This window comes from Gracilibacillus sp. YIM 98692, assembly GCF_010993965.1.
Taxonomy (GTDB): domain Bacteria; phylum Bacillota; class Bacilli; order Bacillales; family Amphibacillaceae; genus Gracilibacillus.
The window spans coordinates 1-57,671 of sequence record NZ_WIXM01000018.1 but is presented as its reverse complement, the minus strand read 5'-3'; the positions used below and the strand labels follow the sequence as shown (position 1 = coordinate 57,671).

The following is a 57,671-nucleotide window of genomic DNA, read 5'->3' as shown; positions in this document are numbered from 1 at the left end:
AGCCCATTTACCATTTACACATGCTATCATAGAGTTATGATAAACGTTCTGACAAAAATGGAGGTAATATATGAATCAGCATATCTTAACTCGTCATAATGTAAAAAAGAAAGGAAATGGAAAACAACTCATTATTTTTGCACCTGGTTTTGGCTGTGACCAATCGGTTTGGAATACTGTATCGAAAGCTTTTGAAAGCGATTATAAGGTGGTGCTATTTGATTACGTGGGGATGGGCAATTCTGATGCCAGCGCCTTTAATAGAGAGAAATATAGTACACTAGATGGCTATGCACAAGATGTACTAGATGTATGTACTGCATTAGATGTAAAAGGTGCTATATTTGTTGGACACTCTGTAAGCAGTATGATCGGTATGCTGGCTTCACTGCGTCAACCTACATACTTTTCCCAGCTTATTATGATCGGACCATCACCGTGTTACTTGGATGACCCGCCAGAATACTTTGGAGGCTTCCAAAAAGAAGATTTAATTGGTTTATTAGATATGATGGAAAAGAATTTTATTGGATGGGCGAACGTATTTGCCTCGACCCTTGTTAATAGTACGGCTCAGCCAGAAGTTATGCAAGAATTAGAAGATCGTTTTTGTTCAACAGACCCTGTTATTGCGCGTCAATTTGCAGAAGCTTGTTTTTTTGCTGATAACCGACAAGATTTACCACATGTGACAGTACCATCTCTTATTTTACAATGTTCTCATGATTCGATAGCACCCGCTTCTGTTGGGCGTTATATTCACCAACATATACCGCAAAGTACCTTTAAACAGATGGAGGCAACAGGACACTGTCCACATATGAGTCATCCAGACGAAACTGTCAGACTTATTCATGATTACCTAGTCAACAAGGAAACAGGAGCAATCTCAACAGATACAGGTGACATATCATAATGGAAAAATATTGGAATCATGCACCATGTGGATTTCTTACACTCTCATATGATGGTAACCTTTTATCGATTAACCAAAAACTACTAGATATTCTAGATTATAACGAAAGTGAATTAGTCAATCAACATATCGATACAGTGCTGGCTAGATCTACCCGTTTGTTTTTTCAATTTTATTTTTTACCGTTAATATTGGAAAAAAAGCAAGTAGAAGAAATGTATATCACGTTATTAACAAAGTCTGGAAAAGAGCTGCCTATTCTGATCAATGCCTCTTTACAAGAACAAACCATTTTTTGTGTGATTGTCCCTATGACAAGACGGACGGAATATGAAAATCAAGTACTTACGGCAAAAAAAGAGGCAGAAGCATCTAAAGCCAAATTAGAAGAAGCTCTTCACACCATCGAACATAAGCAAAAAGAGTTAGCCGCTGTTAATAGGCAAAATGAAGCTTTTAAAATAGAAACTCAAAAAGAACTACAACTTGCTAAAAAAATACAAGAAACGCTATTAACTAAACCTGTTCAGAATAAAAATATTCAAATTGAATCGTATTATAAAGCCTCCAAGGAACTATCTGGAGATATTTATGGATTTTATCGAATTAATCAATATCAATATGGAATCATCATTATGGATGTGATGGGACATGGGATCTCTTCCTCGATGATTACGATGTCATTACATTCTAGATTCCAAAAATTGATTACAAAAGGAAAAACTCCTCAGGAAATCATGCAAGAATTAGATGGGCATTTACATCATTTATTTCATAATCATGAGGAAGCATGGCATTATTGTACAGCCATTTACCTTCTTATCGATACCAAGCAGCAGAGAGTTGAATATGTCAATGCGGGGCACCCACCGGCTATTTATCAAAGTCCTGAAGGAAAACAACAAGAGTTAGCAACTACCATGCTTCCAATTGGATCGTTTCATAACATTAATTTTCCATCGGAGATACTAGAATATGAAAAAGGTGGGCGATTCTTTCTTTATACCGATGGTGTGTCAGAACCTTTGGAACCCACTGGTTTACTGAATTTATTACATGAAAATGTAAACACCCCACCTTTTGAATTCAAGAAAAGAATCATACATGACTTAAGTAAAGCAAGTTTACATACCGATAAACAAGATGACAAATGCTTTATTATAGTGGATTTAAAATAATCAATAACATTTTAAAACTGAAAGAATCCCTTTTCACCTGATATAAGCTTGTTTTCTGAAAGAAGTCTAGGTTCATAGAATCATAGTCATTGGATGTTATTCCAATGATTTTTTTTAATCACTTGCGGATGCTTTTCCCATTCACCCCCTTCTAAATTAGGACTTTCATATCATTACTATAGCCCTTTTCATTTTTATACAAAATTCAAACTCTATTAATACTAGCTTAATAAGTGCTTTTTATAATAGAGTTGACTAATAAAAAGGAGTGGATTTGGGATGAGGCGTATTTTTTTTATGGTTGTATTAATAGGTATGATGGTAATGGCAGCTATGCCAACTTTTGCTGCCGAACAAGTATCTAAGAAAGATCAGCAACAGATCATGAATGTGGCACACCGCGGAGCTTCAGGACATGCACCAGAAAATACAATGGCAGCTTTTCACAAAGGTGTAAAAATGAAAGCAGATTACATTGAGATCGATGTGCAAATGACAAAAGATGGAGAACTTATTGCTATTCATGATACGACAGTAGATCGAACAACAGATGGATCTGGATTAGTTTCATCCTTCACCTTAGAAGAAATAAGACAGTTAGATGCTGGAAGCTGGTTTAGTGAAGAGTTTGCAGGAGAAACGATACCTACTTTTGAAGAAATATTAGATGAGTTTCGCGGTAAAGTAGGCATATTAATAGAGTTAAAAGGACCTGCTCTCTACCCTGGAATCGAAGAAAAAGTAGCAGATGCCTTAATCGAACGTAATATGCATCATTCTCAAAATAACAAAATTATTATCCAATCTTTTAATCACGAATCTGTGCAGTTGTCTAAAGAACTCTTACCAAACATTCCTCACGGTGTATTGGCTGGAATGACTTGGGCAGGTGTGACAGATGAACAACTTGCTGAGTTCGCTACATATGCGGATCACTTTAATCCTAACCAAAACATTGTCACAACAGAACTTGTAGACCGTGTACATGTAGTAGGTATGGAGATTTCCCCTTACACTTCCAGATCACAAGAGCAAGCAAACCGCTTATTTGAACTTGGGGTGGATGGTATCATTACGGACTATCCGGAACATGTTTACTCTCATCCAGTTAAAAGTAATTAAAATAATTATTTATTAATCAAAAGAGGGCTTTTAAGCCCTCTTTTTTTATTTAAAGTTAACCCTTTATTCTTCACTTTACTTCAGTCATCTCTTATCTATCCTTGATCTACAAAAATTTGCTAAAGAAGTAGTGATTTTTTTACCTTTTAATATCAAAGTATCTTATGTTACGATCTGGGACAGTATATGTCATAGGACTACACTTACATAATTGAGTCGTTTTTTGTATAATATTTGACATTTCTGTCGAATATTATTTGCTAATTCGTTTAGTTTTAGAGATAATGTAGTAGTTTTAAAATTTTGAATTGAGGTGAAATTGTGAAAGAAAAAGGTTTAGTTTTTTGGCTTTCACTTTCTATTTGCGCAGCACTTGTCATTTGGGGAGTGATTAATCCAGAGTATTTACAAGAAATCACATCAACTATAACTACTTATATTTCCGAGGCGTTTGGGTGGTATTATTTAATCACTATTATGATATTTTTGGCCTTCTGTATCTATCTGATTTTCTCGCGCTTTGGGAAAATTAAATTGGGTAAAGACAGTGATACTCCTGATTATCGTTTATCTTCATGGTTCGCCATGTTATTTAGCGCAGGAATGGGAATAGGCTTGGTATTTTGGACTACAGCTGAACCTATTTCCCATGCGTTTAAAAGTGCTCCAAAGGCTGAAATAGGTTCTGAAGCAGCGATAAAAGATGCTCTTCAATATTCTTTTTTCCATTGGGGAATCCATGCTTGGGCAGTATACGCAGTTGTGGCACTATCTTTAGCATATTTCAAATTCCGTAAAGACCAACCAGGTTTAATTAGTGCTACACTTACACCCATTCTAGGTAAACAAAATATGCAAGGAGCAGCTGGAAAGTTCATTGATATACTAGCCATTTTTGCTACAGTGGTAGGTGTGGCTTCTACGCTTGGCTTTGGTTCTGCACAAATCAATGGCGGGTTATCTTATTTGTTTAATACGCCAAATACTTTTGGTATGCAGCTGTTAATCTTAGTGGTTTCCACTGTATTATTCATTTTGTCAGCATGGTCTGGAATTGGGAGAGGTATTAAATATTTAAGTAACATTAATATGGGACTAGGATTCGCTTTATTACTGTTATTATTTGCCGTTGGGCCAACTCTCTATATTTTAAATATGTTTACATCGACCATTGGCAGTTATATTGCAAACTTTTTTGATATGAGTTTTCGTATATCACCCTTAAATGAAGAGGGCCGTACATGGATTGACAATTGGACTATCTTTTATTGGGCATGGTGGATTTCTTGGGCTCCATTTGTCGGTATTTTTGTCGCTAGAATTTCCAAAGGTCGTACCATCAAAGAATTTATGTTAGGAGTTCTTTTTGTACCGGCATTAGTTTGCTTTCTCTTTTTCTCAGTTTTTGGTGTTTCTGCTTTGAATGTGGAGCAAAGTGGCATCGACATGATTTCTAACTATTCTCTTGAAACGACAACGTTTGGAGTTCTCCAACATTACCCATTAGGTACGATGATGTCGATGATAACTATTGTTGTTATTGCTATCTTTTTCATTACGTCTGCGGACTCAGCTACGTTTGTACTAGGAATGTTAAGTACAAACGGATCGATCAACCCTTCTAGTTCTATTAAGATCACTTGGGGACTTACTTTGTCTGCAATTGCGGCTATTATTGTTTATTTCGGTGGTACACAAGGATTGCAAAATATGCTGATAATTGCTGCACTGCCGTTCTCCATTATCATGTTTTTGATGGCAGCATCATTTTACAAAATGGCAAAACAAGAAGTGGGAAAAAGGAAAGATCGAAAAAGGAAAAATAAACAATCTCCCAATATAAAATAAATAAACTTTTCATCCCATCCTTATGCGTTTCATCAGCAAAGGATGGGATTTTTTGTTTTCCCCTTCTTTTTCTAACCATTTGCTTCCTTACCCATCTATCCTATTTATTTTAAAAAATTAAAAACGGTCACTGAGCTTTACTGAACATCACTGAGCTTCACTGAGCTAGCTAAATGCCACTCAATACCACTCAACAGGTTTGGTGCACTGACAATGCTCTGATAAAATGCAAATTATTCTAAAGTCATTGGAGGAATGAACATTGGCTAAAAATAAAATTGCTATTGTAGATACAGATATTCACGAACGTGTTCAATACAAGGATATTCTAAAGTACCTTGATGAACCTTTTAAACATTATATTACGAATTGTCATTGGATACAGGAAAAGCATATGCCTTATACGCAACCAGCTGTAGCGGGTGTAGACCGAGCGGATGCAGTCCTGCCTGACGGTCGTCCAGCTGGTTCTGATTTAACATTTATGCAAAAACAGTTACTAGATGATATCGGCCATGAGTATGGTATTTTAACAAGTGCCTTAGACCCGTCTCCTTCATCTATGCACGGGTGGTATGAAATGGCGACAGCATTAGCATCTGCCTACAATGATTGGCAAATTGAAGAATGGTTAGAAAAAGATGATCGTTTATATGGATCTGTGCATATCGCAGCCCAGGATCGTGACGCTGCAGTAAAAGAAATTGAAAGAGTTGGATCCCATCCAAAGATGGTTCAGGTTTTACTGCCAATTGATGACATCATGTGGGGCGATCCATTCTATCATCCAATTTTTGAAGCTGCCGAAAAGCACAATTTAATGATTGGGATGCACCATAATGAACCGCCTGTTTACTACGGCAAATGGCCTAGATACTTTATAGAGTGGCATACCTTAATTCCAACTGCTCATATGAAACAGATAACGAACATGATTTTTAATGGTGTATTCGATAAATTCCCTAACCTGGGATTGATGATGATTGAAGGTGGATTTACTTGGGTTCCGCATATCATGTGGAAAATGGATCAACAATATCGAGACCTTCGACATGAAGTACCATGGTTAAAGAGAAAGCCTAGTGACATTTTTAAGGAACAAATTAGAGTAACAACTCAACCGGCAGAAGAGTTGACAAAACAAGAGTTTACGTCTCTTATTGAACAAATGGGTACTGATGAAATCCTTTGTTTCTCTACGGATTACCCACACTGGGATTATGATTCACCAACACGGGCACTGCCTAATATGGACCCAGATTTAAAGAAGAAAATTTTCGCTGAGAATGCCAAAGCATTTTATCCAAAATTACCTAACTCATAGGAGGGTGAAATATGAAAGAACAAGTCGTATGCAAGACAACTGACCTAGAGCCCGGACAAATGAAGGCATCTTTATTTGGGAAACAAAATGTATTGATTTGCCGTACATTGGACGGAGAATTTTATGCTTTTCTTAACCAATGTACCCATCAAGGTGCTCCACTTGATAAAGGAATGATTTGTGGAGCAACAACTGACAAAAGTAAACCAGGAGAATACGATTACTGTCGAAAAGGCGAGATTGTTCGTTGCCCATGGCATGGCAGAGAATTTGATATTAAAGACGAAGGTAGAATGTTAGCTAATCCTAATAAAAAGCTACCTAGCTATAAAGTAAGAATTGAAAATGACGATGTGATTATCTACAAATAAGAAAAAAGAAGGTGAGATGTAATGAATCAATCTGAAGAAATAGTAGACTCCATTATTATTGGTGCAGGCCCTACCGGTTTATTTGCTGCCTTCTATGGAGGTATGCGTGAAATGTCTGTCAAAGTAATTGACAGCCTCCCACAAGTTGGAGGACAGCTTATGGCATTGTATCCTGAAAAATATATTTATGACGTAGCTGGATTCCCAAAGGTATTAGCAAAAGATCTAGTCAACCAGCTAGAAGAACAGGCAAAACAATTCGACCCAGAAATTTGCCTCGAAGAAAATGTTCAATATGTGGAAAAATTAGACGAGCAGCTATTTAAAGTAACAACGACAAAAGATATTCACTATGCCAAAACGGTTATTATTACAAGCGGTGCTGGTGCCTTCCAGCCTCGACGTCTTAAGCATGATGATGCCCATTTATACGAAGGAAATAATCTGTTGTACTCGATAACAGACTTGCAATCATTTAAAGGCAAAAAAGTCTGTGTTGCAGGTGGAGGTGACTCAGCAGTTGATTGGGCACTAATGTTGGAAGAAGTGGCAAGTGAAGTCTCACTAGTCCATCGACGAGAAGCCTTTAGAGCACATGAACACAGTGTTAATCAATTAAAAGAGTCAAGTGTGAAAATCAAAACCCCTATGCTTATTGATAACTTAATCGGACAAAACGGATGCCTTGAACAAGTCATGATAAAAGAAAATAAAGGAGACAAAACTGAAACAATAGATGTAGACGCCTTTATTGTCAATCATGGGTTTCTTTCAGATCTAGGTGCTATAAAGCAATGGGGATTAAGTCTTGAAAAGAATTCTATTATGGTAAATGAAAAAATGGAGACCAATATCTCAGGTATCTATGCAGCTGGTGATATCACAACTCACGCTGGTAAAGTAAAATTAATTGCGTCTGGGTTTGGTGAAGCTCCTACTGCTATAAGCCAAGCAAAACATTATATCGATCCTAATGTAAAAATCCAGCCTCCTCATAGTACACGGGTTTTAAGTGGTGTATAAAGAAAACTAGGCGATTGACGAGCCTGTGGCGAGGTTAGCGAAAAAAGGAGGAAAATTAGTATATGAACCAAAAGAAAATGTTTATAAATGGACAATGGGTTGACGCTGTTAGCGGCCAAACGCGTGAAATTATCAACCCTTTTAACCAAGATATTGTGGCTAATGTAGCAGAAGGTGATAACCAAGATGCTCAATTAGCTATAAAAGCAGCACGAACAGCATTTGATCAAGGAGATTGGGCCACTACATCAGCAACTGAACGTGGAGCAATTGTTCGAAAAATTGCTGAACTAATCGAAAGAGATAAAGAAGAATTAGCTGAATTAGAATCACTAGATACAGGAAAAACGGTGGAAGAAAGCCGTGAAGATATGGACGATATCGCTGGTGTTTTCCGGTACTATGCAGAGATTGCAGACAAAGACGGTGGAGAAATTATTGATTCACCAATTCCAAACTCTGTGAGTAAAGTAGTACACGAGCCTGTTGGTGTATGTGGTCAAATTACTCCATGGAACTATCCATTATTACAAGCTTCATGGAAATTAGCTCCAGCACTTGCTACAGGAAATACATTAGTGATGAAACCTAGTGAAATCACACCGCTCACTACAATTAAAGTTTTTGAATTAATGGAAGAAGCAGGTGTCCCAGCTGGTGTAGCTAACCTTGTATTGGGTGCAGGAAATACGGTTGGTGCAGAACTTTCTACTAATGTTGATGTAGATTTAATTTCTTTTACAGGTGGAATTCATACTGGCAAGAAAATTATGCAAGCAGCAAGTGTTAATGTAAAAAAACTTGCATTAGAGCTTGGTGGTAAAAACCCTAACGTTGTTTTTGCTGATGCTGACTTTGACACTGCTGTAGATCAAGCAATGAACGCTGTTTTCTTCCATGCAGGTCAAATATGTTCCGCTGGTACAAGACTTATTCTGGAGGAAAGCATTCATGATGAATTTGTCCAAGCATTAGCAGAACGTGTTAAAAACATGAAACTAGGCAGCGGCTTTGATGAATCCACACAGATGGGGCCACTTATCTCTGCAGAACACTTAGCAAAAGTAGAGAACTATGTGGAAACAGGTAAAAAAGAAGGTGCCAACCTTATTATAGGTGGTAAGCGCCCAGAAGATCCTGAACTTCAAAATGGTTTCTTCTACTTACCAACTATTTTTACAGAATGTACAACCGATATGAGCATTGTACAAGATGAAGCATTTGGTCCCATTATTACAGTAGAAAAGTTCCATACAGAAGAAGAGGCAATACAATTAGCAAATGACTCTATTTACGGTCTAGCTGGTGGTGTATGGACAAATGACACGGTGAAAGCAGAACGCTGTGCCACGAAAATGCGCATGGGAACGGTATGGATTAATGAATTTAATCTTTATTTTCCACAAGCTCCTTGGGGTGGCTTTAAACAGTCAGGTATTGGCAGAGAGCTTGGGAAACTTGGCTTAGAAGAATATACAGAAACAAAGCATGTACTACAAAACCAAAAACCAGAACCTTTAAATTGGTTCTAATTATAGCAAAAAGGGGATCTTCGGACCTCTTTTTGCTATTAGAACTACATAATAATATCTTTACCTTCAACTAGGTTACTCAAAATAAAAGCTAACCGTTCATATAATAAGTGAACGATTGACCAAAAATGAAAGTGATTATACTGTAAATCGTGCTATTTGCTCTTTCAAATTAGATAATTGATTAGTTTGCGATTGAATCGATTGTTTCATTTCGTTCATGACATGTTGCTGTTTGACAGACTGTTCAGCTACATTATTTGCATGATTAGAAGATTCACTAACAATACTCGCCATTTCTTCTGCTGATGCTGATACTTCTTCTGTACTAGCAGAGATTTCCTCTGAAGTAGCTGAAACTTCTTCAACTTGCTTTGAAACACCTTTTATGGCTTCTAAAATATCTTGGAAAGAAGATCCAGTTTGCTCAATGACATGTAACCCTTCGGACACTTCTTTCTCGATGGTATTCATTGATTGAACAGATGATTGGGAATCCTGTTGAATCGACGTGATTAATGACGTAACATTTTTTGTTGCCTCATTCGTTTGCTCTGCCAATTTTCTTACCTCATCCGCCACTACAGCAAATCCTTTTCCGTGGTCTCCAGCTCTTGCTGCCTCAATAGCTGCATTTAATGCTAATAAATTTGTTTGTTCAGCTACATCTTGAATAAGATTAATGATTTGACTAATTTCATGCGACCTCTCACCCAATGAATTGGTTACTTTAGCTGATTCTGTAACCATTTCATTAATAGTTCTCATTTGTTGATTTGCTTGAGTGATCAATTGGTTACCACTCATAGCGGCTTCCGTTGTATCATTAGATGACTCCGTCACTGACTGCATACTATTTGCTATATCTTGTACCCCGATCGACATCTCCTCTGTTACTTTCGCTGTTTGTTCTGCACTTTCTTCCTGGGTTTTAGATCCTTCAGCCACTTGTTGGATCGCTGATGAGATCTCATCGGTACTAGTCGTTACTTCTACTGTCTTATCATTTAATATGTTTGACGCATCTGTTGTCTCTTGTATCGTTCGATGAATGTTTTTTATTAGAGATTGCATATTCTCCATCATTTGATTAAAGGAACGTGAAATAGTTCCTATTTCATCTTTACTTTTCACTGGCAACCTTACCGTTAAGTCTCCTTCATTACTAGCTAAACGTTTAATGTAATGGGAGATTTCTGTTAACGGACGTATTTTTTTGAATAAAATAAAAAACGTCGCAATCACTAATAAAAACATGAGAAAAATTAAACTATATGTAACATATAAATAGATATTTAATATTTGTTCCGACTTCGCTGTTTCATTTTGCGCTCGTTGATTCATCATTTGTAGAAATTCTTCAATCGGTTCCATAATAATCGCTTTATTTTGATCATAGTTTTCATCAAACATTAATTGACGGGCTCTGTCAAAATTCCCTTCCTCCACTGCTGCCATTGCGGCTTCTTCTGTTTCGACTAAAGCATCAGAATTGTTTTTTGCTTCTTCAATGAGTGCAAGTTCTTCTTCAGGAGCATTCATTTCCTTTAACCGTTGCACTACTTGATCCCGTATTTGTGTTTCATTCACTTCTCTCCAGTAATTATCATAATACTCCTTTTCTCCAAATTGCACATAACGGCGCGCTTGATTGGTTAAGTAATCTGATGCATTCGCTAAATCAATCCCTAATTGCTTGAATTCTGTCTGTCTTTCATAGGCAAGCCTTTGTTCTTGTTGACTTTCATTCATTTTAAACAGTGTAAAGCCAATGGCCACTGCAAAAATAAGGTAGATTGCACTAATCCATTTTAAAATTGATGCTATTTTCACCTTTTACTCCCCCTCTATCTTTGTTCGATGATTACTATTACCTATTACAAAATAATCATTTTCTTTGACGAAAATAATGACAGTATATAATTCAAAAGGGAGCATTTCCACCATTGTGTAAGATAATCTATCAAAAATTTGAATTCGTATATTTCACTTTATAGCAGCAATTGTCTTAAGTGATCTAGAAACTAAACAAAGATGGACATTGGCTAACAAAAGAGTTATTAGCCAAAGGCATAAATAAAATGGAAGATGTCCTTTTTGCAGAATGGTTAGAAAACGACGGATTATTTGTTATCCCTCATAAGAAACATATGTAAATCTATATACAGGCATTTCTTTTATTTATGGTATGGTGCACTATTGGAATCATTCGGAAACCTTGGACTTTGTTGAAAGGACCAAAAATCCAAATGACCGAAGATCTATAGCATTAAGGTCACTGACAAAAGTAATAGTGTTTCGGAGTCCTTGTCGATTCGGATATTTAGAAGTAAGTGAGCAAGATTTAGACTAATTGCAAATCAAATGATGATAAAAGAAGGGTAGAATAGGCTAACCTTCTTTTTATCATGCTGATTATCTAGTCAAGAATCCGGGACATTCCGTGAATATTTTTAAATATTTTCAGCAATCTATATATCGAATCTTTAAAATGAGGGTAGCAACTATATGGATATAATACAAAAGTACAAAAACTTTTTTTCAGTTCTTGGTAAATGGGTGATTTTAGGAAGCTTAATTGGCATAGTTGTTGGTTCAACAACGACTTTCCTTTTAGAGACAAACGATTATCTAGGGGAGGTGCGAGAAAAAAATGGATGGCTTATAGGTCTTCTTCCTCTTGGAGGAATTCTCTTAGGATACATATATATGAATTACGGCAAAGTGTTTTTTAATAATACTTTAAATGACACGGCTAAACTAAATAATTTAGTGATAGACACCGTTCATGGAAAAAAGAAGGTTCCCATGAGAATGGGGCCCATTGTCTATTTTGGAACCTTTCTAACAGTCTTTTTCGGCGGTTCAACGGGCAGAGAAGGTGCAGCTGTTCAAATGGGAGGAAGTGTAGCTGAAGCAGTAAACAGGCTCTTTAAAGTCAAGATAATCGATACAAAAATTTTAACGATGAGTGGCATAAGTGCTGGGTTTGGCGCCGCCTTTGGAGCACCTATAACAGGTGCTGTTTTTGGAATGGAAATGGCTGCATTAGGGAAAATGAAGTTTGAAGCATTCGTTCCTTGTCTTGTGGCCAGCTTTGTTGGCCACTTTATGACGACAGCAGCTTTGGGACATAAACACGAAGAGTTTATTATACAAAGTATACCAGAACTATCTTTTATTACATTTACAAAAGTTATTATTGTATCTGTTATTTTCAGTCTATTAAGTATTTTATACTGTCAGTTGAGACATGGTATACAAACTTTCTCTGAGAAACTTTTTAATAAAAACCATATGAAAAGAGCGTTTTTTGGAGGAATTATCATTGTGGCATTAACTTTAATTATAGGTTCACAAGATTATAATGGCCGAGGATTACAAATGCTAGAACAATCTTTTACAGAAGACGTTCCCCCCTTTGCTTTCTTGATAAAACTAATATTTACGGCGGTCACTCTTGGAACTGGCTTTGTTGGAGGAGAGGCTATACCCTTATTTTTTATGGGAGCAACATTAGGAAATACTTTACACACATTTATAGATTTACCTATATCCTTCCTCGCTGCATTAGGATTAATTGCTGTTTTTTGTGGCGCTGCTAATACCCCTATAGCAGCTTTCCTATTGGCAATGGAGATATTTGACGGAAAAGGACTAGAATACTTTTTTATTGCTTGTCTCGTTAGTTATATCTTTTCAGGTCACCATGGACTATGGCCTTCACAACAAATATATGAACCTAAAAGCAGGTTATATGATATAGCAAACGCTGAGACCATTAAAAACGTTGAACAGAAAAAAAAATCTAAAAATCAAATATAAAAATCTGAAGTATTCTTGCCATTTTCTTTACACAGTCACTCCTTCGCTACATAATGACTATTTAAAATAATAGAGAATAGAGTGAAGGATATTACTCACAATAGATATTGAAGCATTCCATCTTTAGGGCAAAATCAATAAATAAACTGAAATTGTAAAACTTAAATATATTTTCAACATAACAACGTTATATTTTGTTTAAAAAGGGGAGAATGTTTTGGATTTAAATTTCATATGGAAAGCTATTGTCGTTGTCCTGGGAGGCGTACTTATTTTGCGGTTAGCTGGGAGAAAATCAATTTCACAGCTTACGGTTGCTCAGACTGTTATGATGATAGCCGTTGGTTCATTAATCATTCAACCTGTAGGGGACAGGAACATTTGGATTACTATGTTGATTACATTTTTAATGGTCTTTACACTTCTTTTTATTGAGTATATTGTTTTAAAATCGAATACTCTAGAAACTTTGATTTATGGCAAATCACTAATAGTAGTCGAAAATGGACAAATTAATGAAAGCAATTTAAAAAAGCTACGATTAACAGTTGATATGCTTGAGGTACGAATAAGACAACAAAACATTAGAAGTATTAGTGATTTACAATGGGCTACAATAGAATCAAACGGTCAGTTAGGGTATATGTTAAAACCTGATAAACAATACGCTACGAAAGAAGATATTAAAATGCTAAAATCGCTAATAGAATTAAATCAATCTAATTCCCCTGCTGAAACCCCAATAACTCAAGCAAGTGTATCAGATGACATATTTACTGAGGTTAAAAATAGAAAACATATAGAAAAACCTAAAGAGAATTTGGATTAGGTAAATTTCTGTATTGAGTACAAATCTACTTTTATCTAATCCTTCTTTTGGATCTTACATGATCTTATAGTACAAAATCTTAACTAACTTTTTACTGTTTATGTGTTTGTTACAATCTTTTTTAGGGAATTGTCTATGTAAGATCATATAGAAATGAAATGAATTTAACTTATCTCTAAAAAGGAGGAGATTACATGAAACAGTTGCTATTTATACAAACTGGTACTGGAACAGATATTCATGGGCAGAATATTACAAAAGCGTCTGTTCGAGCAGTAGAAGATGCTATTCATTCTAATTCGATGCCAGGAATAGAAGGAATTCCATCAGAGAATTCAACAGAAATGGATGTACATGTTAAATTAGCAGTACCACTCGATCGTCAACAAGTACAAACGAAAGAGATTGAAGAAGTTATCCCTTATGGTACTGTCAATGTAGAAGTTACAGAGGGTGGTATGGCTACTTCAAATGGAATTATTCTAGAAGAAGACCATGACAAAAATGATTTGATGTATATAGTGAATGCTGCAGTAGAAGTGAGACACTAAGAATAAGATGCAGGCCCTACGCCTGCATTATTTATTCAAATATTTTCTATCATTCCGCTAAGAATCATTAAGGTATTAAATAACATATGCCAGATTACTGCAGGAATGATGCTTTTTGAATGGACTGTAAGAGCCCCGAAAAAGAATCCTCCCATACTAAATGCAAGGCAACTAACCCAAGAGAATCCTAAGGAATAATGTTGCAGACCAAATCCAATGCTCGTTATCAATACCGCCCATCGATTACCAAAACACTCAGAAAAACGACTTAGAAGTATGCCTCTCCAAATGATTTCTTCAAGCACGGAGTTAAGGATTGAAAAAATAAGCAAGAACCACCATATCTCTAGGATGTATGCCCAAGTATTATTCACAATAAACGGCATAAAAGCAATAAAATTAATAAACATCGCCATGGCGAGAAACATGCTTACTTTCGCTTGACGGAAACCAAACCATATAAATGGGATTCGAACGAACTCACCCCATTGCGGAGTCCGCCAATAGCTCATAAAAGGAAGTTTGTAAATAAGTGATATACATATTAATGGAATGATAAGAGCGATCAATGACACCCTATTGAGAATGATCCGCATTGCTTCAGGACTCATATCCGTAAACCATTCAGAATTCACATAGCCATAAAGAAAGAATCCGATGCCAAAAGTCAGTGTTATTACAACAAAAAATCTCATTGATTTATCAATGAAGATAAGCCCTGCACCTATTCCCCAAACAGTTATTAGCAAGTAGTTATTTAATTGTACAAGGATAATAAGTGACCCAAACAAGAATAACGATGCGATATTTCGTTTAGTACTAGTAGGAAATAAAAGAGTCTCCTTCATAAATGGTGAAGCTCCTTTGTTTATGGGCTATCCATATATATCTCTATATAATTGTTTTCGGCGCTCCTTTTGCCTATTTTTATATGTTCTATTTTTCTTCCTCTTTTTCTTTTCTGCTGTCTGTTTATTTGTATTCTCATTTTTCTTCTCCATTACCTTTTCTGTTGTCTGCTTATTTGTACTCTTATTTGTATTCTTGTTCGTCTTCCTCTTTTTTATCTCCGTTCCTACTTTCTCCTTAATCAGTTTCACTGTTGAGTTGACCATATCTTCTACTGGTATTTTCTCCATTAGAGAATCAAGTAAATCCTCTTTACTATCTGACGAAGACGAGTCTTCTTTTCCTTCGTTCTTATTTTGTTTCTCTAACTCTTGTTGGATAAATTGATTCCACTCCTCATCATTCGTCTGGTTGGAATTTGTCGTAAGTCCTTCTTCTTCTTCGGTCGAGTTAGAATCTGCTTTCCCTTGTATCTCATCCATTGATTGGAAACCTCCTTTTATATGTTTGATACACTTATTTTATTTTATAACTCTCCATATATATATTTATGTTAATTAGTGATTCTTGCTTAGACTACAGTGGATTTTAAAGAATAATAGTTTATTACCTATAGAATCTAGGATATTTATTCATATACTGAACTATTACAACAAAGCAGGAGTGAAAAAGAATGAAAACAGATAACATGGATATTGGCGATAAAATCTTATTCATTCTAGGCATGAGTTTATGCGGTGTGTTGTTTTTTGTATTAGTCGTTGGCGTTATCGTTGCACTGTTTATATCTTGGGGTGAGGACGACGAAAAACATGCGGAAACGATTGATTCCGTTCCGATGCAGGATAAAGAAAAAGTGCGACGGCGATGAAAATCGATTTCTACAAGCTGAAGCTTAGACTGAAAGGAATGCAAGAAAGGCAGTTCCTAAGGAGGTGATGCAGTTGTCGAGGAAAGAAATTTTGAAACAACTTCACCGGGAATTTAGATGCTTTACCGAGAACTATATGACAGCAGTCAAAAAAGGAGCGAACGTAGCCAAGAAAGAAATCAAAGAAACTGTAGGAAATCGTGATCAACCCGTGGAAGTCATTGTATTTAAATTATTCAAAGCCATCGAGAAGGGTGTACTATATGCCGCTAAACAAATGATTGATTTCGGAGTTAATATTGTCGAACAAACGAAAGAAAAGTCGAGAAAAAAATGAGGTAGTATATCATTCATTCTCTGTATATGTAAAGTTAATGACTGACTCTAAGGGATGTAGAGCCAGCCGTTGCTCAGTCACTTGATTGTTCTTTCCTGATCTCTTGCTGTAAACGGTGTCTGATGAGGCTCGGATTGTAATATTCGAGCATCTGAATCCCCGGTTTACGTTCAAAATACATGAAGTATCTTTTATAGGGTAATTTATTGTACAGATTGGGAAAGCGGATCTTAACCGGCTGTCTAAAAAGATCAACCGCTTCCTCCTCGTTTATGAACCCAGAGTCGACCACTTCTCGGAATGACCGTACTCCCAGTGAGCTGATCGCTTTGCCAATTCCCTGCTGTCGATTTGCAATGTTCTCAAACAAAGCAGGAGGTACGTGCTTGGAATATACAAGTGCAATGTTGTGTGAGACCACAAATCCACTTTTTTCACCGATCAAAACCGATTCTCGAATATAGTACGGACCTCCTGAAAATTCGCCCATTAAGTTGTTATCTTCAGCTATTGGCTCTTGGCGGATCACTTCTACCCTCACTTTCTCATTCAATAGGATTTCCAGCAAATCCGTTGTTCGTCCATCCGTCACTAATAGTAAGTCGAGTAACAATTCTTGTAACAGATCCGACGCTTTGCGTTCATACTGTGAGTCTACCATATTCTCACCTCCATCCCCTGTTATGGCAGGCTCTATTGTGGCAGTAATGGAAAACGGCTTAATGGTACAAACCGGAATTGCAAACGCCGTCCCAAAACGTTTGAAACTCTTCCATGTTGAGTTGCTGTTTCCCGTCGGAAAGAGCATTCGCGGGATCCGGATGCATTTCCACCATAACCCCATCTGCCCCAGCAGCAAGTGCCGCTTTTGCACAAGGTAGGAGAATATCTTTCCTTCCAGTCGAATGACTGACATCCACTAGCACAGGAAGATGGGTTTCCTGTTTTAAAATAGGAACAGCAGAAATATCAAGTGTATTGCGGGTCGCTGTCTCGAAAGTACGGATTCCACGTTCGATTAACATCACCTGGTCATTACCATGATGCATAATATACTCTGCTGCGAGCATAAATTCCTCCAAAGTAGCGGAAAGGCCTCGTTTCAGTAATACAGGTTTCTTCGTTTGGCCGACAGCTTTTAGCAGGTCGAAATTCTGCATATTACGAGCACCTATTTGAAAGATATCAATATACTTGGCTGCGGTATCAATTTGATCGGAACTCATAATTTCGCTAATTGTCACCAATCCCATTTCATCTGCTACATCCTTCATCATTTTTAATCCTTCTTCACCAATTCCTTGAAAACTGTAGGGAGAGGTTCTCGGTTTGAATGCTCCACCTCGCAACACCGTTAATCCAGCTTTCTTTAATACGGAACCAACCGATAAGAGCTGTTCTCTGGATTCGATCGAGCAAGGACCGGCAATTAACGTATGAGATGAACCACCAATAACCGTTTGCTTAACTTTAACAATAGTATCCTCACTTTTATGGTCGCGGCTTACGAGAAGCTGCGATTTCTTTTGTTGCGATTTATCACTCAAGGTTAACCATCCTTTCTTTTGTTAATCAATTAAAAACATCTGACCACTGACTGTTCTATTGTTGCATGCATGAATCTATCTTGATGCGCCGTTACTTCGTTTTTTTATATATACAGGCTTTATTGATGGCGTGTTATCCATGAGATCAATACGATCGATCATCGTAGTGATTTCAACAGTGACAGGTACCTGAAGTCGAGATGATAAGAGAGAACGGACATTTTCTTCTGACCATTTTTGGGACTCATGCGAATCTAGTAAAAAGTGCAACCTATCACCCTGTTCAAGTAGCTGCCAAGCATCCGGTGTAGGAGACAACGAATATACCGCTTCCTGGATGTCCATTGCGTCCAGGACAATGTTTCCGAAATGGATTCGATCCTTGCTTCGGCCGTAATGAATCAACTTAGCTCCAGTTCGACCGCAATCGCATAAACCATGCTCTAAAGAAATAATGTCTTCATTAAAATATCGCAGCAGTGGAGAACCTTGATGAGATAGCGTGGTGATTGTTGCAAAGCCTCTTTCTCCTTCATCCACAGAGTTTGAACCGTTCTCATTTAGCACTTCTACGAAAAAATCTTGTTCTACGATATGCATATTGCCGTATTCACACATTGTAGCGATATTAGCAGTTTCCGTTGAACCATACATATTAAATACTGGCACGTTCCACAGCTTTTCTATATGCTTTCTGCGCTTGTCGCTCATTAATTCACCAGCAACACAAATGGCACGCAATTCCGGAAAGTCCTTACTTGGATCAGAACCTCCTAGACGAGCCACTTCAGCCAGCAGTTCCATCTCACGCGGAAGACCGGCCATTACTGTGACAGAAAGATCCTTCAATAGGCTTAATACTCTTGGATAAGGAGTAACGACCGTACGTCCGCTGGCGGGAACGACTCCTGCCCCTGTTTGCCAAGCTGCATGCTGCATTAAGAATGCTGGCAGCGCCATTGCATAGGGAAAACGGATCAGGACAAGGTCTTCAGATGTCAAACGTACTCCGCATTCCTTCAGTTGTCTTCCGCCAATCTGCAAATCTTCTTGCGTAAACCATGAGGCAGAAGGCTCGCCAGTTGTACCAGTTGATTCGTGATATTGAGCTATTTCCTTCTTGTCGACGGCTAGGTGACCGAAAATGCCAGCTTCCCGTAAATCATTTTTTGTCGTTAATGGAAGTGATTGGATTTGATTCAAGTCAATTCCGTTTGCAGCATGATCCGATAGTTTCCGCTTATATAGGGGAGATTTTTGAATTCGCTTATACATCTCCTGAAACTTTCTTGACCTCTCTGTATAGATGTCACTCATTATGCCACCTCCTCTCTCACTTTTCGTTTTATTTATATAAATACTCTGGTCGCTTTTCCAAACGTACGAGGGATATCATCCCTGATTACAACTTTACAATCTACCCCAATTCGATCTTTCATGTGCTTTTGAATCTTTTCCGCCAATTGCTCGTCATTTAGATTCGTGCGGAATTTTTCGGCTTCAATTGTTAACACCCCTTGATTTAGCTTAAGGTGATACCATAAACCTACATCCGGAATCTCCATAAGAAAGTGCTCGATCATAAATGGAGAATAATCTACATTGTCTATACGCAGCATGTGCTCCATTCTTCCTCTTAGCTGCAGAACATCCATTGTAATTCCGCAATCACATTTGGATTTTTGTAAAACTCCTAGATCTCCGGTCCGATAGCGTACCATCGGCATCCCCTCGCGCAGTAGTGTCGTCACAACAATTTCCCCCGTTTGCCCGTATGGAAGCACTTCTTCAGAAAGCGGATCAATAATTTCCAATTTTATATGCCCTTCCATGACGTGATAACCTTGATGCTTACTGCATTCTACACCGATAACTCCGCACTCGGTTGAACCATAGAAAAACGAAACTTCGCATCCCCACCACTTTTCCAGACGTTCGCGGAAGGCGGGAGAACATCCTTCACCAGTAAGCCAGATTTTCTTCAACTGAATATCTTCACCTATCTTGATACCATACTTCTCGCTTTCTTCTGCTAGCAGCGCTGCGTAAGATGGTGTTGTTGTAAGAACAGTGGCTTGATATTCCTTCATTAATTCCAATGACTTATCAACCGGAGCCATGTAACCGCCTTTTCCAAGCGATAGTACTGCAGTACCAAAAGCAAATTGAAATAATCGCTGAAATCCAAGGCCAGGCAGCGCGAACTCATATGGAAGTGCAATTGCCGCAACATCATCATCGGATTCCTTAAACAGTTCCAAGTACTTCGGTAGCAAATCATATACATATTGATCAGCCAAGGTATAAGAGGTATAAATTGGTTTACCCGATGTACCACTTGTTAGATGAACTTGGCCTATTTCTTTAGGAGCAACACATAATATCTTCTCTTTATCACCTCTAATAACATCTTTCTCCAACATCGGTACAGATGCTAATTGTTCTAGACTATCTATTTTAGGCTCTTTGAATCCCGCCTCTTTTAACCTTGAATGATAGTGTTCATTTTGGTTCCACACATGTGCAAGCGTGGCGTTAATAGCCTGTAACTGATAATCTTCTATTTTTTCATGAGGAAGTTTTTCAATCGTTTTTCCTTGGTCATCTAATTTTTTATAAAATTCTTTGAATTGTTCTAAATGGGATGAATGTTTATCAACGGAAACTGTCATCTTATGCGTTTGGAACTTCTCCATTTTTTCACTCCTCCATTCCATGTATTTTTTCTAACGCTTCAAATTTCCACACACTACCTACTTGTACCATTTGCCTAGAAATAGAAAGATACCCTATGACAATATGGATTGCAGTGTCTAAGGGCTAATTTCCATAATGGTTTTGAAACATAATTTTTTGCAATATTTTTTCGATTTTTTTTACTTTACTTTTTGTTTTTCTATCTTTTTACTGTCCTCCTCCCTTTACTCTTTATGAAATGCAAGTAATGTCAGACTTGACTCGGACAAACATATAATTTTATAAAAATGAGGCATTTCATCCAAGCGGTTCCTATTAACACACATATCGTAGCTAGCATAAACCATTAATTTAAGGAGGAGGTTGATCCGCGTTGTTATACGGATTGGAGAATGATCCAGATTTTAAACATATCAATACAACTCTACTAGTCAGTTGTCCATCCAGTGATTCTGATCAGGGTGGCCTATTTTTGCTAGATTTAAAAAATAATGCTTTAGAGAAACTTTATACCGGAAGTTGTTCAGGAATGACGCTGGTTAATGATCGATTATTCATAGCATCCGATGATAACGAAATCATTACAATGGATCAGAGGTTCGAAGTTATCCAGAAAAAACAACTTCCGAAACTCGATCTTCACGATATCGTGAAGTTCAATGATCATGTTGTTCTGGTTGTAGAGACCGCAATGAATGCGATTGGGTGCTATGATACCGAAACATTCACACGATTAGGGGAGATTCGACTAAATACAGAGGACAAAGACGTCCATCATATTAATGATATTTGGTTGGATGGCCGTACATTGTATGTGTCTATGTTTTCCCCCTATGGCAAATGGTACATGAACCCTATACAAAAAAACGGTGCGATTGTCGCGATTGATTTGACCAATTTTCATCCCACTCAACAACTCCATATCGACCCTGAAAATCATGTCGTTGTAAAGGATTTGTATATGCCACATACGGTAATGATGCATCAAAACCAATTAGCTTATTGTGACTCTATGTCATTCAGTATCGTCGCCGGAAACAAGAAGCCCATCCAACTACCAGGTTTTACACGTGGTCTTGCCATAACAGAAAATACTATCTTTATCGGACAAAGCAGGATGAGGCATGTTTTACGAATCCCTCACGAATTCTCGAATTGCTGCTTGGATAGTGGAATCTATGTCTATGATCCTAAATATAGAATTTCGCGCTTTATACCATTGCCAGCACAACAGGTTTATCAAATTCAGATTCTTGATCCAAATTTTTATTTAGAAGGGAGTAATTTGTAATGAAACAATTTGAGAAAGGAAAAAAACTTTTTATGAAAGGTGTAGACGGAGATAAAAAGGCGGTAAAGCTCGCCTATGATATTTTCTTAAAACTTCGTGATTCCGAGCCTAACAATGCTCTTGTCGAAGCCTATTACGGGAGTACTCTTGCATTATTAGGACGAGATGCAGTTCAGCCTTTGGAAAAAGCAGATAAAGCGCAGGAAGGACTAGACGCATTAAATCAAGCAATTTCTAAGAATCCGAATCACAAGGAAATTCGGATGTTACGATCAAATGTATGTATACGTCTACCGGAATCCTTTTTTCAATGCTCAAAGATTGCTGTCAAGGATATCTCTTTCATGCTAGATCGTTATCAAAAAGACCCTAGTTACCTTACTAATAAACAGGTAAAAGAATTAATAAAGGATCTAAAGACCGCTTATCAGAATATGGGTAATCCGGATGAAGCAAGTAAAGTTTTACAACGTTATTCCAAATTGACATCGAAGAAAAAGTAGTAAAAAAACAAAAGGGAGGGATAAACATTTGGTAAGTATGAGTGAGAAAGATATTGAGAATTTACATGAACAAGTTAGTTCATTACACAAAGACGCCGTGGAAGGCAATGAAAAGGCCGTTCAAGACATGCATCAATTGTTGGAACGGGTGCGATCTGACAATTCAGACATCCCACTTTTGGACGCATATCATGGCAGTACCATGATTTTAATTGCTAGGGATAAAACAAATCCGTTAGAAAAATTGAGGTGGTCCAAATCAGGACTAAAGCTTCTAGACGAAGCGGTAAGTGCCGCCCCTCAAAATATCATGATCCGATTATTACGAGGTAAGGCTGCCTATCAATTGCCTGAAAAGTATTTCCAGCGATCACGAACAGCGATTGAAGATTACACTTTTCTTATTGAACAACAAATACATGGAGAAGGCTTTCTCGAAACCAAAAGATATTGGCAGCTTATTTATGAACTAGGTGAAGTATACTACCGAATCGGTCGAAATGAGGATGCTCGTAAGTGCTGGCATACGCTGAAGAACAAAACACAGGCCCCTGATTTATTGCATCTTATCCATCTAAAGCTTAAGTCTTTGGAAGGTAAACCTGCTGTTGAGTATATACCAAACGCAGAGAGTCCGATATCAAATTTGATAAGGAGGGCCGTTAGTGCTTTTGAGAGCGAACTGCGCAACGGGGCTAAGGGAGAATAGAAAGTAGAAACACCTCATAAAAGCACAAAAAGAAAACATTTAGGCCAACTTCCAACAGATAGTGAAGGAAAGTTCCATTGAAAGGAGGTGAACCATATATGACAAAAGAGACTATTAAAAAAGTGATTAAGGAAGCAAGGGAACACTCTGAACCTATCGTTGCAGATGCTTTGGCCAAAGGAGTCAACCAACTCAGCAATGAAATGAATGATGTGGTGAGCGATGCAAATCAACCTCCTCGAATTCTATTAAGAAATATAGCTACTACTTTGAAAAATGGCGCCATTACAACAGGAAAAGAAATGATGACAAGAGGGGTAGAAAGTATTCAGAAAAACCAGGAATAAACTTCCTGTTTTTTTGTCATGATTAGATTACAACTTCATTAACAAAAAACACCATAGCTGATCGCTGTGGTGATTTTTTATGCTATCTCTCTTTATTATTCTTTTTTTTCAATGCATCTTGCATTAATTGTAGAGCCTCTTTATTCTTCGGCTCTATAGCTAATGCTTCGTTTAGTGCTTCTTTTGCTTTACCCAGATCAGCCGTTTCCATATAACATTTAGCCAGAGATACCCATATTTCAATATCATTCATCCCTTGGTCAATACAATAACGGAATTCTTTAGCTGCTTTAGCAGGGTCCCCCCCTAGCATATCCGGCGTATTCAACAATTTGGAACCATTCATCCTCCTTGCGAGTGGCAATGTCGGGTCCATTTCTAGAGCAATCGTGACCTCGTTTTCTAACTTGGAATAAAGCTTCATTTTATCTGTTAAACTCCAAGCTGCATCAATTTGACGACCGTAAACTGCAGCGAGCCATGCATGAGCTTCCGCACTGTGAGGAACCAGTGTAATTGCCTCTTCGAACAATTGATGTGCTTTCTCGTAATCATTTATTTTAAAAGCACTGTACCCTCGACGAAGCATATCTCGCAATTGAATAGATTTGCTTACATCAGGATCTTCATTATCACCTTTACTTATATATTCCTGCCTCTTTGACTGATCGTGATTGTCGTCAGACATGGATAATTCTCTCCCTTCGGATAATCTTCAGCCATGCATAGTCTAATGTCGTTTATAATGATCTTTTCAGCGACTTAAGGACTAAAATGTTTTCAGGTACTGATACTGTCTAGGCTTCTGTCTGAATCTCTAATTCTTATCTTCCTAAAGCGGTCGGCGTAACGACAACATGAAATGAATTGCTGTCTTGATACGATAATCTCACCTGAATGATTCGACAAGAAGCAAATGTAGTATTACTTTCACATGGTTTTCCTATCTATGCATTATTAAAAGAGATATATTCATTATATGTTGTTTTTCTTGATATGCTCTCGGCTAATGCCAATATTAAGGCCATCAATAAAGAAATAAGAATAACCAAAACAAAAATGCAACCAACTAAATAAATATCAGGAAATTTGGGCTCATTTCATTAGATATTGTGAAGTCTAATTAATCATCTTAAATTCATTTATTAATTTACCTGCAGATTTATGTAAATAGTTATTTACATTATTTTTTTCATTTGGTAAACTTTTTATCATACAGGAAACATTTTAACCTGTAAGGCATATGATTGATTGAAGTAAATATCAAATTTAAGAATTTTATCCTAAACAAGAAACTTCAAGCATTTTTTTACTTAAAAAGTTTCCCTTAGGAAAAATAAATTCTTTAAGAAAAAAACAATAAGGGGAGTAGGAAATGAGTTTTTTTAAAAATATAGGAGCGCTTTCATCTCTAATCGTTTTAATGCGTGTTCTTTTTGGAACAGGTTGGTTATTAGCAGGGGTAACTAAACTTACCGAAAAGTCATGGTTTAAAGAACCAGGATTATTTTTGAACGAGTATCTGATGGATTCATTACAAAATTCTGATGTCCCGACCTTTTATAAAATTTTCATAGAGAATGTAGTTTTAGAACATGTGATGATTTTCAACTATGTTATACCCATTACTCAAATTATACTGGGTATATTTCTAATAGCAGGTTTATTCACCATACCTTCTATTCTTGTTTGTCTCTTTATGCACATTAACTTTATCCTATCTGGAAATATGAATTTAATTAGTCTTATTCTTTATACAAATGCATTTTCATTAATTATTTTTAGAAAAAGTATATATCACTTCAGCCTTGATAAGTATTTTAATTTGGAAACTTTATTCGCCATTAATCTAAATAAAAGAGAAAAAAACTTCTCTTCATCATCTAAAAAACAAAGATTACTTAATAATACCTAAATCTATTATTGATTAAAAATGTCTGATAACATTATAGTAATCCAATAAAGCAACCCCAAAATATTAGCAAACACAAAAACATAAAGCAAAATTCTAGTAATCTTCAATATTATGACTCCCTTATTTATTAATCTTACTGATAATTCATAACAATTGCATTCAAAAATCACTTTAAAAATAAAGTTCAAAACCGCTATTTTGATTAGTACTGGCTTTGAACTTTATTTTATCAGCTTTATACTACTTATGATACGGTTCACCGTGGTAATTTAAGAGGCAAAAAATGATCTGGTAAAAGTGTACTTTTTCAGTAACCTCATCCCTGATGACAGATGCCATCACTCTAGTTCTTTCTATCTGTATTCGCTTATCTCCACTACCATTTTTAACAAAATAAAAAATAAGGGCGCCCAAAGTTCTTAAGCTTAGCTTTTGGATCGCCCTTTTCCCATTTTTATATAAATATCGCTACTCTAGGTTAGCATGTCTTGTAAACATCGTACTTGAATCTAATTCTTTTCGCTCCATAAATCTTAATATGAGAGAATCGTAGAATAGTAATAAAGATTGTTCAAATAGAGAACCCATCGGCTGGATCGTAGTTAATTCACTAACTGTTTCAGCCTTTGCTTGTGCCGAAATTTTCACTGCAATATCAGCCACTTTGCCAATACTGGATTCTGGGAAAATAGTAACAAGTGCTACGGTTGCCCCAATGCCTTTTGCCTTTGCAGCCATCGATAACAAACTGTTCGTTTCCCCTGATCCTGATCCGATAATTAATAAATCATCTTTTTCTAAATTAGGAGTTACCGTTTCGCCAATGACATAAACATCCAGGTTCATATGCATTAATCTCATGGCAAAAGACTTACCCATAAACCCCGATCTACCTGCTCCTACAACAAATATTTTTTTGGCGTTAAGTATAGCCTCTACTATTTTTTCAGCTTCCCCATCAACCATTAGATTCGCTGTACGTTTTAACTCATTGATAACTTGTGAAAGATATTGAGTCGTCTGCATAATATAATCAACCCTTTAAACTAAAATTCCTTTATCCATTATTTTTCTTATTTCAGCAGATACGGCTTTTTTATCTTCTTGCCCTGTAATGCCACCACCAATAATAACAAGATCAGGCTGTGATTGAACAACTTCTGGAATAGTAGTTAACTTAATTCCACCTGCAACTGCAGTTTTGGCATTTTTCACAACAGCCTTTATTGTTTGCAGCTGTTCAAATGGTTTTTCTCCTTCAGCTTGTAAGTCATAACCAGTGTGTACACAAATATAATCTACACCCAGTTGATCTACATCCTTAGCACGCTGCTCTAAATCCTTTACATTAATCATATCTACAAGAATTTTGGTCCCATGTTTTTTGGCTTCTTCAACAGCTCCCTTGATAGTGGAATTATCCGTTGCCCCTAGTACTGTTACAATGTCAGCCCCTGCCTCTGATGCTTTCATGACTTCATATGCGCCTGCGTCCATAATTTTTAGATCTGCTAATACTCTTAAAGAAGGAAATGCTTCGTTCATTTCTTTTACGGCCTTAAGTCCCTCGTTAATCACGACAGGTGTACCAATTTCTACGATATCAATATGCTCCTGTACCTCATTGACTACTGCTTTACCTTCTGGGATGTTTACTAAATCTAATGCTAATTGAAGTTCCATTTTCTTCACTCCTTAAATTGGTTATTTTGTTTATGTATTTATTATAAAATCAATTGGAATAAAGAGGAAGTACGCACTTTAATCTCACATAGTTACAAATAATTCACTTAGTATCCTATAGAACAAAAGCGGAATTGTCTTCAAAACGAGCAACACATATGTTTCTGCGATGAATATTCTGTGTAGCTTTCCTTAGTACGGTAACTCATCCCAAAAATCCGAAGTTACCTCAAAGTAGTGTTTCGTTGGAACTGGACTAGACCTAACACAAATACCTAGTTATTTACAGCTTTTTGTTTTTATAGTTTTCCTAAATCATTAAAAAACCATATGTCGCAATAATTATTGCGACATATGGTTTGATGATAGTCTTAAATCAACTTGATCCTCTGATATAACCTCCATAAAATTTTCCCCCCATTCATATAATGAATCAAGGATAGGCATTAGACTTTGTCCATGATGTGTTAAGGAGTATTCCACTTTAGGGGGGACAACCGGGTAAACTTCTCGATGAACAATTCGATTATCTTCCAACTCCCTCAATTGGTTTATAAGTATTCTATGCGTAATACCTGGCATAAGCGACTTAAGTTCACTAAACCGCTTCGTTCCCTCTTTACCTAAATGCCATAAAATCAAAACTTTCCATTTCCCTCCAATAACTGCAAGTGTTAACTCTTTTTCACAATTATATGATTTTCCGCAAACATGACCCATTTTACTCATCCTATTCCCAAAATAAATTAAATCACATTACTCCAACTATGATCACAGAAATCCCTGAAACTTTTCTCTCCAATAAGAATCGAAACCAATACCACTATTACTGTTCGCCAATTAATGAAACCATCAAAAATATATAAGCTAACTCTGTTATTCCTATCCTTATGCAATGCCGTTATTGAATTCTTTTTCTATTACATATTAAGCCTGCTAACATTAGTTATACAACTGTCAGAAATTAAATAAAAATCTTAAAAAAGAAGGAAGTGTTCATTCACAGATATTGTGTGCCAGGTGAGGAATTAGGATTTGGCTGGGGGAGAAGTAAAATTAAAAATACAAGGAAAGATAAAAAGTTATTCATTGGCAGTTTTTACTTTACCCAATAGCAACTATCGTTTTGCAAGATTATATGAATCCGAATTTCACCGCCTAGTTAATGAACATGCCTGGAACACCAAGAAAAATAAACTTAGCGTTCAACTAAGTTCATCAGGCTCGAAAGTCATTCTACCAGTCATTGTTAGGCATTTATTAGAAAATATGTACAAGTATCTTAAAGACAAATTATCACCTTATCTTGAACAATTTTTGCCTCTATTTATGGTACGGTTCCCCCTTCATAATCCGAAATGCTCGATAGATTTGCTCCAACAACACCACTCTCATTAACTGATGAGGAAAAGTCATTTTAGAAAAAGACAGAGCATAGTCGCTTCTTTCCTGCACTTCTTTACTTAACCCTAATGACCCACCGATAACAAATACCATCTTACTTTTTCCATGCACCATTAAGCTTTCTAACTTTTTGGAAAACTTTTCCGATGTAGGCATATCTCCCAATATTTCCAGGGAAATAACGTAGGCATCTGAGGAAATTTTCGACAATATTTTATCCCCTTCTTTCCTTTTTACTTCCTCTTGCTCTGCTTCACTCATATTTTCTGGAGCCTTTTCATCCGCTACTTCTAATAAATCTATATTTGCATATGAACCTAACCTCTTCGTGTATTCTTGTATCCCTTGTTTTAAATATTTCTCTTTCAACTTTCCTACACAAATAACCGTTATTTTCACCATTTTCACCTCATATACTTTTATATGTAACATTTCTATTATCATAACATATGGCAACTTATTTGATTTTTCTAATCATATACTATAATCTTTAGAATAGGTAAATATTAGTTAGCCCTTAACAATGGAGGCGATTACATGGAAAGAATAATCTTTATTGAAACTGGAACTGGCATCGATGTACATGGCCAAAACATTACGAAAGCATGCTTAAGGGCTGTTGAAAATGCGATCCATTACAACTCCATGCCAGGAATTAAACATTACTTACCCGAGGAAAACCTACATAACATGAGAGTCAACGTTCGCTTAGCAGTACCCAAGGACAAAGAAAATGTAGATGTAGCACGTGTTAAAGAGGAGATTCCCTACGGTACAGTTACTGTGGAAGTAATGGATGGTGGTATGACAACCACTTCTGGCATTGTATTAGAGGATAAAGAAGATAAAAATGACCTCATGTATATTGTCAATGCCGCAGTAGAAGTTGGATATTAAATTATTATATGGGGAGGAATTGTATGTCGTTTATCGCAAATCCAAAACGTTATCATGAAATACCTTACAACCGTTGCGGGCACTCTGGTCTAAAGCTGCCAGCGCTGTCCTTTGGATTGTGGAACAACTTTGGTGGGGAAGATGCATTAGAAAACCAGCGCAGGATGCTGACTAGAGCATTTGATTTAGGCATTACCCATTTTGACTTAGCGAATAATTATGGTCCACCGCCTGGTACTGCTGAAAGGAATTTTGGACGTATTCTGAAAGAGGATTTTGCCGCTTATAGAGATGAATTAATCATTTCGACTAAAGCAGGATTTAAAATGTGGGATGGACCATATGGAGATTGGGGTTCAAGGAAATATTTAATTTCAAGCCTTGACCAAAGCTTAAAAAGAATGGACCTCGATTATGTTGATATATTTTACCACCATCGCCCAGATCCAGAAACACCTCTCGAAGAAACCATGTCTGCACTCGATCACATTGTACGACAAGGAAAAGCCCTTTATGTCGGAATCTCTAACTACAACGATGATCAAACACAACAAGCCATCAGAATTCTAAGAAAACAAAAGACTCCATTTATTATTCATCAAGCCAGATACTCGATGCTTGATAGAGGGATTGAAAATGGACTTACAGATACACTGACAGACAATGGAATTGGCTGTATTGCCTATGTTCCATTAGCACAAGGCCTACTGACAAACCGCTATTTGAATGGCATACCAAAAGACTCCCGCGCAGCAAAGGATTATATCCCATTCTTAAATGCAAAAGATATTTCTTCTGATGTCTTACAAAAAATTAACTGTTTAAATGATATGGCTAAAGAACGCGGCCAAACACTAGCACAAATGGCGCTCGTATGGGTACTACATCAACAATCTGTTGTTTCTGCTTTAATTGGCGCAAGTCGTGTCAGTCAAATAGAAGAAAACGTAAAAGCATTAGAGCATACATCTTTTACTCAAGATGAATTAAATAAGATTGAAGAAATTTTAAACTCATAAGCATTTAACAACGGCTGTCACCTTTATTGCTGATTGGTGACAGCCGTTAGTATTTTTATCATGTGAACAATCGTCCGTAAGACCCCCACTTCCAGATTTAGATAAAAAAAGGATAAGTGAGGGCGATAACGGACGCTGGCACCCTGATAAGTATCGCTAACCATCCGTGGGAACGCTCCACGGATGGAAGTCTCTCTTTATATCTTATATTGACTTATTTGATGGTTTAATTGTTTGCTTGAGCTTGTAACAACCTCTAACCCTTGGTTCACTTCTTCCACTGCAGCATTCATTTGTTGGGAAACCGCCGCAACTGACTCTGCATTAGTAACATGATGACTGGCTGACTGCTGAATTTGTTTGGAATATTCGCTTACTTCCTGGATACGTCGATGTACCGTTTGAATTAGCTTGACCATGGACTGGTGATGCTCTGCAATATTCGTTGTAGCTTGATCCATGTAATGAAAATGCTGACTAGAGCAATCAATATATTGCTTCGCCTCTATCGCTTGATCTTTCGTAGCATTCATTTGATCGACCGCCATATTTTTTTGGCCCTTAATTTGTTCAATCATGTCATTTACTTCTTCTGTTGCTTGTTTAGATTGATCTGCTAACTGCCGTACTTCATCTGCTACAACAGCAAAGCCTTTGCCACTTTCACCAGCACGAGCAGCTTCTACCTGTGCATTTAGAGCGAGTAAATTGGTCTGGCTAGCGATTTGTTGAATGGATTGCACTACTTGATCTATTTGCTCCATTTGTTGATCTAATTTGTTTATTTGGGTGACCGAGTGATACATGCTTTTTTCCATTTCATTTGTCTGCTCTTGCATCTCCTTCATATCATGCATGCCTTGAGTTGCTCTATGGTTCGCATCTTCCCCAGTGGATTGTAACTCCTTTGTATGCTGAAAAACGTCTTTCACTACTAAATCGACTTCCCTCAAGTGCTGTGTGGATATCTCCAGATCAGTAAGTTGAGTTTGCGATTGAGCAGCAATGTCACTAATGGATTGTGCTACTTCGTCTACCCCTTTTAACGTTTCATTCATTTGATTAGTAAGTTGCTCCGCTGTTTTAGTTGTGGTATGACTATGTTGTGTTACTTCTAAAAATATAGAGCGAATCGAATCTTTCATATGATTAACACTCTCCGTGAGCCGACCTAATTCATCTTTCGTCTGAACGCTTAATGGCTCTATCGCTAAATGACCATCTGCAATTTCACTTACATGGGATGACATTACAACAATTGGCTTTCTAATATATTTTTGTGTTACTAAACTAAGCAAAATAGCTGCAATGACAGCAATAACTCCCATGATAATGTTAGACTGCATTGATTGTTCACTGCGGAAAACAGATGCTTTTGTATAATTGGTAATAGACTGCTGTAATTGTTCCTGCAATGTCTCCATTTCTCCACTCGCCCGATCAAAAAATGCGATACTTTTATATAATTCATCCTGTGCCACATCTAACTGCTTGCCTTGAGCAGCCCCCACCACATTTCCAGCTATTGCTTGATAATTCTCCCAAGCCTCTATAAATGCTTGATATGTTCCCATCATATCGGACTGCTGATTAGATTGTACATAGTTTTCAATGGCTTCTAAATCCTGACTAATGGTGGACTCAGATGTTTCAATTTCATCTGCCATATTTTGAACACTGACACTCATAGTTGTTCTAGAGATTTCTTGTATTTTATTGTTCATTTGATAAAGATGTTGATAACTTTGCGTCATTTTAAACATGATGGGTATGTACTCTTCATCCACTGTTCTATTGGTATCTGCAATAACAGAAGCATTATAATAATTCCAAATCATACTTACGAAAAATAACAATAAGAATAGAAAAAAACTAATCAATAATCTCGCTTTTAATGTCAATTTATCTATCTTCATTTTCTTATCCCCCTTTAAAATGACCCTATTCCATTCTACAAAACGGGGAAAGGGATAGGAATAAAGTTTCACAAAATTTAACAGTAAATTTACATTAAGGCTATTGAATGATAAACATAATTAGGTCTTTTGGCTTAAACGATGATAAAATTGGTTAACACCAAGTTTATTGCCTAGCACTGATCTTTATTCAGAACGGAAGAAAGCAAATCCATAAAAGAGTTATTTCGCAGTTTATGTTTTTGGTGCAGTATTTTTATGCTTTCTAACGTATAAAGAAAAAAGGTTGATTGCTATGTTGCAGTCAACCTTTTTTCGATAATCTTTTTTATGTTACGTATGAGACACAATAAAGGAAGCTTGTCCGTCTAAGTGATAAGAATCTATAGTAGTAGGTAAAATAAAGTGATCACCTTTTTTCACATCAAAAGTACTTTCTCCAACCTCAAGACTCGCTTCCCCTTCAATAACACTTACCTGCAGGAAATCTTCCGTTAAAGTTTGACTGCAGCCGCCATCTAATTGCCAATGATAAACACTAAAATATTGCTCCTCTACAAGCTTTTTTACCGTTAATCCCTCTTTCGTTGATTCTGTTTGCTCCAAGTTAGGAGAAACATGAGGGACAGTCGTCACTTCTTTTGCTTGTTGGAGGTGGAGTTCTCTCGTATTTCCTTTATCATCTGTTCTGTCATAATCATAAACTCGATATGTAATATCTGAGCTTTGTTGTGTTTCTAAGATCACGATTCCCTTGCCAATTGCATGAATCGTACCGCTTGGGACATATACAAAATCTCCAGTCTTTACTTTAACCTTACGTAATAAATCATCCCATTTTCCTTTGTCTATCATATCTTCTAATTCTTTTCTTGATTGTGCGTGATGACCAATAATCAATTCAGCACCCTCTTCAGCACTTAGCACATACCAACATTCTGTTTTTCCATAAGACTCATTAGCAATCTCCCTTGCATATTGGTCATCTGGATGGACTTGTACAGAAAGATTATCATTAGCATCTAAAATTTTAACTAATAGTGGATAAGCTTCGTCAAGATCCGTTGTTTTATTAAACAACTCACCATGTTTTTCCCATGCGTCTAATAAATTCATTCCTTTTAACGGACCATTTGTTATTTTACTTGGGCCATTTGGATGTGCAGAGATAACCCATGCTTCACCTGTTTTTTCATATGGAATGGTATAGGAGAACTCTGTATGTAATTTCTTCCCTCCCCAAATACGTTCTTGAAACACAGGCTGCAAAAATATTGGCTGTTGATACATCTTAACCTTCCTCTCCGTATTATCACTACTGTAAAGATACTATATTCCCTTTTCTAAAATCAACAAAAAAATCACCAATTATCCACATGTGCATACACAAAAAGATATATTTATACAGTTATTCACATAGCTAGTAACAAAAACCCCGGTTTATACACAGAGTTATCCACATACTAACAAAACACGGAGTACATATCGTATAGGAATTGGTGTTCTATACAATATATAGCCAAATATCCTCAGTTTTATCAACAATATGTGGATATATAAATAAAGATGTGGATAAAAGCACTTTCTTTTACCCACATCTTCTATCCTTAATACGATAATGTTGATAATTGAACGGTTGTTCCGTTTTCTTCCCCATCTCTATAATAGGTGATACTTAGTTCCTCTCCAACACTTTTTTCAACATATAAGTGCTTTCGTAAATCGACAATATCATGAATTGGCTGCCCATCTAATTCTGTTATGACATCATATGGCTCTAAACCACCTTGATCAGCAGGAGACATTGGTTCTACACTGCGGATATAAATACCTCCATCCACATTTTGTGGGAGGTTTAAGCTGCGTTGCCATTCAACTTGTGATATATCATCTAAAGAATAAGCTTCTACACCTAGATAAGCTCTTGTTACCTCTCCATCTCTTTCTAGTTCTTCTATAATAGGAATAGCATCATCAATAGGTATAGCAAAACCGATGCCTTCTACTGCTGATTCCGCTATTTTCATGGAGTTAATCCCTATTAGCTGTCCTTCCATGTTTATTAGAGCCCCGCCACTATTACCAGGGTTAATCGCTGCATCAGTTTGAATAACTTCCGCCTGCCAGTCAGCACGTCCATCTCCATTGAAATCTTGTGGTATGGCACGTTGTTTACCACTAATAATCCCTTGTGTCACAGATCCAGACAAATGCATGCCGAGTGGATTACCAATTGCTATAGCCGGCTCTCCAACATGGACATTTTCAGATTGTCCTAAGTCAATCGTTTGGTTGACATGGCTAGCATCCATTTCAATAACAGCTAAATCCGTGAAAACATCGCTTCCGACAAGTGATGCTTCCACTCTTGTCTCATCAGATAATACAACCTCGACTTGATCTGCTCCTTGAATAACATGATAATTGGTCACAACAAATGCACGTTCTCCATCTATTTTATAAATTACACCGGAACCTGTTCCTTGCTCTCCTGATTGCTCTTGCTGCCAAAAGCTTTGTTGGGACTGAATGTTCAAAACCCCAACCACGGTTGGCATGACATTCCCTATTATTTCTGTTAAACGTGTTGAAATATCTACCTGTACATTTTGAATATTAGGAGACGTTTCATTCGTATCCTTATCTTCCTCTTCTAAATTTTGTGCTTGTTCATTCCCATCTATCACAATTTGATAAGGTAACATATTGTTGGCAACTAATGATGGCAATAATATGGCAAATAAAAATGCGCCTAGCAATATACCAATTACAAGTGTTATCAACCAATTAGATTTTGTTCGTTTCTTGGTCGAGCGATAATGGTCATCATAATAACCCAAAAGACATCACCCTTTACTTTTTATTCTAACTACCCTACTTCATAAAGCGGTGTCGGTACCTTAGGATCTGTATCATGCAAGGATAGATGATCACCAATAGCATGTCCATATTCTGTTAAACCATTCGCCACAGACATACGGGCTAAATCCTTCATATTGTTATCTTTACTTAAATGGGCTAAATAAATACGCTTTGTATTATCACTGATAATATCTTTTAAGGCTAAAGCACAATCTTCATTCGAAACATGCCCTGTATCGCCCAGGATACGACGTTTTGTACTCCAAGGATAACGACACATTCTCAGCATTTCGGTATCATGATTTGCTTCAAATATTAGAGCGTCTGCTCCTTCTACCGTCTTTTTGATTCTTTCGGAAACATATCCTAAGTCTGTAACTAAGGCAACTTTTTTCCCCTCATGATGGAAGGTATAAAACATTGGGTGTGCCGCATCATGTGATACAGCAAAAGATTCCACATCTATATCGCCAAACGTTTTCGTTTCTTCCATATTAAAAATAAATTTTTGATCCAACTCAATTTTACCTATTGACTGATCCATTGCTTTCCATGTTTTTTCATTTGCATATATTGGCAACTGATATTTTCTCGCAAATATACCAAGACCTTTAATATGGTCACTGTGCTCATGCGTTACCAAAATCTTAGAAAGCGAATAAGGGTCTACATTAATTTCATGAAATAGCCGAGTCATTTCTTTTCCGCTTAAACCAGCATCGACTAATATTTTTTCTTTCTCTGTTCCTATATAAAAAGCATTCCCCGTACTACCTGACGCTAAAACACTAAACTGTAATGTCACGTTACTCCACTCCAATTGACAACTCTAAATTTTCTATGATTTGTTCTACATATTCCTCCAAATCCTCTTGTTCCCAATCTTCATTAACTGATTCAATCTCTGCTTCTGTGTGATCTCCTAAATAATCTACTACTTGATCTTCCACCATTTCTATGACAAAGTCATTTTTATCCCTTGAAGCAAAATGCCCTTCAATAGCATTGACAAAAAAGTATTTATCTTCATTTACTTCGATCTCCCATGTAGGGGTTAACACTTGTACACCGTTTGGCAATGGAAGCAAGTTGTGATACCCAATCGCAACATCTGTTACTTCATCACCAGATAATAATTTGCCATTGTAATATAATGTCGAAACCGCATCAATTGATCTAATCAGATCCTCTTCTTCTGGCTTCTCCTCTGCTTCTTCTAAAGCAGTTTGTACATAGCGAATCATATCTCCATCCTCATTCAATTGTACAAGTAATACACCACTTTGATTAAAAAAGATCGGATGCTCTAATTCTTGAAAGAAGATCAAAGTGTTACTTTTTTCATCTTTTCCATAATACGTATAAGCTTGACCATTCCAGATATGATCCTCCAAGGTTTCCATTGAACCTTCGACTTCCATTTCAACCGGTTCGTCTAATGTAGAAATAATCAAGTGATCATCGACTACAATAGGGTTTTGATTAGGTAATTCACCTATTTCTCCCATTGTTTCCTCAAAAATTTCCTTCCTTTGCGCATACAACATCTCAGCAGAGGTTGGTTCTTCTGGAATCTCCTCTAACCCATTGATATTTGTCCTTAAATTATCCTCACGAGAATACTCTGGAAGAAAAGGGAGTTCTGATTCTTGGTTATTAATGAATTGGTGAAGCAAAAAAATATCAAGGATAAGAAAACAAAATATAAAAAGTGTTTTAATTTGTCCCCACTGCACTTTTTAAAAACCTCCTTGATTTAATGAGCTCGCACCAGTAATGAACTCCCAACCAAAATATGTCTCAATACACCAAGTTGGAATTAAATCAAATATTTGACCACCTGGCTGCTGTTCAATACGATACCCTAATTTGATGTTGAAAATTTGATCTAATGAATAAGTTTCACTCTGCTCTAGATAATGTAACAACTCGTCCCCATCCATAAGCTCCATTTCTGCTCGATCATAAGAATACGTTAGCTCTAATAATGAACGGTTATAATGATACACATTTTGACCGTGTAAGGTAATGTTAATGGTATCTATTCCTGTATTGGAAAACACCGGAAAGTTATCATAAGACATTCGATATTCAACATGATTGTTAGGTTCATTTAAACGATATAGTTGATATTGGACTCCTTCATCCACTAACCAGCCATTGTGTGAGTTAATATAGCCAATAGATTGGGATATCAAGTATTCCCCATTATTTGATAACATATTTTCTTGCTGCTCACCTTGACTTTCCTTCGCTGAGAAATTCGTATATTCCATTGAGTAACCATCCACAATCATTTCTCTGTTTCCATCAGTATATATTTGTCCACCGTCTGGGTTAGGTGAATTTATAATTGCAGATGGGTTTCGAAATAGAATACTTTGAAGAGCATTAGAATCAGGACTAATGGATTTAAATCTAAATTTGCGTCCTTCTATATGAATATCTCGCGGTATATATACTTGTTTATTGTTTTGCAAATTAACTGTTAAGAATGGTTGGAAGTCTTCCGACATTAATTTACGTTCAAAGTATTCTCTTACTTCAGGCATATTTTGGATATTAGCTTGAACATTGATCCCATTTTGATCACCACTTTCAAATACGATATGGTCACCCATTCGATCATCACTTAAATAAATTAGGATTCGCTTAAAGTAACTATCGTACACCAGCGTATCATCGATAGAGAACATTTCACTAATATAGCTAGTTGGAAGCACTGTTGGGAACGTTACTTCGACTACATCTGTACTGTTGGATAAATCAAAAGTTTCTTGCTCTGGTGCCATTTCAAAATCATAAAGCGACCATTGCATCATATCTTGAAAAAATTGACGCTCCATTTGCTTGTCTTCTAGCCCTAATAAACCTTGATTAACATGAAAAATGAACTGTGACGGCTTGATTAAGTCCCTTTTGGTTTGTTCTACTCCATTTAATTGTGCATCAATTGGTTGACCATCCCCTGCAATATCATATTCGCCTTGGTAATTCCAAATGGCTAATGTCAATATTAAACTGAGGGCAACTAAAAAAGTTAGAAGTATTGATTTGAGAAATTCCACTCTCATAAGCTACTCCCCCTCTTTCTATAGGTCAAAGGTAGCGTAAAATAAATGGTAGTCCCTTGCCCTTCTCTGCTGGAAGCCCATATATGGCCATGATGTGCTTCTATGATTTCCTTTGATATAGCTAAGCCTAAACCAGTGCCTCCAAGTTCACGTGATCTCGCCTTATCGACACGATAAAAACGATCAAATATCTTATCGACTTTTTCTCGAGAGATACCCAACCCCTGATCTTTAATACTAATCCGTACCCTCTGCTGTTCTTTTAACAACTGAACCGTTATGGTTCCACCTTCTGGTGAGTACTTCATGGCATTAGACATTATATTATCAATCACTTGAGTGATCTTGTCTGGATCAACCCAAACATAGAGATTGTCTTCAGATATCTCCCGCTTGATATGGATACGCTCCTGCTTGTTCATTTCAAAACGATCCATAATTTGATGGACAAACGGTATAATGTCTATCTTTTTTTTATACATCATTTTTTCTTTATGATCCATTTTCGATAATTGTAACAAATCGTTGACCAATCGAATCATTCGTTCAGTTTCATTCTGAGTTACTCGCAAGAAATTTGGAGCAATCTCTTTATCCTTCCAAGCTCCATCTGTAAGTGCTTCTAAATAACTTCTCATCGTCGTTAAGGGTGTTCTTAATTCATGTGAAACATTAGAAACAAATTCTCGTCTTTCTCTATCTACTTTTTCTTGCTCGGTTACATCACTGATCACCGTAATCAAGCCAGTAAAATGGCCGTCTTCGTCATGTACCATAGAAAAATTAGCCTTGATTAAAAATAGTTCATCATCATTACTAAAATCAATAGTTAATGACCCTGTCTCCTCTAATTCCTTTACATCAATCACTTTATCTTCCATTTGTAATACCTGTACAATAGATTGTCCTTTTGCTTCATACAAGGACATGCCGATCAAATGTGATGCTGGATCATTCATTAATGTAATAGCACCTGTTTCATCTGTTGCTATCACACCATCAGACATATTTGAAAGAACAGAGCTTAGTTTGCGGCGCTCTTCCTCTGTCGTATGGTTAGCTTGCTTTAAACGATCGTTCATATCATTAAATGTCACCGCTAACTGCCCAATCTCATCTGTCCCATACACATTTACTTTTTTAGAAAAGTCACCTTTTGCCATAACCATGGCTTGTTTTCGCATTTCGGTTATAGGTTTTGTTATCGTACGAGCAATCAAAATACCTAAAATAATAGAAACAATGATAGCTAGTACAGTACCATTTAAAAAAATTTGATTAATGCGCTGCAGTTGAGCATAAACTTCTTCCATCGATGCTTCCACATGAATAGCACCCACTGGTGTATCACCATCTTTAATCGGCACTGTCCTTACCAGAACTCTATCATCTGTATATTGATTACGCATAATTTCGTCATCGGGCTGTCCGAAACGAAGAGCGACGGTTACACCGCTTTCTTGTGTCATTCTCTTACCAACTCGTTCCGTTTGCCCCTTCGCTCCGATGACACGGAATTGTGAATCAATAACTTGTAAATCTGTGAAAATATCATTAGGATATCGACTAATAATGTTTTGTACATCTTCCTGTAAGGAGGGACCTTGTTTATCCTCTGGTCTTTCTTTTTGAAACGCTTCTTCTAAATTAGTGACTAATACTTGCAAGCGATCATTAATATTATTATAAAAGTTTTCTTCAAGACTTTGCTCCAGCTGTTGAGCAAAATACGTACCAATCACTTGGATTGCAAGCAACAAAAATAATGTTAAGATCACAATGATTTTTAATCTTATCGATTGAAAAAATCCGACTCGTTTCATTTTGCTCTACTCCTGTTCAGGATTTCGTAAATAATACCCCACTCCTCGTCTTGTAACAATCCAAAGAGGATTGCTTGGGTTATCTTCAATTTTTTCACGCAATCTCCTTACAGTCACATCTACTGTCCGTACATCACCATAATAATCATATCCCCATACGGTTTCTAATAAATGCTCTCTAGTCATGACTTGTCCAATATGACGAGCTAAATAATGTAAAAGTTCAAATTCCCTGTGGGTTAATTCAATATATTCTCCTTCTCGAGTTACGGTATAAGCATCTGGATGAATCACTAAAGATCCTATTGCTATATCGCTCGTTACTTTCTTTTGATTCAATGGTTCTTGTTGTCTACGGCGAAGGTTCGCCTTTACTCTTGCAATTAACTCACGATTACTAAATGGTTTTGTTACATAATCATCTGCGCCAAGCTCTAATCCTAACACTTTATCAATTTCAGCATCCTTTGCCGTTAGCATGATAATGGGCATACTATGCGTTTTTCGGACCTCTCTGCAAACTTCATTACCATCCTTTTCTGGAAGCATGATATCTAATAACATAAGATCTGGGTTCTCTTGCAAAGCCTTTTCAATCGCTTCTTCTCCATCATAAGCACAAACGACTTCATATCCTTCTTTTTCTAAGTTGAATTTTAATATATCGGCAATCGGCTTTTCATCATCTACAACTAAAATCTTTTGACTCATAAAAGCACGTCCTTTTTTATAAAATATCTCACTTTATCTATTCTAACTTATATGAAAGAAATTGTCTGTTTCTTACCATATTTTCAAAACATACACAGTATAGAAAAAACCCTTGTTATTATTTTATAACAAGGGTTTTAAATAATCCATTTTCGGGTATAAAAATAAATGTCACTTAAAAAATATCAGCTGGGTTTTGTAAGGAACCATTTTTATACACTTCAAAATGTAAGTGAATACCTGTAGAGTGTCCTGTAGATCCCATTACACCTATTTTTTTACCTTGCTCAACGGTTTGACCAGAAGAAACACTAATGGATGATAAATGGGCATAGATTGTACGGTAACCATTATTATGATCAATGACAATTTTATTGCCATAACCGCCATTATCCCAACCGGCAGATACTACTGTTCCGTTATCTGCTGCAAGAATGGAACGATTGCTTACACCAGCAATATCTATTCCTTTATGGAAGGAACCCCAACGTTCACCTACATGACTTGTAATATAACCGCCAACTGCAGGCCATTGCAGATGTCCAGAACCACGAGATGGTACCACTTTTGTACCTTTAACTATCACTTTATCATTTGGCTTCTGGGTTATATTTTCATCTAATACTTCCGTTTTAACCGTCACACCATTTACTTTTTCTAATTGGTAATGAACTTCTTTCTTACCATCTTGACCTTCTTGTCTAACCTTTTCATCGCCCTTATACATTTCTTCTGATTCCACAATTTCCGTTTCATACGAAATAGTTTCTTCTACTAGCTTCTCTTCTGTAACCATAACTTCCACATATGGCTTAAAGGCCGTAACATTTAATTCATCGCCAACACGAATAATTGAATCTTCTGTAAGTCCTTCATTCAATTCTAATAGTTCATCTAATGACAAGTCGAATTCACCTGCAATAGATCCTAATACATCGCCTTCTTCAACCGTATATTGTTTATTTTCCAATGTTCCTTTTTCTAAAAGTGTAAGACCTTCTTCAACAGATAAAATCTCTTTTTCTAAAACTTTTTCTTGTTTTATTGAAACCTCATTGGTTAGTTGTACGTCTATTATAGTAGAGTCACCTAATTCTAAGCTGGTATCGTCTTCTCCAGACTCAAGCTTTTCTAGCAAGTCGTTGTCAACAAACTTTTGCTTATAGGCTTCTACAACTTGTTGTGCTGTTTCTTCATCTGCAAAATAGCCAACGACTTCTCCACCAATTTCTAAAGCTTTTGCTTTTACTTGGAGGGTTAGTTCGTCTTCTAATTGATTAAATACTTGGGCTTTGTCTGCATTAGATTCAAACACTTTCTCTGATACATATGTAATATCTTCCGCTACCGCATATGTATAATCTGTCTCTGAATCTTGTTGTTTTTTATCGATTGTTTCATCAACAAATTGTTCCACTGTACTTTGCTTTTCAACAATGCCAATATGCACACCATCTACATAAACGTGTTTCACTTCAGTGACATCTTGATCATCGGCGTAAACGGTTGTGCTAGCAAACCCTAAACTTAACAAACCGACAATAGCTGCATTTTTCATCACTTGAGCAACGCCTGAAAACTTCCCCGATTGCATTACTGACTTCCTCCAATTCCCCAACAAAATCATCTATGTATATTTCTACGAAGATTTTATATCTATTTACTCTACCAATCTATCATATATAGTCGTTTGATGGAAAGGTTTTAATCAAGATGTAACATAAATGTATAATTAAAGCCATTTTTTTACATGCATGTGTGCGAAATATTTATGAATTTATCATATTATTTCCAGATCAAGCAATAACTACAATGAAAATATGTGATTGATGTAAGATTATCGATGACGAAGAAGGATTCAATATATATTAAACAAACATTTTGCCAAAAGAGGAATTGGAAAAGGGAATTTCTTTGAGTGACAAAAGCTGAAGTATTGCAGATAATGAATTGACTGACAACAAGAGTGGGAAAAAAGGAACATCACGGTTTATAACTTTTGTGCAAGGAGATTATTTTAAAAAGCAACAATCTTTTAACATAAAAAAAAGGCCGCTCATGACGACCTTTTTGTATCTTCTATTAGCTATATACGCTTCTTACTATATTTGTTTGCGAACGATCTGGACCAACGGAGAAGATCGATAACGGTATTCCTGTTAACTGAGAGACACGCTCTAAGTAATGACGTGCGTTCTCAGGAAGTTCATGAAGACTCTTTACACCAGTGATATCTTCATCCCATCCCGGCAATTCTTCATAAACCGGCTCACATTCAGCCAATACTTTCAAGCTAGCTGGGAACTCTTCCATGATTTCTCCTTTATATTTGTAAGCTGTACAGATTTTCAATGTTTCAATTCCCGTTAACACATCAATAGAGTTTAATGATAAATCAGTAATCCCGCTTACTCGACGCGCATGTCTTACTACCACACTGTCAAACCAGCCTACACGTCTTGGTCTACCAGTTGTTGTACCATATTCATTCCCTACTTCGCGAATTCGTTCACCAATTTCATCATCCAATTCTGTTGGGAACGGACCATCTCCAACACGTGTCGTATAAGCTTTTGAAACACCTACGACATGATTAATTTTTGAAGGGCCAACACCAGAGCCAATCGTAACCCCACCAGCGATTGGATTAGAAGATGTGACAAATGGATAAGTACCTTGGTCAAGGTCTAACATAACCCCTTGCGCACCTTCAAATAACACACGACGTCCTCCATCGAGCGATTCATTTAGGACAACCGATGTGTCCGCTACATAATTTTTGAAAAATTGCCCATATTCGTAATATTCATCTAATATATCTTCAACTTCCATTTGCTCTGTTTCATACACTTTTTCAAAAAAACGATTTTTCTCTTTTAAATTGCTTTCTAACTTCTCACGAAATGCTTCTTTATCTAATAAATCAGCAATACGGATACCTACTCTAGCTGCTTTGTCCATATAAGCAGGACCAATTCCTTTTCTCGTTGTTCCTATTTTATTCTCACCTTTATCTTCTTCCTGTAGAGCATCCAATTTTAGATGGTAAGGCAAGATGACATGAGCACGATTACTAATTCGTAAGTTATCCGTACTAACACCTTTATCATGTAAATAATTTAACTCTTCCACTAATGCTTTTGGATCAATTACCATTCCGTTTCCTAATACACAAATTTTATCATCAAAGAAGATTCCAGATGGAATCAAGTGTAATTTATAAGTAATACCATCAAATTTAATGGTGTGGCCTGCATTATTACCACCTTGATAACGAGCAACCACCTCTGCATTTTGTGAAAGAAAGTCAGTAATTTTACCTTTTCCTTCGTCTCCCCATTGTGTTCCAACCACTACTACCGAAGACATATACGGCACCTCCGCCCAATATATTATTCATTCCGTATTAATTCTACCAACGTTGTATCGGAATGTCAATTTGATTTACGAACATTAAAGAAAAATCATTTAAAAATGTTCGTGAAATTTTTACCCTGGGGGTATATCACTTTCTTGATAACGATGATCTAAATCAACGAATTTATTGAATTCTTTCACGAATGCTAACTCTACTGTTCCAACTGGACCATTACGCTGCTTAGCAATAATGATTTCAATAATATTCTGTTTTTCTGATTCTTGATCATAGTAATCATCACGATATAAGAATCCGACAATATCTGCATCCTGCTCAATACTTCCGGACTCCCTTAAGTCTGACATCATTGGCCTTTTATCTTGTCGTGTTTCTACACCACGAGATAGCTGTGACAGTGAAATAAGTGGAACATTTAATTCTCGCGCTAGTCCTTTTAACGCACGGGAAATTTCTGATACTTCTTGTTGTCTATTTTCTTTCGAATTGCCACTGCCTTGAATCAATTGTAAATAATCGATTAAAATCATCCCTAAACCATGCTCTTGCTTTAAACGTCGACATTTAGATCGTATTTCACTCACTCGAATCCCTGGTGTATCATCAATAAAAATCCCTGCATTGGAAAGACTCCCCATTGCCATAGACAGTCTGCCCCAATCTTCTTCTTCTAATGCACCAGTTCTTAATCGTTGAGCATCAATATTTCCTTCCGCACATAACATACGAGATACCAGCTGTTCTGCTCCCATCTCCAAACTAAAAATTGCCACATTTTCATCTGTTTTTATCGCAACATTTTGGGCGATATTCAAAGCAAAGGCTGTTTTCCCGACAGACGGACGTGCTGCTACAATAATTAAATCATTTCGTTGGAACCCAGATGTAATTCGATCCAAATCACGAAATCCTGAAGCAATACCTGTCACTTCGCCACTATTTTTGTGTAATAAATCGATATTGTCATAAACTTCTATTAGTACATCTTTAATATTTTTAAATGACGAGGCATTTTTACGGTTCGATACCTCTAGTATTCGCTTTTCCGATTCATTTAGAACTTCCTCTACTTCATCTTCCTTCGAGTAACTGTCCGTTACTATATCTGTTGCTGTTCGAATTAATCGTCTTAATATCGCTTTTTCTTCTACGATACGACAATAATAAATAATATTGGCAGCAGTCGGAACTGCATTCGCTAAATCACTTAAATAGGACACACCACCTGTATCTTCCAGCTGCTTATTATCCGATAACATAGTTGTTACTGTTACTAAGTCAATCGGCTCCCCTTTATCTGCTAATTGAAGCATAACGCGAAAAATCTGCTGATGACTTGCCCGATAGAAATCCTCTGGTATTAAAATTTCAGAGGAACTGGATATAGCCTCAGGCTCTAAGAAAATCGCACCTAAAATAGCTTGTTCTGCTTCAATATTATGTGGTGGAGTCCGTCCCTGCCATACATCGCTCATTTCTTACCCTCCCTTATAAAGAAAAACTTGGCTTATCGCCAGTCCTAATGGCGAAAGCCTTAGTTTTACTTATACTTTGTACTTAAAAATTTTTGCTACGTTGAGTAGCTTCCATGCTAAAACTTTATACTTTCTAACGTATAAAAGCGAAAAAATGGGAAGCATGAAAACTCCCCATTCGCTTATGCTTCTACAACATGAACTTTTATTGTACCCGTTACTTCTGGATGGATTTTAACTGGTACATTAGTATATCCTAATGCTCTAATTGGCTGATCTAATTCAATCTTGCGCTTGTCCATTTTAATGTTATGAGCTTTCTTTAAATTTTCTGCAATTTGCTTACTTGTAATGGAACCAAATAAACGCCCGCTTTCCCCTGATTTAGCTGTTACTTTTACTTCCAAATTCGCCAATTTCTCTTTTAACTGCTTCGCTTCTTCCACTTCATCTTGCTCTTTCTGCTTTTGTTTATTTTGTTTCGCTTTTAATGCTTTCAAATTTGCTTGAGTTGCTTCAATAGCAAGGTTGTTTTTTAGTAAATAGTTTCTGGCATAACCGTCTGAAACGTTTTTTACTTCCCCTTTTTTCCCTTTATTCTTCACGTCTTGTGTAAAAATCACTTTCATTCTTCTTCTCCTCCCTCATAATACTCATCAATAATATCTTTTAGCCATTCATAAGCATCAATTACTGCCATATCATCTAATTGAGTAGCAGCATTGGTTAAATGACCACCACCGTTCATTTTCTCCATAATAACTTGCACATTTACATCACCTAAGGACCTTGCACTAATTCCAATACGGCCGTCCTTACGTTCTGATATGACAAATGATGCCTCTACACCTGTCATGGTTAACAAAGTATCGGCTGCTTGTGCAATAACAACAGGACCATATGTCTCCCGGTAATTTCCTACAGAGATAGCAATATGCCCTCTATATATATTGGTATTTTCAATTAATCGGCTTCTTTTCACATAAATGTCCAAATCTTCTTTTAAGAACTTTTGGACAAGCACGGTATCCGCTCCTTTTCCTCGTAAGTAAGAAGCTGCATCAAATGTACGAGATCCAGTTCGCAATGTAAAGCTTTTTGTATCGACAATGATACCTGCTAATAAAGCTGTAGATTCTAACATATTTAGACTTAACGAACTAGGCTGATATTCTAAAAGTTCTGTTACCAATTCAGCTGTAGAGGAAGCATACGGCTCCATATAAACAAGCGTTGGATTGTCGATAAATTCTTCCCCTCTGCGGTGATGGTCGATGACTACTACATGCTTTGTTTTTTGAATTAATTTGGACTCCTGCATTAAAGAAGGCCTATGTGTATCTACTACTACTAACAGGGTATCTTTTGTCACAATATCTAGCGCCTCATCCGGATCAACAAAGTGTGACCATAGCTCTTCTTCCTCTTTAATCTCTTCTATTAATCTTTGAACACCTGTATCAATATCATCTTCATCAATGACAACAAAGCCTTCTACATTATTTGCTTGAGCAATCTTCAAGACACCAATGGAAGCACCTATCGAATCCATATCAGGAGATTTATGCCCCATAATTAGCACTTGATCACTCTCTTTCACCAATTCTTTAAGAGCATGCGAAATAACCCGTGCTCGCACTCGTGTCCGTTTTTCCATTGGATTCGTTTTTCCACCGTAGAATCGGACTTTACCAGTTGCATCATCTTTAATGACTACTTGGTCGCCCCCTCGACCTAAAGCTAAATCTAAGCTAGATTGGGTAAGTTCCCCAAGCTCAGGTAACGATTCACTGCCAAAACCAATCCCAATACTCAAAGTAAGAGGTACATTTTTGTCTGTTATTAGTTCACGAACCTCATCTAATATTTCGAATTTAGTTTTTTCTAATTTAGCTAAAATCTTTTGGCTCATCACCGCCATAAAACGTTCCTGAGATGTTCTTTTTAAATAAATTCCATGCTCGTTAGACCAATTATTTAAAATAGATGTGACTTGCGAATTGATATGGCTTTTCGCTGTATCATCCATGTTTTGTGTCATTTCTTCATAATTGTCTAAAAAGATAATGCCTAATACTGTTTTTTCTTGTTCATATAACTCTTGCAGTTCTGTCTGCCTTGTCCGATCAAACAAGTATATCAAACGTTCTTGGGCCTTATGATACACTTGTAAATCAAACGAACCAATCGACACCCAAAAGTCTGTCTTATCCTCATCTTTTAATCCAGAGACAAGTTCACTTGATAAGACCTCAAGGTTTTCGCCAACTAGTGTGTCTTCTTCAGAAAACTCACTCATATACGGGTTGGTCCATTCAACATTAAAATCGTCACCATAGAGAATAATCCCAACTGGCATCTCCAATAATGCTTCTTCTCCTACTTTTTTTACACGGTGCGATAAAGTCGATATATATTCCTCTGTTTGATTCACTAACTGCTTCTCTTTTTTAAAGCTATAGTATAACGATAGCGAAAAGAGTAAGGTCATGATAAATCCAAATACCCAGTGATAATAAAAGATTAACACGAGCAAAATAAAAGACAGTAGATATATGCCTATAATATGCCTGCCCATCATAGGTTTTTTGAGGAATTTTGGCATGGCTTTCAGCTCCTAACAGTAGTTTGCCTTTTTATTTTGTTATTCGTTTTTTTAATTCAAATCCTAAATCAATTATACCTAAGATGCGTGCCAAATAAAGACCTATAATTGGGAAAAATACAATTATTAATATACTAATAATTGGTAAAGCCTTTGAGCCTTTCTTCACATAGGAATAATAAAAGATAAAAGACAGCCCTTGCAGCATTAAAAGAACACCTAATAAATGAGAAATGTTAAAGATGGCAATACTAATATAATCACCCTTTTCACCAATACCTATAAACGATAGTAATAGAATGATTAAATAGATCCATAACATGATTTTAGGCAATTGAAATTGGCGAAATGGCGGAAAATAAAGAGATTGATCCATAAATTTGTTCCACCATTTATAACTAAGCCATTGTGTAAAAAAGGATAAAACCATAGAAATGACCACTAAAATGACAGGTAAAAGTTGCAGCATTTGCATCATCTGTTCACGCAGAATCTTTAAATCATCATCCGAAAAATAGTCGATTCCTACACTTAAAAACAGTTCTTCTGTCATCGCAAGAGACTCATCCATCGTCTGGATAAATGAATCTTGTATGGAAAAATTCAGAACCGTTTCTACAAATACATAGATAAAAGCAAATCCAATTAAATAACCTGCCGAACCTTTCGCCCATGTTTCATAGGCATGCTGCTTTTTCTTTAGCGAAAATCCAATCATGATACCACTTATCATTGCCAAAAAAGTGAGTGGAAATGCAATAATTGGATAAAGAAACAGGGACAGAAGCACCAAAAAACCTAAACCTATCGATGCCAGTTTTTTATCATATTGCACCACTAGAAAAATCACAGGTAGTGGGAGCAAAAAGAGAACAATTAATTGAAGTAATGGTACAAATATAGCTAGCAATAAGAGGAGAATATATCCTCCAATATATAGCCAAAAGTCTTTCCCTATCTTTTGATTCGTCATCTCCATCCATCCTTAACCATGTGCATTGATTGAAAAAGCACAGCTATTACCCGCTGCGCTTTCTATCTATATTTGCATTAGATTATTTCTATTATAAACGATGGCAAGTTATCATGACAACATAGAAGGAGTATGCTTTTATCAAAATTTCCTATATAATAGAGACAGTTCATAAAAATGACATGCAGGAGGCTTTTATTATGATTAAAACGGTAATATTCGACCTTGACGATACCCTGTTATGGGATAAACGCAGTGTTAAACAAGCCTTTATTGACACTTGCCAATTAGCTGAAGAGAAATATGAGATTTCAGCTGAAAAATTGGAAGAAGCAGTTCGAAAAAAGGCTCGTGAATTATATCAAGGTTATGAAACCTATGAATTTACACAAATGATAGGAATTAACCCATTTGAAGGGTTATGGGGCAATTTCCTTGACGATCACCAATATTTTAAAAAAATGGCAGAAATTGTGCCCAATTATCGTAAAGATGCATGGGTTCAAGGTCTCCGAGAATTAGGGATTGATGATGTAGAATTTGGTGCTTATTTAGCAGAACAATTCCCAGTAAATCGTAAAAAGAACCCTTTCGTTTATGAAGAGACTTTTTCTGTTTTACAAAAATTACATAATAACTACCAACTGGTTATGCTCACAAATGGATCTCCAGATTTACAGAATACGAAGCTAACGATCACACCTGAGCTCACGGATTACTTTGATCATATTATTATCTCTGGAGCGTTTGGACGTGGAAAACCAGACCCAAGTATCTTTGAACATGCATTAGAAACAGCAAATGTCAGTCGTGATGAAGCCATTATGGTGGGTGATAACCTTATGACAGACATTTTAGGAGCAAACAGAACAGGTATTAAAAGTGTGTGGATTAACCGGGAAAATAAAGAGAAAAATGAAGTAGAACCAAGTTATGAAATTAATCACCTGGAAGAGTTATTTCCATTAGTAGAAAAGTTAAATAGCTAGCCTCAAAAGGCTAGCTATTTATTTTATTCTTATAATTCAATTGGCGCAATTGCATTAATTTCCTCTACTTGCTTCAATGCTTCTAATTCATCTTCTGCTAAATACTTATCAACTGTTAAGATCATAATCGCATCACCGCCAACATCGGAACGACCAACTTGCATAGCTGCAATGTTAATATCTTTTTCCGCAAACAAGCTACCTACTTTTCCAATAACACCGGGACGGTCATTATGGTTAACAAATACTAAGTTCCCTTCAGGGATCACATCCACACTGTAGCTATCCACCTGAACAATGCGAGGTCCAAGGCCGTTTAATAAGGTACCTGCTACTTTTCTCGTACCTGCTTTTGTTTTCACTTCTACTTTTAATAAATTAGTAAAGCCTTTTGCTGCAGATGATTTATGTTCATTCACTTGGATACCACGTTTTTCTGCTAAGTAAGATGCATTTACATCATTCACATGGTCTCCTAAATGACGTTTTAATAATCCTTTAATCGTATTACGAGTTAGTGGTGCCACTTCAAGTTCTGTTAGTTCTCCTGAATAAGAGATGTTAATTTCTTCTACAACACCATCTGTCACATTAGTTAAGAATGTTCCTAATTTCTCAGATAAATGGAAGTATGGCTCGATTTTATTCATGACTTCTTTAGGCACAGAAGGTAAATTTACAGGGTTTCTTGCTACGCCTTCTGATAAATAGCGAACAACATCATGACTTACATCAATTGCTACATTCTCTTGTGCTTCTACTGTACTTGCACCAAGGTGTGGAGTTGCAATTACTTCTGGTAACTCAAGTAATCGATGATCCGTAGCTGGTTCCTCTTCAAATACATCTAATGCTGCTCCCGCTACTTTGCCAGATTTAATCGCTTCATATAGTGCATCCTCATCTATAATCCCACCACGAGCACAATTAATAATACGGACGCCGTCTTTCATTTTCGCAAAAGCATCCTTGTTAATCATGTGCTTTGTTTCTTTGATTAACGGTGTGTGTACGGTAATAAAATCTGCTACTGTAATAACATCTTCTACTGACCCAAAGTCAATTCCTAGCTTGTCCGCTCTTTCTTTTGTTAAGAATGGGTCATAAGCGATCACATTCATTCGTTGTCCTTTAGCACGAGCTGCTACTTCAGCACCGATACGTCCCATACCGATAACACCTAATGTTTTGCCTTTTAACTCTACCCCAACATGCGTTTTACGATCCCATTTTCCATTCTGTAAAGCAACAAAAGCTTGAGGTATCTTACGCGCAAGCGACATCAGCATAGCAACCGTATGCTCTGCAGCTGAGTTAGTGTTACCATCTGGTGCATTTACTACAATAATGCCATACTCTGTTGCAGCACTTAAATCTATATTGTCTACCCCTACACCTGCACGACCAATGATTTTTAAGTTTTCTGCCTGGCTTATAATATCTCTTGTGACTTTCGTTTGGCTACGTACCAGTAAAGCATCATATTGCCCAATTTTATCTGCTAACTCATCTGCTGATTGGTTCGTATCGACATCCACCTCAATATTATCTGCTTCCCTTAATGGTTGGATACCGTCTTCGCTTAATGGGTCACTAATTAACACTCTAAAAGTCATGACTGTCCCTCCAAATGTTTTAATTTTACATCATCATACAAGTACTTAGTGAAATTCTTCACTTGTCATACTTTGTGTAACTGTGTATATTATGATCTTATTATAGCATTTTCTGTCTATTACTAGTAGAAAATTGCGTGTATATTCTAAAAAGTTTTATGTTAATGAAGTTTCCTTAATCATAGCAGATTCACATGGAATGTCAAGGATGTTTCACCTGTTTTTCTTATTAACGATCGTATTTAGATAGGAATGTGTATATTTTGTCAGGTATATATTGAATAAAATCTCTTAAAACACGAACGTTATAAAAAACTAATTAAAAAAGTCATAGCATATACCATGACTTTTTTAACGGTTAAAAGAGAAATTATTCATTCAAGAAGAATTTATTCGTTTAATGGCCACATTTTTTGAGTGTATGCCATATCCCAAAACATGTATTCATAACGTGTTGTATTTAAAAAGATTTCCTCTAACTTTTCAAGTTCTTGCTCTGATTTTCCATCTGCAGCTTTGTCAAGCAAATCAATACACCATGTAGCTAGTTCACCAAACTCTTTAGAGCTATACATTTGAATCCAATCTCCAAATAATTCGTGTTCGGAAGCTCCTGGGATTTCATTTAATTCCTTTCCAATTTCCCAATAGCTCCACATACACGGGAGCAGTGCAGCAACTAATTCAGCAAGTGTACCGTTTTGTGCTTCATACAGCATATATCGGGTGTAAGCAAGCGTAACAGGAGATGGCTCTGCATTTTCCAGTTCTTCAAGAGAAATATCAAATTTTTCAGCATACTGACGGTGAAGCGCCATTTCCTCATTCATAGTGGAATGCAGTAAAGCAGCGAACGTTCCCATTTGTTCTAAATTTTCCGCTTTAACAGCTCCAAGAGCAAATAACTTAGAGTATTCTATTAAGTATAAGTAATCTTGTACCATATAAAAGCGAAACTTTTCTTTTTCTAATGTACCGTCACCCATTCCCTTTACAAATGGATGAGCATGGTTTTTACGCCAAATAGGTAGTAACTTTTGATATAATCGTTCAGAAAATTTCATTTTTCATCTCTCCTTTTATTTCTCAAATCATTTGTCTTTTTTGCTATGACACCAATCAAACGTAAACGATAAAAGAACTTTCGTATATTCAATAAGCTGATGAATAGAGACCTGTTCATTAACTGAATGAGCAGCATGCAAGTGACCAGGTCCATAGATAGCTGCTGGAATCCCGGCATCTGAAAACCAGCCACCATCCGTAACCGATGGTGATACATCCATAATAGCTTGTTCGTCAAATATTTTTTGGTGCGCATCCATTAAAGTGTGAACAGCCGGGTGATCAGGGTCTACTTCTAATGATGGGAAAATTTCTCCTCTATCCTCTATCATTGATGAACCTCCCCATTCAAATCGTGGGGGATTTTCTTTTAACCAAGGATCAGCTTGAGCAACAGCTTTGATATGTTCTTCTATCTCTTTGGCTACTTCTTCATATGTTTCATTTGGATAGTAATGAACGGTAATCCATAATCGGCATTCATCTGCAACAAAAGCAGCATGACGTCCTCCTTCTATAACGGCAGGATTAATGGTGTTCGTTCCCGGTGTATATCCCGGATAACTTTTCATAACGGACCAATGCCTTTCCAAATCTTGTAATCCTTGCATGACCTTCATCATTTTTTCGATAGCACTCGCTCCAAATAATTGACCACCAGCATGAATCATTTCTTTTCGAGTTGCATCATGAAACGTTTGATTACTTTTTATCGTAATCCAACCGGTGATCACACCACCTTGCCCCTGAATATGTAAATCACTTGTATCCACCACAATCGCAAAATCAGCATTATAACCTCGTTTACAGCATTCAAGTGTCCCTGCTTCTCCTACTTCCTCACCAATAACAGACTGTAATATTAAGTCACCTGGCAGTTCTATCCCAGTTTCATGTAATAAACGAAGGGCAAATAACGCACCAGCAAGCCCGCCTTTCATATCTGCCGCTCCTCGCCCAATCACAACACCATCTTGCACCAAAGGAGTAAACGGGTCACCAGATATCCATTGCTCTTCTTCATTTACTTCTGCAACATCTATATGTCCATTAATAATTAAGCTTTTATAATTTGTTGAATCCACTCCCTTTAACTTTCCCACAACATTGGGATCTCCTGAATACACATCCCACTTATCTACTTCGAATCCTATATCTTTTAAAAATGCTGCAACAAATTGCTGAGCCTCATCCGTATTTCTTGCTGGCGGTGCAGGTGTTTTATAGGTGATCAACCTTTTCAACAATTCAATGAGCTCCTCTTGTCGTTCATCTACCTGCTTTATTAATTGCTTTAGCTGGTCATTCATTTAAATGTCTCCTCCCTTGCTTCGGAACACTATCCCATAGGCAACCCTCGTACCTTCTTTTCTCAGCTATTAAAATCACCAAAATAACTCTAGCATCCCTCAATATTCATGTATTTGTCTTCTAAAGAAAACTCGTCGATTGACGATCCTTTACTTTAGGCGACAGCAGAGCTGTAGTTGCACTTGCATCGAGTATAAAAATGAAACATCTGTTAAGTTCGCCAACTTCCTGTAGTTAACATAGATGTCAGTACGTCCTGAGACCAATGCCAGTAACAGAATGTATTTTCATAGTGTTTCCATTTTAAACAATGTCTTCTACGTTGATTTTCTTCCTGCTTCCAGGTTCTTACTTTCTTAACTTAAATCAAAAAAACCACTCCTCTGTTCCAAAAGGAGTGGTTTCATTAGATACAATCATGATCGGTTAAATGCCTAAAACAATCATAAGGTATTCTTATACAAATTCTCTTACCACTTCCCTTCGCTAGTATTAACTAGTGCAGGTTCAAGGGTTAAGACAAAGTAGTCTTTCTCAGCTATTGCAGCACCCCTAGTGATGTCTCTATTCAATTAGTCTAGTTACATCAAAACACACTTCTCTAGATAAATCAATCCATATCGTAGTAAAATATGGAATTAGATACTTGAAGTTTCTTCCTTATCTATACAAATATGTAGGGCAACCTTTATAATATACCTAATATTTAAAGAATTTCCATAAGGAGGCGATACCTTGAATAAAAATAAATGCCAACACAAAGATTACCGATTTAAAGTAGCGAATAGAGAAGCACTAATAGGTATTGGTTTAGTTCTATTTAATTTTATCTGGTGGTTTGCCTTCGCCTATGGACTGGGCAGTAAAGACGTATCAGAATACACGTATATTATTGGGTTACCAGCATGGTTCTTCTACAGCTGTGTGCTAGGTGTAATTGTGATGTCTGTGTTGGTGTTTGCGATCGTTAAGAGCTTTTTTGTCCATGTCAACTTTAATCATGAGGAGTTAGAAGACAAATGAATTGGGCAGCTACTATGACACTATTTGGATCCTTAGGACTTATATTTTTAATTGGTTTTATAGCAAGTCGAAGAGAAAGAACGAGTCACTCTTTTGTTTTTGACTACTATTTAGGCGGCAGAAGTTTAGGCGGATTTGTACTTGCCATGACCATGACCGCTACATACGGCAGTGCAAGCAGTTTCATTGGCGGTCCAGGTGTAGCCTATCATGAAGGACTAGGTTGGGTATTGTTATCTGTTACACAAGTAGCTACTGGGTATTTTACTTTAATGATTCTCGGGAAAAAATTTGCGATTTTAACCCAAAAATATCAAGCTGTTACTATAATAGATTTCTTAAAAGCACGCTACCATTCAACATTGATTGTCTTATTAGCTTCTTTTAGCATAGTTGCTTTTTTATTTTCTGCAATGGCAGCGCAATGGATTGGCGGCGGTCGTCTCATTGAATCATTGACAGGGCTAAACTATCATTCTGCTCTGTTTATTTTTGTTTTAACTGTTTTAGGCTATGTCACATTTGGGGGATTTCGTGCTGTTACCTTAACAGATGGGATTCAAGGCAGCATTATGTTTATAGGGACATTGGTTTTGTTAATAGCCGTAATCATTGCTGGTGGTGGCATTTCAAATATTATAACTGATCTTCAGGAAGCTAATCCTAATCTGATTACCCCTTTTGGAGAGAATGGAACTTTAACTCCAACCTATGTTTCTTCCTTTTGGGTATTAGTCGGTGTTGGTGTTGTAGCATTGCCGCAAATTGCTGTTCGCGCTATGTCTTATAAGAATGCGAAGTCATTTCACAGAGCACTAATGATTGGAACGATTGTGGTCGGAGTTATTATGTTAAATATGCATTTAATCGGCGCATTTGCAAGACCTGTACTACCTGGAATTGAAATAGGAGATAAAGTCATGCCGCTTATTGCCTTAGAAGTGTTACCGCCATGGTTAGCTGGGATTATATTAGCCGCACCGTTAGCTGCGATTATGTCAACGGTTGACTCTTTATTATTATTAGTGAGTTCCACTATTGTTAAAGATATCTATATAAATTACATCAATCCAAAAGCGTCTAATAAAAAGGTGAAGCGAATTAGTGTAGGTGTAACTGCATTATTAGGAATCATCGTATTTTTAATAGCTGTGAATCCTCCTGATTTCATTATATGGCTTAACCTTTTTGCCATTGGTGGGTTGGAAGCAGTGTTTATATGGCCTATTATCATGGGGCTTTATTGGCATAAAGGGAATAAATATGGAGCCATTGCTTCTATGCTTGTTGGGATTACTTCTTATATGCTATTCCAATCATTTTATCCAGAACCATTTGGCATGCACGCAGTCGTTCCATCTATTTTGCTGGCCCTAGTAGCTTATGTCAGCTTTAGTTTCATTACTCAAAATAGGGTTTAACCCATAAAGTGAGACTTTTATCCGTGGGTGGTGGGGTCTTGATCACCCACTGTTGGTTAGCGAAACTTATCAGGGGGCTCCCCACTTCTACTTCTTTCATTATTCTAAGTCTTGAAGTGGGGGCTTACAGACGATTGTTGACAGCAGAGCCGTAGTTGCACTTATACTTCGCACTTTAAAATTTTTGCTACGTCGAGTAACTTCTCTACTAAGATTTTATACTTTCCTGGTGTATGAAATAATGTATTTAAACACAAAAAGCCCCACTGACTATGCTACGATTGAAATACTTAACCAAGTTTACTCAATCACCCACCCAGCAAGGAGGACATAGTCAATGAGACTACTTAATGGTAAACAAGGATTAAGAAGAAGTCAATTTGCAAAAGAAATTCGCGGTATCGATTTAGAAAAAGTTTTAATTGTTCCAATCGATGTTTCTAAAGTTCTACAAAAGGCAATGATTTTAAATTATTATGGTGAACCTATAGAAACTTCTTTCTCTTTCATGATTAGTAAAACTGGTATGAAAGTTCTAACGGATAAAATCGAAAGGGCTAAAAAGAGTCTTCAAACAGACAAAGTATTCATCGGAATTGAAGCAACAGGTCATCACTATGAAGACATTGTTCGTATCCTAATGGGGAAGGGATTTTCTGTTCATATCATTAATCCCGCATCCACTCATGAAGAAAGAAAACAACACCTAACTTACACCAAGACAGATGATATTGATTTGTATTTAATTGCTGAGGCTTTAATTGGTAATAAAGCTACTAACTCAAAGTTGAATACGGGTATATATAAACAACTTCAACAGATCACTCGGGCAAGAAGAAGTGA

At 36.8% G+C, this 57,671-nt stretch carries 52 protein-coding genes, 1 pseudogene and 1 riboswitch; of the genes and pseudogenes, 24 read left to right on the top strand and 29 right to left on the bottom strand.

Annotation, left to right across the window (positions count from 1 at the left end):
* Positions 1-70: 70 nt before the first annotated feature.
* The 8 genes from GHD00_RS14285 to betB all read left to right on the top strand — a co-directional run bounded on the left by GHD00_RS14285 (position 71) and on the right by betB (position 9,314).
* The gene (locus GHD00_RS14285) at positions 71-916 is read left to right on the top strand and encodes an alpha/beta fold hydrolase (protein WP_163538833.1); all 846 of its coding nucleotides are present in this window, start codon (positions 71-73) and stop codon (positions 914-916) included.
* A complete protein-coding gene (locus GHD00_RS14280; protein WP_163538832.1) occupies positions 916-2,094 on the top strand; it encodes a SpoIIE family protein phosphatase in 1,179 nt (392 codons plus the stop codon). Before GHD00_RS14285 ends, GHD00_RS14280 begins: the two co-directional genes overlap by 1 nt.
* A gap of 279 nt (positions 2,095-2,373) precedes the next feature.
* Positions 2,374-3,216 (top strand): glycerophosphodiester phosphodiesterase, encoded by an 843-nt coding sequence (locus tag GHD00_RS14275; protein ID WP_163538831.1) that lies wholly within the window; start codon positions 2,374-2,376, stop codon positions 3,214-3,216.
* A gap of 321 nt (positions 3,217-3,537) precedes the next feature.
* Positions 3,538-5,064, top strand: a complete 1,527-nt coding sequence (locus GHD00_RS14270) for a glycine betaine uptake BCCT transporter (protein WP_163538830.1) — start codon at positions 3,538-3,540, stop codon at positions 5,062-5,064.
* A gap of 262 nt (positions 5,065-5,326) precedes the next feature.
* Entirely contained in the window at positions 5,327-6,388 is a 1,062-nt protein-coding gene (locus tag GHD00_RS14265) for an amidohydrolase family protein (protein ID WP_163538829.1), read from the top strand.
* Positions 6,389-6,399: 11 nt separating this feature from the next.
* Complete coding sequence (locus GHD00_RS14260; protein ID WP_163538828.1) at positions 6,400-6,759, top strand: Rieske (2Fe-2S) protein; 360 nt, start codon at positions 6,400-6,402, stop codon at positions 6,757-6,759.
* A 21-nt stretch (positions 6,760-6,780) separates the two neighbouring features.
* On the top strand, positions 6,781-7,782 hold the full coding sequence (locus GHD00_RS14255; RefSeq protein ID WP_163538827.1) for an NAD(P)/FAD-dependent oxidoreductase: 1,002 nt from the start codon (positions 6,781-6,783) through the stop codon (positions 7,780-7,782).
* 62 nt (positions 7,783-7,844) lie between these two features.
* On the top strand, positions 7,845-9,314 hold the full coding sequence (betB, locus tag GHD00_RS14250; RefSeq protein WP_163538826.1) for a betaine-aldehyde dehydrogenase: 1,470 nt from the start codon (positions 7,845-7,847) through the stop codon (positions 9,312-9,314).
* 138 nt (positions 9,315-9,452) lie between these two features.
* Here betB and GHD00_RS14245 read toward each other — a convergent pair whose 3' ends face one another.
* Positions 9,453-11,147, bottom strand: coding sequence for a methyl-accepting chemotaxis protein (locus GHD00_RS14245; protein ID WP_163538825.1), 1,695 nt, complete (start codon positions 11,145-11,147; stop codon positions 9,453-9,455).
* Positions 11,148-11,822: 675 nt separating this feature from the next.
* Here GHD00_RS14245 and GHD00_RS14235 point away from each other — a divergent pair.
* From GHD00_RS14235 to GHD00_RS14225, 3 genes are all read left to right on the top strand, one after another.
* Positions 11,823-13,139, top strand: coding sequence for a chloride channel protein (locus tag GHD00_RS14235; protein ID WP_163538824.1), 1,317 nt, complete (start codon positions 11,823-11,825; stop codon positions 13,137-13,139).
* 217 nt (positions 13,140-13,356) lie between these two features.
* Positions 13,357-13,968, top strand: coding sequence for a DUF421 domain-containing protein (locus GHD00_RS14230; protein WP_163538823.1), 612 nt, complete (start codon positions 13,357-13,359; stop codon positions 13,966-13,968).
* A gap of 194 nt (positions 13,969-14,162) precedes the next feature.
* The gene (locus GHD00_RS14225; protein WP_163538822.1) at positions 14,163-14,519 is read left to right on the top strand and encodes a Lin0512 family protein; all 357 of its coding nucleotides are present in this window, start codon (positions 14,163-14,165) and stop codon (positions 14,517-14,519) included.
* A gap of 35 nt (positions 14,520-14,554) precedes the next feature.
* Here the strand turns inward: GHD00_RS14225 and GHD00_RS14220 are convergent, their stop codons facing one another.
* Positions 14,555-15,367, bottom strand: a complete 813-nt coding sequence (locus GHD00_RS14220; protein WP_163538821.1) for a CPBP family intramembrane glutamic endopeptidase — start codon at positions 15,365-15,367, stop codon at positions 14,555-14,557.
* A gap of 27 nt (positions 15,368-15,394) precedes the next feature.
* Positions 15,395-15,850, bottom strand: coding sequence for a hypothetical protein (locus GHD00_RS14215; protein WP_163538783.1), 456 nt, complete (start codon positions 15,848-15,850; stop codon positions 15,395-15,397).
* A gap of 191 nt (positions 15,851-16,041) precedes the next feature.
* Here GHD00_RS14215 and GHD00_RS14210 point away from each other — a divergent pair, with 191 nt between their 5' ends.
* Positions 16,042-16,239 (top strand): hypothetical protein, encoded by a 198-nt coding sequence (locus GHD00_RS14210; protein WP_163538820.1) that lies wholly within the window; start codon positions 16,042-16,044, stop codon positions 16,237-16,239.
* Positions 16,240-16,312: 73 nt separating this feature from the next.
* The gene (locus GHD00_RS14205; protein ID WP_163538819.1) at positions 16,313-16,576 is read left to right on the top strand and encodes a hypothetical protein; all 264 of its coding nucleotides are present in this window, start codon (positions 16,313-16,315) and stop codon (positions 16,574-16,576) included.
* Between the two features lie 73 nt (positions 16,577-16,649).
* Here GHD00_RS14205 and GHD00_RS14200 read toward each other — a convergent pair whose 3' ends face one another.
* The 4 genes and pseudogenes from GHD00_RS14200 to GHD00_RS14185 form a co-directional block, all read right to left on the bottom strand.
* Positions 16,650-17,237, bottom strand: coding sequence for a chorismate pyruvate-lyase family protein (locus GHD00_RS14200; protein WP_163538818.1), 588 nt, complete (start codon positions 17,235-17,237; stop codon positions 16,650-16,652).
* A gap of 58 nt (positions 17,238-17,295) precedes the next feature.
* Positions 17,296-18,114: pseudogene (locus GHD00_RS14195) on the bottom strand (bifunctional 3-deoxy-7-phosphoheptulonate synthase/chorismate mutase); the annotation flags it as partial.
* 84 nt (positions 18,115-18,198) lie between these two features.
* Positions 18,199-19,440: a phenylacetate--CoA ligase family protein gene (locus GHD00_RS14190; protein ID WP_163538816.1), complete on the bottom strand. Its 1,242-nt coding sequence runs from the start codon at positions 19,438-19,440 to the stop codon at positions 18,199-18,201.
* 32 nt (positions 19,441-19,472) lie between these two features.
* On the bottom strand, positions 19,473-20,819 hold the full coding sequence (locus GHD00_RS14185; RefSeq protein WP_163538815.1) for a phenylacetate--CoA ligase family protein: 1,347 nt from the start codon (positions 20,817-20,819) through the stop codon (positions 19,473-19,475).
* 374 nt (positions 20,820-21,193) lie between these two features.
* On the opposite strand from GHD00_RS14185, the gene GHD00_RS14180 reads away from it, so the two are divergent.
* The 4 genes from GHD00_RS14180 (at position 21,194) to GHD00_RS14165 (ending at position 23,670) form a co-directional block, all read left to right on the top strand.
* Positions 21,194-22,111 (top strand): DUF4915 domain-containing protein, encoded by a 918-nt coding sequence (locus tag GHD00_RS14180; RefSeq protein ID WP_163538814.1) that lies wholly within the window; start codon positions 21,194-21,196, stop codon positions 22,109-22,111.
* Positions 22,111-22,614: a hypothetical protein gene (locus GHD00_RS14175; RefSeq protein WP_240468711.1), complete on the top strand. Its 504-nt coding sequence runs from the start codon at positions 22,111-22,113 to the stop codon at positions 22,612-22,614. The genes GHD00_RS14180 and GHD00_RS14175 overlap by 1 nt, the downstream gene beginning before the upstream one ends.
* 37 nt (positions 22,615-22,651) lie before the next feature.
* Positions 22,652-23,323 carry a hypothetical protein gene (locus GHD00_RS14170; RefSeq protein ID WP_481810391.1) on the top strand — a complete coding sequence of 224 codons (672 nt, stop codon included), beginning with the start codon at positions 22,652-22,654 and terminating at the stop codon, positions 23,321-23,323.
* 98 nt (positions 23,324-23,421) lie between these two features.
* Entirely contained in the window at positions 23,422-23,670 is a 249-nt protein-coding gene (locus tag GHD00_RS14165; protein ID WP_163538812.1) for a hypothetical protein, read from the top strand.
* 82 nt (positions 23,671-23,752) lie between these two features.
* On the opposite strand, the gene GHD00_RS14160 is transcribed toward GHD00_RS14165, so the two are convergent.
* Positions 23,753-24,358, bottom strand: a complete 606-nt coding sequence (locus tag GHD00_RS14160; protein ID WP_163538811.1) for a tetratricopeptide repeat protein — start codon at positions 24,356-24,358, stop codon at positions 23,753-23,755.
* 687 nt (positions 24,359-25,045) lie between these two features.
* Here GHD00_RS14160 and GHD00_RS14155 point away from each other — a divergent pair.
* Positions 25,046-25,585 (top strand): TQO small subunit DoxD, encoded by a 540-nt coding sequence (locus GHD00_RS14155; RefSeq protein WP_163538810.1) that lies wholly within the window; start codon positions 25,046-25,048, stop codon positions 25,583-25,585.
* Positions 25,586-26,053: 468 nt separating this feature from the next.
* Here GHD00_RS14155 and hxlB read toward each other — a convergent pair whose 3' ends face one another.
* From hxlB to rlmH, 4 genes are all read right to left on the bottom strand, one after another.
* A complete protein-coding gene (hxlB, locus tag GHD00_RS14150) occupies positions 26,054-26,611 on the bottom strand; it encodes a 6-phospho-3-hexuloisomerase (RefSeq protein WP_163538809.1) in 558 nt (185 codons plus the stop codon).
* A gap of 15 nt (positions 26,612-26,626) precedes the next feature.
* Entirely contained in the window at positions 26,627-27,268 is a 642-nt protein-coding gene (gene hxlA / locus GHD00_RS14145; protein WP_163538808.1) for a 3-hexulose-6-phosphate synthase, read from the bottom strand.
* Positions 27,269-27,610: 342 nt separating this feature from the next.
* Entirely contained in the window at positions 27,611-27,988 is a 378-nt protein-coding gene (gene hxlR, locus GHD00_RS14140; protein ID WP_163538807.1) for a transcriptional activator HxlR, read from the bottom strand.
* A 603-nt stretch (positions 27,989-28,591) separates the two neighbouring features.
* Entirely contained in the window at positions 28,592-29,074 is a 483-nt protein-coding gene (gene rlmH / locus GHD00_RS14135) for a 23S rRNA (pseudouridine(1915)-N(3))-methyltransferase RlmH (RefSeq protein ID WP_481810390.1), read from the bottom strand.
* 135 nt (positions 29,075-29,209) lie between these two features.
* On the opposite strand from rlmH, the gene GHD00_RS14130 reads away from it, so the two are divergent.
* Positions 29,210-29,569, top strand: a complete 360-nt coding sequence (locus GHD00_RS14130; protein ID WP_163538806.1) for a Lin0512 family protein — start codon at positions 29,210-29,212, stop codon at positions 29,567-29,569.
* A gap of 23 nt (positions 29,570-29,592) precedes the next feature.
* The gene (gene mgrA, locus GHD00_RS14125; RefSeq protein WP_163538805.1) at positions 29,593-30,588 is read left to right on the top strand and encodes an L-glyceraldehyde 3-phosphate reductase; all 996 of its coding nucleotides are present in this window, start codon (positions 29,593-29,595) and stop codon (positions 30,586-30,588) included.
* Positions 30,589-30,785: 197 nt separating this feature from the next.
* On the opposite strand, the gene GHD00_RS14120 is transcribed toward mgrA, so the two are convergent.
* From GHD00_RS14120 to GHD00_RS14055, 14 genes are all read right to left on the bottom strand, one after another.
* Positions 30,786-32,504 (bottom strand): methyl-accepting chemotaxis protein, encoded by a 1,719-nt coding sequence (locus GHD00_RS14120; protein ID WP_163538804.1) that lies wholly within the window; start codon positions 32,502-32,504, stop codon positions 30,786-30,788.
* Positions 32,505-32,837: 333 nt separating this feature from the next.
* The gene (gene manA, locus GHD00_RS14115; RefSeq protein ID WP_163538803.1) at positions 32,838-33,794 is read right to left on the bottom strand and encodes a mannose-6-phosphate isomerase, class I; all 957 of its coding nucleotides are present in this window, start codon (positions 33,792-33,794) and stop codon (positions 32,838-32,840) included.
* Between the two features lie 317 nt (positions 33,795-34,111).
* Positions 34,112-35,344: a S1C family serine protease gene (locus GHD00_RS14110; RefSeq protein ID WP_163538802.1), complete on the bottom strand. Its 1,233-nt coding sequence runs from the start codon at positions 35,342-35,344 to the stop codon at positions 34,112-34,114.
* A gap of 29 nt (positions 35,345-35,373) precedes the next feature.
* A complete protein-coding gene (locus GHD00_RS14105) occupies positions 35,374-36,171 on the bottom strand; it encodes an MBL fold metallo-hydrolase (RefSeq protein WP_163538801.1) in 798 nt (265 codons plus the stop codon).
* 1 nt (position 36,172) lies between these two features.
* Positions 36,173-37,102, bottom strand: coding sequence for a two-component system regulatory protein YycI (locus GHD00_RS14100; protein WP_163538800.1), 930 nt, complete (start codon positions 37,100-37,102; stop codon positions 36,173-36,175).
* Between the two features lie 3 nt (positions 37,103-37,105).
* On the bottom strand, positions 37,106-38,440 hold the full coding sequence (locus tag GHD00_RS14095; protein WP_163538799.1) for a YycH family regulatory protein: 1,335 nt from the start codon (positions 38,438-38,440) through the stop codon (positions 37,106-37,108).
* On the bottom strand, positions 38,437-40,263 hold the full coding sequence (gene walK / locus GHD00_RS14090) for a cell wall metabolism sensor histidine kinase WalK (protein ID WP_163538798.1): 1,827 nt from the start codon (positions 40,261-40,263) through the stop codon (positions 38,437-38,439). The genes GHD00_RS14095 and walK overlap by 4 nt, the downstream gene beginning before the upstream one ends.
* Positions 40,264-40,269: 6 nt before the next feature.
* Complete coding sequence (gene yycF / locus GHD00_RS14085; RefSeq protein ID WP_163538797.1) at positions 40,270-40,974, bottom strand: response regulator YycF; 705 nt, start codon at positions 40,972-40,974, stop codon at positions 40,270-40,272.
* A 175-nt stretch (positions 40,975-41,149) separates the two neighbouring features.
* Positions 41,150-42,568, bottom strand: a complete 1,419-nt coding sequence (locus tag GHD00_RS14080) for a peptidoglycan DD-metalloendopeptidase family protein (RefSeq protein ID WP_163538796.1) — start codon at positions 42,566-42,568, stop codon at positions 41,150-41,152.
* A 488-nt stretch (positions 42,569-43,056) separates the two neighbouring features.
* Positions 43,057-44,343, bottom strand: a complete 1,287-nt coding sequence (locus tag GHD00_RS14075; protein WP_163538795.1) for an adenylosuccinate synthase — start codon at positions 44,341-44,343, stop codon at positions 43,057-43,059.
* 120 nt (positions 44,344-44,463) lie between these two features.
* Positions 44,464-45,825: a replicative DNA helicase gene (gene dnaB, locus GHD00_RS14070; protein ID WP_163538794.1), complete on the bottom strand. Its 1,362-nt coding sequence runs from the start codon at positions 45,823-45,825 to the stop codon at positions 44,464-44,466.
* Between the two features lie 182 nt (positions 45,826-46,007).
* The gene (gene rplI / locus GHD00_RS14065; protein WP_163538793.1) at positions 46,008-46,454 is read right to left on the bottom strand and encodes a 50S ribosomal protein L9; all 447 of its coding nucleotides are present in this window, start codon (positions 46,452-46,454) and stop codon (positions 46,008-46,010) included.
* Entirely contained in the window at positions 46,451-48,430 is a 1,980-nt protein-coding gene (locus tag GHD00_RS14060; RefSeq protein WP_163538792.1) for a DHH family phosphoesterase, read from the bottom strand. The genes rplI and GHD00_RS14060 overlap by 4 nt, the downstream gene beginning before the upstream one ends.
* Before the next feature lie 31 nt (positions 48,431-48,461).
* The gene (locus GHD00_RS14055) at positions 48,462-49,403 is read right to left on the bottom strand and encodes a YybS family protein (protein ID WP_163538791.1); all 942 of its coding nucleotides are present in this window, start codon (positions 49,401-49,403) and stop codon (positions 48,462-48,464) included.
* 200 nt (positions 49,404-49,603) lie between these two features.
* On the opposite strand from GHD00_RS14055, the gene GHD00_RS14050 reads away from it, so the two are divergent.
* The gene (locus GHD00_RS14050; protein WP_163538790.1) at positions 49,604-50,392 is read left to right on the top strand and encodes an HAD family hydrolase; all 789 of its coding nucleotides are present in this window, start codon (positions 49,604-49,606) and stop codon (positions 50,390-50,392) included.
* A gap of 29 nt (positions 50,393-50,421) precedes the next feature.
* On the opposite strand, the gene serA is transcribed toward GHD00_RS14050, so the two are convergent.
* From serA to GHD00_RS14035, 3 genes are all read right to left on the bottom strand, one after another.
* Positions 50,422-52,008: a phosphoglycerate dehydrogenase gene (serA, locus tag GHD00_RS14045; protein ID WP_163538789.1), complete on the bottom strand. Its 1,587-nt coding sequence runs from the start codon at positions 52,006-52,008 to the stop codon at positions 50,422-50,424.
* A 389-nt stretch (positions 52,009-52,397) separates the two neighbouring features.
* The gene (gene tenA / locus GHD00_RS14040; RefSeq protein WP_163538788.1) at positions 52,398-53,072 is read right to left on the bottom strand and encodes a thiaminase II; all 675 of its coding nucleotides are present in this window, start codon (positions 53,070-53,072) and stop codon (positions 52,398-52,400) included.
* A gap of 27 nt (positions 53,073-53,099) precedes the next feature.
* Positions 53,100-54,383: an acetylornithine deacetylase gene (locus GHD00_RS14035; RefSeq protein ID WP_163538787.1), complete on the bottom strand. Its 1,284-nt coding sequence runs from the start codon at positions 54,381-54,383 to the stop codon at positions 53,100-53,102.
* Between the two features lie 462 nt (positions 54,384-54,845).
* A riboswitch (TPP riboswitch) is annotated at positions 54,846-54,948 on the bottom strand.
* Between the two features lie 171 nt (positions 54,949-55,119).
* On the opposite strand from GHD00_RS14035, the gene GHD00_RS14030 reads away from it, so the two are divergent.
* The 3 genes from GHD00_RS14030 to GHD00_RS14020 all read left to right on the top strand — a co-directional run.
* Entirely contained in the window at positions 55,120-55,407 is a 288-nt protein-coding gene (locus tag GHD00_RS14030; protein WP_163538786.1) for a YhdT family protein, read from the top strand.
* A complete protein-coding gene (gene panF / locus GHD00_RS14025) occupies positions 55,404-56,828 on the top strand; it encodes a sodium/pantothenate symporter (RefSeq protein WP_163538785.1) in 1,425 nt (474 codons plus the stop codon). Before GHD00_RS14030 ends, panF begins: the two co-directional genes overlap by 4 nt.
* A 337-nt stretch (positions 56,829-57,165) precedes the next feature.
* A partial coding sequence (locus GHD00_RS14020; protein WP_163538784.1) for an IS110 family transposase occupies positions 57,166-57,671 on the top strand: 506 nt, incomplete at its 3' end.

Coding starts and splice junctions, on each gene's coding strand:
- GHD00_RS14285 (WP_163538833.1), top strand. CDS start 71: ATGAATCAGCATATCTTAACTCGTCATAATGTAAAAAAGAAAGGAAAT.
- GHD00_RS14280 (WP_163538832.1), top strand. CDS start 916: ATGGAAAAATATTGGAATCATGCACCATGTGGATTTCTTACACTCTCA.
- GHD00_RS14275 (WP_163538831.1), top strand. CDS start 2,374: ATGAGGCGTATTTTTTTTATGGTTGTATTAATAGGTATGATGGTAATG.
- GHD00_RS14260 (WP_163538828.1), top strand. CDS start 6,400: ATGAAAGAACAAGTCGTATGCAAGACAACTGACCTAGAGCCCGGACAA.
- GHD00_RS14255 (WP_163538827.1), top strand. CDS start 6,781: ATGAATCAATCTGAAGAAATAGTAGACTCCATTATTATTGGTGCAGGC.
- betB (WP_163538826.1), top strand. CDS start 7,845: ATGAACCAAAAGAAAATGTTTATAAATGGACAATGGGTTGACGCTGTT.
- GHD00_RS14235 (WP_163538824.1), top strand. CDS start 11,823: ATGGATATAATACAAAAGTACAAAAACTTTTTTTCAGTTCTTGGTAAA.
- GHD00_RS14225 (WP_163538822.1), top strand. CDS start 14,163: ATGAAACAGTTGCTATTTATACAAACTGGTACTGGAACAGATATTCAT.
- GHD00_RS14220 (WP_163538821.1), bottom strand. CDS start 15,367: ATGAAGGAGACTCTTTTATTTCCTACTAGTACTAAACGAAATATCGCA.
- GHD00_RS14215 (WP_163538783.1), bottom strand. CDS start 15,850: ATGGATGAGATACAAGGGAAAGCAGATTCTAACTCGACCGAAGAAGAA.
- GHD00_RS14210 (WP_163538820.1), top strand. CDS start 16,042: ATGAAAACAGATAACATGGATATTGGCGATAAAATCTTATTCATTCTA.
- GHD00_RS14200 (WP_163538818.1), bottom strand. CDS start 17,237: ATGGTAGACTCACAGTATGAACGCAAAGCGTCGGATCTGTTACAAGAA.
- GHD00_RS14190 (WP_163538816.1), bottom strand. CDS start 19,440: ATGAGTGACATCTATACAGAGAGGTCAAGAAAGTTTCAGGAGATGTAT.
- GHD00_RS14185 (WP_163538815.1), bottom strand. CDS start 20,819: ATGGAGAAGTTCCAAACGCATAAGATGACAGTTTCCGTTGATAAACAT.
- GHD00_RS14175 (WP_240468711.1), top strand. CDS start 22,111: ATGAAACAATTTGAGAAAGGAAAAAAACTTTTTATGAAAGGTGTAGAC.
- GHD00_RS14170 (WP_481810391.1), top strand. CDS start 22,652: ATGAGTGAGAAAGATATTGAGAATTTACATGAACAAGTTAGTTCATTA.
- GHD00_RS14165 (WP_163538812.1), top strand. CDS start 23,422: ATGACAAAAGAGACTATTAAAAAAGTGATTAAGGAAGCAAGGGAACAC.
- GHD00_RS14160 (WP_163538811.1), bottom strand. CDS start 24,358: ATGTCTGACGACAATCACGATCAGTCAAAGAGGCAGGAATATATAAGT.
- GHD00_RS14155 (WP_163538810.1), top strand. CDS start 25,046: ATGAGTTTTTTTAAAAATATAGGAGCGCTTTCATCTCTAATCGTTTTA.
- hxlB (WP_163538809.1), bottom strand. CDS start 26,611: ATGCAGACGACTCAATATCTTTCACAAGTTATCAATGAGTTAAAACGT.
- hxlA (WP_163538808.1), bottom strand. CDS start 27,268: ATGGAACTTCAATTAGCATTAGATTTAGTAAACATCCCAGAAGGTAAA.
- hxlR (WP_163538807.1), bottom strand. CDS start 27,988: ATGGGTCATGTTTGCGGAAAATCATATAATTGTGAAAAAGAGTTAACA.
- rlmH (WP_481810390.1), bottom strand. CDS start 29,074: ATGGTGAAAATAACGGTTATTTGTGTAGGAAAGTTGAAAGAGAAATAT.
- GHD00_RS14130 (WP_163538806.1), top strand. CDS start 29,210: ATGGAAAGAATAATCTTTATTGAAACTGGAACTGGCATCGATGTACAT.
- mgrA (WP_163538805.1), top strand. CDS start 29,593: ATGTCGTTTATCGCAAATCCAAAACGTTATCATGAAATACCTTACAAC.
- GHD00_RS14120 (WP_163538804.1), bottom strand. CDS start 32,504: ATGAAGATAGATAAATTGACATTAAAAGCGAGATTATTGATTAGTTTT.
- manA (WP_163538803.1), bottom strand. CDS start 33,794: ATGTATCAACAGCCAATATTTTTGCAGCCTGTGTTTCAAGAACGTATT.
- GHD00_RS14095 (WP_163538799.1), bottom strand. CDS start 38,440: ATGAGAGTGGAATTTCTCAAATCAATACTTCTAACTTTTTTAGTTGCC.
- walK (WP_163538798.1), bottom strand. CDS start 40,263: ATGAAACGAGTCGGATTTTTTCAATCGATAAGATTAAAAATCATTGTG.
- yycF (WP_163538797.1), bottom strand. CDS start 40,974: ATGAGTCAAAAGATTTTAGTTGTAGATGATGAAAAGCCGATTGCCGAT.
- GHD00_RS14080 (WP_163538796.1), bottom strand. CDS start 42,568: ATGCAATCGGGGAAGTTTTCAGGCGTTGCTCAAGTGATGAAAAATGCA.
- GHD00_RS14075 (WP_163538795.1), bottom strand. CDS start 44,343: ATGTCTTCGGTAGTAGTGGTTGGAACACAATGGGGAGACGAAGGAAAA.
- dnaB (WP_163538794.1), bottom strand. CDS start 45,825: ATGAGCGATGTATGGCAGGGACGGACTCCACCACATAATATTGAAGCA.
- rplI (WP_163538793.1), bottom strand. CDS start 46,454: ATGAAAGTGATTTTTACACAAGACGTGAAGAATAAAGGGAAAAAAGGG.
- GHD00_RS14060 (WP_163538792.1), bottom strand. CDS start 48,430: ATGCCAAAATTCCTCAAAAAACCTATGATGGGCAGGCATATTATAGGC.
- GHD00_RS14055 (WP_163538791.1), bottom strand. CDS start 49,403: ATGACGAATCAAAAGATAGGGAAAGACTTTTGGCTATATATTGGAGGA.
- GHD00_RS14050 (WP_163538790.1), top strand. CDS start 49,604: ATGATTAAAACGGTAATATTCGACCTTGACGATACCCTGTTATGGGAT.
- serA (WP_163538789.1), bottom strand. CDS start 52,008: ATGACTTTTAGAGTGTTAATTAGTGACCCATTAAGCGAAGACGGTATC.
- tenA (WP_163538788.1), bottom strand. CDS start 53,072: ATGAAATTTTCTGAACGATTATATCAAAAGTTACTACCTATTTGGCGT.
- GHD00_RS14035 (WP_163538787.1), bottom strand. CDS start 54,383: ATGAATGACCAGCTAAAGCAATTAATAAAGCAGGTAGATGAACGACAA.
- panF (WP_163538785.1), top strand. CDS start 55,404: ATGAATTGGGCAGCTACTATGACACTATTTGGATCCTTAGGACTTATA.